Here is a 56,829-nt window from a genome sequence, read left to right as displayed (position 1 = left end):
CGGGGTGCTGCGGGGTCAGCGCCCGGCCGGGGTCGGTCGCGTAGTAGCCGCTGAGGTCGGTGCGGTCCACCAGCACGACGGGCAGCGCGAGTTCGGCGGGCAGCGCGCCGCGGGTCGCGCTGTCGGTCACGACGCAGGCCGGGCGGGCGTCGCCGAGCATGTACGCGAGCCGCTCCGCGGGGTAGTCCGGGTCGAGCGGCAGGTAGGCGCCGCCCGCCTTGAGGATCGCGAGCAGGGAGACGATCAGGTCGGCGGAGCGCGGTACGGCGACCGCCGCGAGCACCCCCGGGCCGACGCCGAGGCCCCGCAGGTGGCGGGCGAGGCGGTTGGCACGGGCGTTGAGCTCGCGGTAGGTGAGTTCGCTGCCCTCGAAGACCAGCGCGACGGCGTCCGGGGTGCGCACCGCCTGCGCCTCGATCGGGCCGATGAGCGTGGTGGGGGGCAGCGCCCGGGTGGTCGCGTTGAACTCGGTCACCGTCAGGGCGCGTTCGGCGGCGGTGGTGATGCCCGTCAGGGCCTGCGGGAGCTGCGGGTCGGCCGCGGTGAGCTCCTCCAGCAGGTGCAGGAAGCGCGTCTGGTGGGCGGTGAGGGCGGCCTCGGTGTAGAGCGCGGGGTTGCCGTCGTAGTCGATCCGCAGACCGGAGCCGTCGGCCCGGTCGTAGATGTTGACGGTCAGGTCCTCGACCGGGCCCGCGGACAGGTTGTGCGGGGTGGAGGGGGCCCCGGCGAACGTCAGCGCGTAGTCGAACGGCATCACGTTGACCAGGGGGCCGACTAGTGCCCGGCCCTCGCCCAGCAGCCCGAGGTCGCGGCGGATGTCCTCGTAGCGGTACCGCTGGTGCCTGCGGATCGACCGGATGCCGAGGACGACCTGCCGCACCAGCTGCCGGAAGCTCTCGTCGGGCCGCACCCGCACCCGCAGCGGCAGCACGTTCATGACCATGCCCGGCACGCGCAGGGCCGCGGAGCCCATCCGCCCCATCATCGGCACACCCAGCACGACTTCGTCCGCGCCGGCGGCCCGCGACAGGTACAGCGCCTGGGCGGCGATCAGCACGTCGGGCCAGGTGGCCTTCACCGAGGCGGCGAGGTCGCGGATGCGGGTCGACAGCTCCGGGCCGAGGTGCGCGGTCCTCCGCACGAAGGTGCGCGACGGCAGCGCGGTGCGGTCCGCGAGGACGGGCACGGCGGGCCGGTCGGCGAAGGCATCGCGCCAGTGCGCGCGGTCGGCCTCGAACGCCTCGCCCGCCCGGTAGGCGGCGTCGTCGGCGACGAGTTCGGCCAGCCGGCCGAAGGGGCTCGGGCCGGCCTCCGCGCCGCCGGCGAGCGCCGAGTACACCTCGGCGACCCTGCGGGCCAGCAGCGAGTACCCGAAGCCGTCCATCACCGCGTGGTGGATGCGCTGGTACCAGAGCCAGCGGTGGTCGCCGACCCGGAACAGGGCCTGCGCGAACGGCGGTCCGGCCGCCAGGTCGAACGGGACGGCGAGGTCGGAGCGCATCCACGCGGCGGCGGCACGGTCCGGGTCGGGCTCCGCGCGCAGGTCGGCGGTGTGCAGCGGGAAGCCGGCGCCCGGCGCCGCCACGGTCAGCGGCAGCTGGCGGGGGCCGTCGGGCGTCTCGACCAGCCGCACGCGCAGCGCGTCGCACTCGCCGACCGTGCGGTGCAGGGCCGCGGCGAACAACGCCGGGTCCACATCCCCGTGGATCTCCACGTACTCGGCGGTGTTCAGCGCCGGACCGGCCGGGTCGAGGCACTGCGCGAACCACATGCCGCGCTGGGCGGCGGTCAGCGGCAGGCCGGCGGCGTCGGCCACCGCCGGGCTCCCGGGGTCGAGCACGGCCGTCATGCGCCGACCCCCGGCAGCGCCACCCACGCCTCGATGGCCGGCTGCTCCGCCAGCTCGACGAAGGTCACCTCCACGCCCTCGCGGCGCCAGCGCTCGACGAGGGTCATGATGCGGACCGAGTCCAGGCCGTAGTCGACGAGGTTCTCGTCGAACGGGATGTCCTGCGGGTCCTCGTCCAGGACCTCGGCGACGTCGTGGCGGATGCGCTCGCGGGTGAGTGCCATGCGGGTCACTTCCCTTCGGGGGTCTGGAAGACGGCGTCGGCGGTGGTGACCACGGCGCACCGGCCGGCCGCCCACCGCAGGGCCATGTGGTGGTCGGCCTCGCTGAAGTCGGCGACCGCGTCGGCGACGACGAACGCCTGGATGTCGCGCATCCACGCGTCGCAGGCGCTCATCAGGACGCCGATGTGCGCGTACACCCCGACGACGATCAGCTGGTCGCGGCCCTGTTCGCGCATCATCGCGGCCAGTTCGGTGCGCACGAAGGCGCTGTACTTCCACTTGGTCAGCACGGTGTCGCCCGCCGCGGGGGCCACCGCGTCCGCGACCGCCGCGGCCCGTGCGTCGGCCGGCAGCCCCGGACCCCAGAAGTCCTGCTGCAGACCGCGCTCGGCGGCGCTCTGGCCGCCGGGCTGCGCGGAGTACACCACCGGGACGCCGAGCCGCTCGCACTCCTTGCGCAGCAGCGCGATGTTGCCGAGCAGTTCGGTGACGGGCGAGGCGCCCGGGGTGAAGGCGTCGAGGAAATAGTTCTGCAGGTCGTGGACGAGCAGCAGCGCGCGGTCGGGGTCGACCGTCCAGTCGACCCGGTTGGCCGGGAGGCTGTCGGGGGTCGGCATCGGGTAGGGCGCGATGGCTGGCAGGGCCATGGGATTCTTCCTCGGTTCGGTGCTGCGGGGCGGCGGTGGGGGTGGTTCGCGGGGCGTGGCGCGGGTGCGCGTCAGGCCTTCATGGCCCGTTCGATGTCGTCGAGGACGTTCATCGCGGCGGTCGCCCCGCCCAGGCTCGTCCACTGCGAGCCGTCGATCTCGGTGGCGTGTCCCGCCTTGATCGCGCCCAGGTCCTTGAAGGCGGGGTCGGCCGAGAGCTTCGCGACCAGGCCAGTGCCGCCGGCCGACTGGCCGGTGGAGGTGAGGGTGCCGATGAAGAGCCAGTCGGCGTCGAGCTGGCCGATGTCCTCGGCGCTGAGCGGGGTGGAGTGGCCCTCGCCCTGCCGGCTCTGCAGGCCGGGGCGCTGGAAGGCGAGGTCCTTGAGGACATCACTGATGAAGACGCCCTGCTGCATGACGGCGGTGCCCTTGGGGGAGTACCGGGCGACGCTGACGGTGGAGCCCGCCCGGCTGCCGATCGCCGTCCGCACGGCGGCCACCCGCTGGTCGTAGGAGGCGAGGAAGGCCTTGGCGGCGGCGGGCTTGTCGAGGACGTCACCGGTCACGGTGAGCGCCTTCTTCCACGACTTGGTCCCGTCGATCGTGACGACGGTCGGCGCGATGGCCTTGAGCTGCTTGAGGACCTGGCTGTCGGCTATCTGTCCGGCGAGGATCACGTCGGGCTCCGCCGCGACGACCTTCTCGAGGTCCGGCCCGGTGACCGCGCCCACCAGCGGGATGCCCTTGGCCTTCGCGGCGAGGTACGCGGGGGCGCCGGTCTGGCCGCGGCCCGCGGTGAGGCCGACCGGGGTGACGCCCAGCGCGAGGGCGCTGTCGAGGTCCATCTCGCTGAGGACGACGACCTTCTTCGGGGTGCCGGGCACCGTCACCTTCGCGCCGGTGGCGTCGGTGACCGTCCGCTCCTTCGCCGCGCCGTCCGCCGCGCCGGCGTCCGAACCTGAGGAGCCCGATCCGCACGCGGTGAGGGCGAGGGCGCAGACGGCGGCGGTGACGGCTGCCGCGGTCAGCCGGGCGCGCGGGGTGCGGGTGGTGGTCATGCGGAACTCCGATGGCAGGGGAACGGCGGGCAGGGCCAGGTCACTTCCGGACCCGGAGCAAGCTTAGGCTAGGCTAACCTTATGGCAGTTCAGCAAGGCGAAGTGCGGACGATCCGGACGGCGGCCGCGATCCTCGTGGCAGCGCTGCTCGGCCTCGTCCTGCTCTCCCTCCTCACCGGCTCCGGCACCATCCCGATGGGGCGTGCGATGGACTTCCTGCTCGGCGACCCGTCCGCGCGCGCGGACGCGCGGCTGCGCGCCGCCGTCCTGGACGTACGGGTGCCGCGCACGCTCGCCGCCCTCCTGGTGGGTGCCGCGCTCGGCGTGGCCGGTGCCCTGCTCCAGGCCGTCACCCGCAACCCGCTCGCCGAGACCGGACTGCTCGGCGTCAACTCCGGCGCGGCGCTGGGAGTCGTCGTCGGACTGACGTACTTCCAGGTGACGTCCTCCTACGGCGTCCTGCTCTGGGCGCTGGGCGGCGGCGTGGCCGCCAGCTCGGTGGTGCTGCTCCTGGTCGCCTCCGGACGGGCCGCCGTCTCACCGCTGCGCCTGGTGCTGGCCGGGTCCGCGCTGGGCGCGACCTTCCACGGGATGACGGCGTACGTCCTGCTCGGCACGCAGACGACGTTCGACGAGTACCGCTACTGGACGATCGGCTCGCTCACCGGCGTCACCACCTCGACCGGCCTGGCGATCGCCCCCCTGGTCGTCGCGGGCGTCGCCCTCGCCTTCACCTCGGCCCGCCCGCTGTCCGCGCTCGCCCTGGGCGACGACGCCGCCCGCGCGCTGGGCCACCGCCCCGGCCGCATCCGGCTGGTGGTCGCCGGAGCCGTGGCGCTGCTGGCCGGGGCGGCGGTCGCGCTCGCCGGGCCGATCGCGTTCCTCGGCCTGCTCGCGCCGTACGCCGCCCGCGCGGTGACCGGCCCGCGGATGGGGGCGCAACTGCTGCTGTCCGGGCTGGTCGCGATGGCCGTCATGGTCGCGGCGGACATCCTCGCCCGGATCGTGATCCGGCCCTGGGAGACGCCCGTCAGCGTCCTGCTGGCGCTGCTCGGCGGGCCGTTGCTGATCTGGATCGCCCGTACGGGACGGATGACGGGAACCCCGGCATGACCACCGACCTCGAGCGCGGCCCGGCTCGCGACACCGCGCGCGACGGCGCGCCGCAGGACAGCGTCGTGCTGCGCACCGGCACCCTGTCCTGGCTCTTCCCGCGCCGGACGGCGCTGGTCGCCCTCGGCCTGACCGCCGTCGCCGCGGTCGTCGTGGTCCTCGCGTCCTTCGCCAGCTCGACGGGGATGAGCCCCGGCGACACGCTGGCCGGGCTGCTGGGCACCGGCACCCGCGGGCAGGTCCTGCTGGTCCGGGAGTTCCGGCTGCCGCGCATCCTCGTCGGCCTGATGGTCGGCGCGGCGCTCGGCGTCTCCGGCTGCCTGACGCAGACCCTCGCGGGCAACCGCCTCGCGACCCCCGACGTGATCGGGGTCAACGAGGGGGCGTCCGCCGCCGTCGTCGCCTCGGTCGTCGGCAGCAGTACGGCGATGGTCGGCGACTGGTGGCTGGGTCCGCTGGGCGCCGCCGCGGCCGCCGTCCTCGTCGTCCTGGCCGCGGGCGGCACCGGCACCCGCGGCTACCGCGTCCTGGTCGTCGGCATCGGCGTCTCCACCGTGATCGGCGCCGTCACCGACCTGGTGATGTCCCGGCAGAACCAGAACACCGCGGGCGGGGTCTTCCTGTGGAGCGTCGGCAGCCTGAACGGCCGCGACCTCTCGGTCGGCGCCCCGCTGCTGGCCTGCCTGGCGGTGCTGATCCCGCTCGCGCTGATCGCGGGCCGCCGGCTGGACGTGATGCGCTTCGACGACGACGTGGCGGCCTCGCTGGGCCTGAACATCCCGCTGATGCGCGGCCTCACCCTCGCGCTGGCCGTCGCGCTGGCCGGGGTGGCGGTCGGCGTCGGCGGCCCGATCGCGTTCGTGGCGCTGGCCGCCCCCGTGGTGGCCGGGCGGCTGTGCGGCCCGACCCGGGTGCCGGTCCTCGGCTCCGCACTGACCGGCGCGATCCTGATCGGCGCGGCCGACGCGCTGGGGCGGATCGTCGCGCCGGTGGAGATCCCGGTGGGCGTGGTCACCAGCGTCCTCGGCGGTCCCTTCCTGCTCTGGGTGCTGTTCAGCGACGGTGCCGAACGCCCGCCCCGCCGAACGGCTCCGTTCCGGCGCAAACGAGAGGTCTGAGTCAGGTGGAACTGCGAGTCGAGGGCGTCCGCGCCGGCTACCCCGGGCACACCGCCGTGGACGGCGTGGACCTGACCGTCCCCGCCGGGCAGGTGGTGGCCGTCGTCGGGCCGAACGGCTGCGGGAAGTCGACCCTGTTGCGGACGATCGCCCGGCTGCACCGACCCGACGAGGGCCGGGTGCTCCTCGGGGACGAGGACATCTGGGAGCTGAGGCCCCGCCGGGCCGCGCACCGCATCGCGCTGCTGCCGCAGTCCCCGCAGGCGCCGGAGGCGGTGACGGTGGCCGGTCTCGTCCGCTACGGGCGCCATCCGCACCAGGGCCTCTTCCGGCAGTGGTCGCGCGAGGACGAGACGGCGGTGCGCGAGGCGCTGGAGGTGACCGGCGTCGCGGACCTGGCCCGGCGCCGGCTCGACCAGCTGTCGGGCGGTCAGCGGCAGCGCTGCTGGCTGGCGATGGTGCTGGCGCAGCAGACGCCGGTGGTCCTGCTCGACGAGCCGACCAGCGCCCTGGACCTCGGGCACGCCGTCGAGGTGCTCGGGCTGGCGCGCGACGTCGCCCGCGCCGGGCGGACCGTGGTCATGGTGCTGCACGACCTGGCCGCCGCCGCCCGGTACGCGGACACGATCGTCGCGATGCGGGACGGCTCCGTCGTCGCGGCGGGCGATCCGCGCGAGGTCGTGAACGCCGCGCTGGTACGGGAGTTGTACGGGATCGAGGCGGACATCCTCAGCGCGCCGAGCGACGGGTCACCGGTGGTGGTCCCCGTCGTCGCGCGGAACGCGGCCCTGGTGCGTCCGGAAGATATGGTTAGGCTACCCTAACTACACCGGGTCTCCCCGGGTTCACTTCCGCGAGGAGTCGCTTCCGCATGCACGCTCACCGTTCCCACGCCGGCCTGCGCCGTGCCGCCGCCGTGGCCGCGAGCACCACGCTCGTCCTGGGCATCACCGCGATCGGCGCCGCCTCCGGCGCCGCGGCCGACACCCGCCCGGCGGGCGCTTCCGGCACCGCCGCACCGGCCGCGGCCGACGCTCCCGCCGCGGTGGCGCCGAAGGTCCGGCTCGGCGCCGAACAGGCCGTGGGCGGCGGCCAGCTGACGTTCGCGGTCACCGGCTATCCGGCGGGCGGGAAGCTGACCGTCAAGCTCGACAAGGGCGCGGTCGTCGGCACGTTCACCGTCGGAGCGGCGGGCAGCGCCGCCGGCACCCTGACCGTCCCCGCGGGCACCGCCGCCGGCGCCCACGCCCTCAACTTCCTCGCCCCGTCGACCTCGGTGTCGCCCGGCTTCACCGTGGTCGAGGGCGCCCCCGCCGCCCCGGTGGCGCAGGCGCTCGTGGGAGCCGACACGTACCAGGAGGGCGCCGAGGTGCCGTTCGCGGTGACGGGCTACCCCGCGGGCGAGGCACTCACCGTCAAGCTGGTGGCCGGCGCCGTCAAGGCGACCCTGGGCACCGCCGTCACCATCGGCGCGGACGGTACGTACGCCGGCTCCGTCACCGTTCCCGCCGGCACCCCGGCGGGCGCCTACCAGCTGTTCTTCCTCGCCAAGGGCGCCAACCCGGCGGTCCCCGTCACCGTCACCGCGGCTCCGGTGGTCACCGGGCCGAGCGTCGTGCTGGGCGCGGCCGAGGTCGTGGCGGGCACGGACGCGCGGTTCGCCGCCGCCGGCTTCCCGGCGGGCGGCACGCTCACCGTCAAGCTCGGCACGTCGAAGGACGACGCCGTGCAGCTGCGGCAGTACACGATCGGCGCCGACGGCTCGCTCGGCGACACGGTGACCGTCCCGGCCGCCACGGCGGCCGGTGACTACACCCTGTTCTTCCTGGCCACCGGTGTCGCGGTCAGGACGCCGCTGACCGTCAAGGCCCCGTCGGCCGAACTCCCCGCGGCCGCCACCCTCGCCACCGACTCCCTCGCGGCCGGCGGCACCCTCGGCTTCCGCGCCACCGGCTTCCCGGCGGGCGGCACGCTCACCGTCAAGCTGGACGACGGTGCCATCCTCAGCACGTTCACGGTCGGCGCGGACGGCACGTACGCGGGTCAGGTGACCGTCCCGGCCGCCACCGCCGCGGGCCGGCACTGGCTGCGCTTCCTCGCCAAGCCCGGACACTCCGTCAAGAGCACGGAGTTCACGGTCACGGCGACGGGCACGGCGGACGGCGCCACCACCGGATCGACGGGCACAACCGGGTCGACGGGCTCGACGGGTGCGAGCGGTTCGACGACCACGGGCGGGGCCAACGGCACCTCCGGGGGCGACAGTTCCGCCTCCGGCGCCACCGGCGGAACGGGCACGACGGGCACGACCGGCACGCACGTCTCCCTCGCGTCGACCGGCGCCGCGGACATGACCCTGCCGCTCACCCTGGCGGCCGGCCTGCTCGTCGCGGGCGGTACCGCCTACACCGCGACCCGCCGCCGGGCCACGCCGTCGAATCCGTCCTGATCCCCTTCGCCCTCGCCGACTTTCCCGAGCCTCACCGAGCGGAAGAACACGCCATGTCCCACGCATCCCGCCTGCACCGCGCGATCGCGGTCGCGTCCGGCACCGCCCTCACCCTGGGCGCGCTCTCCCTGACCGCCCCCGCCCTGGCCGCCGGCCCGCAGGAGCACGGCCCGCAGGCCGCGGCCGGCGCCGAGGTGACCGGAGGCACCCTGCGCTGGGTGCTCCCCGCCACCGACGCCAACGCCGTGTCCGTCGACGGCGGGGCCGCCGTCGCGGCCGACGGCCGCACCGTCACCCTCGTGCGGGCGGAGGGCGACTTCGACGCCGCCGCCCGCAGCGGCGAGGTCGCCTTCGACGGCCGGATCCACCTCACCGCCACCGACGGCTCCGGCACCCGGACCACGATCAGTGACGTCCATGTCGCGATCACCGCGGACGGCACCTCCGCCATCGTCGGCGACTACGAGGTCACCGAACCGGCCGCCGGCGCACCGTCCCAGACGCCGACCGCCGCGCGGACGGTGAGCGAGACCAAGGCGGCGCGGGACGTCACGCTCGCCGAACTGCCCGCGACCGAGGTCGCCCCGGCCGGCGACGCCGTGACGGTCACCGCCCCGAAGGCGGCACCGGCCCGCACCGCCCCGGCGATCCTCGCGCTGTCGGCCCGCAGCGCCCCGGCCGGCGCCGTCCCCGCGGTCACCCTCGCGCTGACCACGCGGGCCGCCCCCGCGCTCGTCGCCGCGCCCGCCGCCGCGGGCAAGGCCTCGGCGACGACGTCCGCCACCACGGTGAAGGCGGGCGGCTCGCTCGGCTTCACCGTCGCCGGCTACCCGGCCGGGCAGAAGCTGACGGTCAAGCTCGACGACGACGGCATCCTCAGCCAGTTCACCGTCAAGGCCGACGGCACCTTCGCGGGCACCGTCACCATCCCGAAGGACACCGCCACCAGCGGCTCCCACTGGCTGCGCTTCCTCGCCCCCAACCCGGCGACGAGCGTCAAGGGTTCCGCGTTCACCGTGACCGCGGCCGCCGCCACCGGCAGCCCCACCCCGACCCCGTCCGCCACCACCGGCGCGCCCGCGAAGAGCGGCACCTCCGGTGGCACGACGGGCGGAACGACCGGCGGCACGGGCACGGCCGGCACCGACGGCGCCACCACCGGCGGCGACACCCTGGCCTCCACCGGCGCCGACGCCACCGCCCCGCTCCTCGCGGCGGGCGCCCTGCTCGCCGCGGGAGCCGGCGCCTTGGCGGTCACCCGCCGCCGGTTCTCCCGGTAGCCCGGAACCCGAGCGGTCGGCCTGAAGTCGAGCCGTCAGGTCGACCGCGACGGAGGAGGAGGGACGGGGTTCCGCGGCTACTCGTCGTCCCAGGCCATCGCGGCCATCCGCCAGCCGTCCGGCGTGCGGACGAACTGCGTCGTCTTGTGGCCGGTGGTCTCGAACCACTCACCGTTGAGGAAACCGGACTTGCGGTAGTCGCTGAAGCGGTGGGCTATCGATCCGAAGATCTCGGTGCGCTCGGCGACCTCCCACTCGGAGAACTCCGTCAGCGTTCCGTCGGTGAGGATCCGCTCCCGGGGCGCGACGAAGGAGTCGAGGTCGTAGACGACCGGGGTGGCGCCGACGTTCTTGATGATCATTCCCTGCGGGATGAACACCGCACGGACGGCGCCGACGTCCGGCCGGCTGCCGGCGGTGTTGGTGAACGCGCCGAGGAAGGTGCGCATCAGCGTGTCGAGTTCGGTCTTGGCGTCGGACACGGCTACCCCTCCCGCGGGGTGCGGGGAACGCGCGGGCCGCGGTACGGAAGGGTCTGGTTCAGGACGAGGTTGGTGGTGGTGCTGCCGAACTGGGCCAGGGTGTCGACGATCCGTTCCAGGTCGGACACCGACGTGGTGGCGACCTTCAGGACGTAGCAGTCGTCCCCGGTGGTGCGCAGGCACTCCAGGATCTCCGGGCACTCCGCGAGCAGCCGGTGCAGCGGCTCGTGGCGGTTTCCCGGGTACTTCAGGCGGACCACGGCCAGCACCGCGTAGCCGGTCCGCTCCAGGCCGACCTCGGCGCGGTACCCGGTGATCACCGCGGCCGCCTCCAGCCGCCGCACCCGTTCCGTGGTCGCCGACGCACTCAGGTTGACCCGACGGGCCAGCTCGGTGAAGGCGATCCGGCCGTCCTGCTGGACCTCGTGCAGGATCGCCCAGTCCGTCTCGTCAAGACTCTCGGTCATCCGCCGAGACTACCGGCGAATCCCCGGTCGAACCGCTCCTGAACAGGGAGGAATCCCTTCTGCCCGAGCGGGCCCGCTCAGTAGGCTGATCTTCGTGAAGATCGGCGTCAACATCCTCAATTTCGGCCCCGGCACCGACCCGGGGATCCTGCGCGACTGGGCCCGCACGGTGGAGGGACTGGGCTTTGACCTGCTGATGCTCTCGGACCACGTCGCCATCACCCCCGACGTGGCCGCGCAGTACCCGGCCCCCTTCTACGAGCCCTTCACCACCCTGTCCTGGCTCGCCGGACTGACCACCCGCATCCGCCTCGGCACGACCGTCCTCATCGTCCCCTACCGGCATCCGCTGCTCACCGCCCGGATGGCGGCCAACCTGAACGAGCTGAGCGACGGCCGGCTGGTGCTCGGAGTCGGAGTGGGGTGGGCGCGGCAGGAGTTCGCCGCGCTCGGAGTCCCCTTCGAGCAGCGCGGGCGGCTCACCGACGAGCACCTGCGGGACATGCGGGCGGCCTGGGCCGACACCGCCGACTACGGGAACCGGAAGATCCCGCTGTGGGTCGGCGGCAACAGCGACGCGGGCCTGCGGCGGGCCGTGCGGCTCGGCGACGCGTGGCATCCGCTGCGCTGCACCATGCCGTGGCTGCGTGAGGCCGCCGAACGGCTGCGGGCGTCCGCCGCCGAGCAGCAGGTGCCCGTGCCCGCCTTCGCCCCCCGGATCGCCCTCAAGGTCACCGCGGAACCGGTCACCGGACCGGGGCGGCTCGCGGGGGAGGGGACGATCGACCAGATCATGGACGACCTCGACCAGCTGCTGCGGCTGGGCGCCGACACCGTCGTCCTGGACACCTACGACGGCGACCCCCGGGAGACCTGCCACCCGCAGGCGTCCCTTCGGGCCCTCGCCACGGTGGCCGCGCACTTCTACCCGCCCCGCGACCGAACGGAACCGTCATGACCGCACCGGAAGACCACACGCTCCTGCGCCGCGCCATCGCGCTCGCGGCCACGGCACGCGAGAGCGGCAACCCGCCGTTCGGGTCGCTGCTGGCGGGGCCGGACGGGACGGTCCTGGCGGAGGACCACAACACGACCCTCACCGACCGGGACATCACCGCCCACCCGGAGCTGAAGCTCGCGCGGTGGGCGGCACGGGAACTGGACGCGGACACCGCGGCGACGACCACGATGTACACCAGCTGCCAGCCGTGCGGGATGTGCGAGGCGGCCATCCAGCGGGCGGGGCTGCGCCGGGTGGTGTTCGCCCTCTCCAACGAGCAGTTGCTGGACATCCGGCCGGGCAGCGGCCTGCCGCCCGTGCCACAGGACGGTCCGGCGCTGCTCGACGAGGTGCGGGCCGTGGTCGAGGGGTACTACCGCTGACCCGGGGCCCGCACCCGCGCCGTCAGACGTTCACCAGGGCCGGGGCCGGGTCCTGAGCCGGGTCCTGAGTCGGGGCGAACCGGTTGGCGGGGCGCGGCAGGCCGTAGTGCTCGCGCAGCGTGGCGCCGGTGTACTCGGTGCGGAACAGGCCGCGCTCCCGCAGGATCGGCAGCACCCGCTCGACGAACACCTCCAGGCCGGACGGCAGGACGGCGGGCATGATGTTGAAGCCGTCCGCCGCCCCGTTCCTGAACCAGTGCTCGATGGTGTCCGCCACCTGTACCGGCGTCCCCGCGAAGGTGCGGTGGCCGCGGCCGCCGCCGAGGCGCCCGATGAGCTGCCGCACCGTCAGCCGCTCCCGGCGCGCCAGCTCCACCACCAGCGTGTAGCGGCTCTTGGCGCCCTCGATCTCGTCCTCGGCGGGCAGGTCCGCCGGGAGCTCCTGGTCCAGGACGAGCAGCGCCGGGTCCAGGCCGATGAGCGTGGCGAGCTGGAGCTTGGCGTACTCCGGCTGGATCAGCCGGTCCAGCTCCGCCTCCTGCTCCAGCGCGTCCGCCTCGGTGTCGCCGATCACCGGCACGATGCCCGGCAGGATCTTCACCCCGGCCGGGTCCCGCCCGGCCGCCGCGGCCCGCCGCTTGACGTCGGCGTAGAAGGCCTGGCCCTCCTCCAGCGTCGGCTGCGCGGTGAAGACCGCCTCGGCGTAGCGCGCCGCGAAGTCCTTGCCGTCCTCGCTGGATCCGGCCTGCACCAGCAGCGGGTGGGCCTGCGGCGAGCGCGGCACGTTCAGGGCGCCGTCGACCTGGAAGTACTTGCCGACGTGGGCGATCGGGTGCACCCGGTGCGACTCGGCGTGCACGCCGCGCTCCTTGTCGGCCACGACCGCGTCGTCCTCCCAGCTGTCCCAGAGCTTGGTGGAGACCTCGATGAACTCCGCCGCCCGCTCGTAGCGGTCGGCGTGCGCGGGCTGGGCGTCGAGACCGAAGTTGCGCGCCGCGGCGTCGCCCGCCGTGGTGACGATGTTCCACCCGGCCCGGCCGCCCGAGACGTGGTCGAGCGAGGAGAACCGCCGCGCCAGGTTGTAGGGGTCGTTGTAGCTGGTCGACGCGGTGGCGATCAGCCCGATCCGGCGGGTGACGGCGGCGAGCGCGGTCAGCAGCACGGTCGGCTCCAGCCGTCCGCTGGGCCGGCGGCCCGGGTCGCCCCACAGCGCGGGGCTGTCCGCCAGGAAGAGCGAGTCGAACTTGGCGTCCTCGGCGATCCGGGCGAGCCGCTGGTGGTAGGCGACGTCGACGTGCGCCAGCGGCTCGGACTCGGGCAGCCGCCAGGACGCCTCGTGGTGGCCGGTGTCGTGGATGAACAGGTTGAAGTGCAGGCTGCGCTCGGTGGTGCTCATGATGGTTCGGCTCCAGGGGGAAGGTGCGGATGGCGGGGCGGGGGAGCGGTCAGTGGCCGCCCTCCTCGACGCCCAGCGCGGCGAGGAGCTGCTCGCGGTACTCGCCCAGGTGCGGGTCGCGGTACGAGCGCGGGTGCGGCAGGTCGATGGTCAGGTCGAGGCCGAAACGGCCCCGGTCGAGCACCAGGACCCGGTCGGCGAGCACCACCGCCTCGTCCACGTCATGGGTGACCAGGAGGACCGACGGCCGGTGGCGTTCCCACAGCTCGCGCAGCAGGGTGTGCATCTTGATCCGGGTCAGCGCGTCCAGGGCGCCGAACGGCTCGTCGGCGAGCAGCAGTTCGGGCTCCCAGACCAGCGAGCGGGCGAGTGCCGCACGCTGCTGCTCGCCGCCGGACAGCTGGCTGGGCCAGGCCCGTTCACGGCCGGCGAGGCCGACCTCGGCGAGCGCGGCGCGACCGCGTTCCGCGGGGTCCTTGCCCTGCGAGTCCCTGCCCCGCGCGCCGAGCAGCACGTTGTCCAGGACCCGGCGCCAGGGCAGCAGCCGGGAGTCCTGGAAGACGACCGACAGCCGCTCGGGGGCGTGGAGTTCGCCGGTGCCGGTGACGTCGTGGTCCAGGTCGGCGATGGCGCGCAGCAGGGTGCTCTTGCCCGAGCCGCTGTGGCCGAGCAGCGCGACGAACTGGCCCGGCGGGATGTCCAGGTCGATGCCGTCCAGGACCACGCGCTCGCCGAAGCCGCGGGTCAGACCGCTGATGCGGACGGCGGGCGGGGTCAGGTGTTCAACGAGCGCCGCCATGACAGCACCCTCCGTTCCAGGACGCGGACGACGGAGTCGGAAGCGAAGCCGAAGACCCCGTAGATGAGCAGGCCGAGGACGATCACGTCGGTCTGGCCGTAGTTCTGCGCCTGGAACATCATGTAGCCCAGGCCGTTGGTGGCGTTGATCTGCTCCAGCACCACCAGCGAGAGCCAGGAGCCGGTGACACCCAGCCGCAGCCCGACGAAGAAGCCGGGCAGGGCGCCGGGAATGACGATCTGCCGGATGAACTGCCAGCGGCTCAGCCGGAGCACCTCGCCGAGTTCGACGAACCGGTGGTCGATGCCCGACAGCGCCGAGTACAGGTTGAGGTAGATCGGGATGTAGACCACGATCGCGATGATCGCGACCTTGAACGTTTCCCCGATGCCGAGCCACAGGATGAACAGCGGGATCAGCCCGAGCGTCGGCACGGACCGGTTGACCTGCACCGTGCCGTCGATGACGGCCTCGCCGATCCGGCTCAGCCCGGCGACCAGGGCCAGGACGACGCCGACGGTCAGGCCGATGGCGAAGCCCTGCGCCGCGCGCCACAGCGACTCGGTGACGTCGGTGCTGAGGGTGCCGGACGTCCACAGGTGGGCGCCGGTGCGCACGACCGTCCAGGGAGCGGGCAGGGTGCGCGGGTCGAGGGTGCCGGTGACGTTGCCGAGTGACCAGATCACCAGCAGCAGCGCCGGTCCCACCAGGCGGGCGTAGGGCAGGCGTTTGCCCGGGGCCAGCCGGCGCACCCGGCGGCGGCCGGTGCCGGGCGGGGTGCCGGCACCTGGTGGTGCGGCGCCGGGCTCGGTGGCGGTGGGCCGCGTGGTGGTGGTCGGCCGGTCGGCGGCGCGCGCGTCCGCGGCGCCGGTGGACGGGGCGTGCTCGGAGACGGTTTCCGTCACGGGTATCAACTCCGGTACTGCGCGGCGACGGCTCGCGACGCGAGGGGTTCGAAGCGGCGGTCGAAGAGCACGTCGGCCTTGAAGGACTTGACGAAGCCGCCCTCGGCGAGCAGGTCGATCGTCTCCTGCTCCCAGGCGATGGCCTCGTCCCAGGTCGGCGGGAGCAGCGGCTTGTTGCTGAGGGCCGTGATCCCCTTCGCCTGGGCCAGGGTGATGTGCTGGTTCTTGACGTAGTACTCCTCGTCCCAGGCGTCCGGGTTCTCGTACACCCAGACCAGGCCCTTGGCCCACAGCGGGACGTAGGCGGCGATGGCGGCCGCCTTCTCGGCGTCGGCCAGCACCGCCGCCGGCGCCCACAGGATGTTGAGCAGGTCCACGACATCGGTGGAGACGGTGTGCGCGCCGTCCGAGCCGTACCGGGTCAGGTAGGCGGGCACCTGGGAGATCGCGAGCGGTGCGATGTCGACCTGACCCGCCTGGAGGGCGGTGAGGAACTGGTTGCTGGTCAGCGGGACGAGGGTGACGTCGGCCGCCGCGATGCCCGCCTTCTTCAGGGCGCGCAGCAGCACGACGCCCTGGGCCTGTCCCTGGGAGAACGCCAGCTTCTTCCCGCGGAACTCCTCGACGCTGCGGATGTCGCTGTGCGGCTTGGTGGCGAACACGTAGTTCGGCTTGCGGGTCAGGTCCACCGCGACGATCCGGGCGTCGAAGCCCTGGAAGTGGGCCTGGATGGGCGGGATCCCCGCGTTGTTGCCCACCTCCAGCGAGTGGGCGCGGAACGCGTTGATGACGTCGGGCCCGGCGCCGATGCTGGGCCAGGAGGACACCTCGAAGGGCAGCTTGTCCAGCAACCCGGCCAGCTTGAGCTGCAGCTCCTGCTGTCCGGTGTACGAGGCGATGCTGAGTGAGGTGCCGGCCGGCACCGCGGTCGACAGTGGCGCCGTCGTCGCGAGGGTGGGGCCCTTGGCCGCGGCGCTGGTGCAGGCGGTGAGCCCGAGGGCTGCGCCCGTACCGATCAGGGCTTGCAGGAAGCGTCGCCGGTCGAGGCCGGGGACGAGGTCCGAGGAGTGGCTTCTGGTGCGCACGTGGGAATCCTTATGGTCGGCCGCGGGGGAGTACCGCGCGGCGGCGCGCCCGCAGGGCGTCGCGACGCGTGGAGGACTGAGCGGTCATGACCCGCCGCCCCGTCGGGCGGGGGCGTGGCGGGGACAGGGGCCTGGCAGGGGCGTCATGAAGACGTCATGAAGAGGTGGTGAACACGGCGTTGCGTCGGTTCAGCGCGGCGGGCGGCAGCCCGGGGCGTGCCGGAACGACAGTCGGGAGAACCGGGGGAGTTGATTCAGCGGGAAATGAGCCGACAGCGGCGGCTACATCGCGACGCACCGAGGCAGGCGGCGCACCGCGCCCGCTCCTCAAGGTGCCGAATCGATCTCATGTGCAGACAGTAACGAGGCCTCGTCAGGGGCGACAAGGTTTGTTGCAGCCCTGGAAATAACTCCCGGGCCCCCACCGCTCCGGCCACCGTGCGGCCGCCGGAGGACCACTCGACGCAGGTCATCCCGGTTGGCGCCCAACATGGCCTCTGTGAAAGGCTGTTGACGCCTGCTCGTGCGCGGGAGGGCCGGACCCGCCGGATCAATGATCTTGCGGGACCGAAGTACCGACTTCCGTCATGTATGTGCTGAGTTGTTACCACTGCGATGGTTGCTGCCAACCAGGCACCTCCCTGTGCTGAGGACGTTGATGTCTGAACTCCCTTCATCCAGCGTGCGGTCCGACCACCGGGACAGCGGACGCCACGGCAGATCCCCGGCCCGGAGCCGCCGCTCCGCCGAGCGCGTGGTCCCCGGTCTGCGGTGGCTGGTCGTGCTGCCCGCCGCTTCCATGGCGCTGCTCGGTGCGGGCGTCGCGGTCTGGCTGCTGGCCGCCGACCCGTCCCGGTCCCTGGCCGCGGTCGTGCTCGCCGCGGCGGTCGTGCTCGGCGCCGTGATCCTCGTGGCGGGTTCGGCCGCGGCGCGCTCCGCCGACCGCGCGGTGGACCGCCGGCTGCAGGAGGTGCGCGCGGTCAACTCGCGCGGCTGGGAGGAACTGCAGAACGTCGTCACGCAGGTGCGCCGGGGTGAGTCGCCTGTCTTCCAGGGACCGGCGCCGGCGAACACCCCCGACCGGGACCGGTTCGCCGCCCTGGCGGACGAGCTGCGCCAGGCCCAGTACGCCGCGTGCACCGCGGTGATCCAGGCGGCGGCCCTGCCGGTCGCCCCGTCCAGCGCCGCGGACCAGCAGGTCGTGGTCTTCGTCAACCTTGCCCGGCGGTTGCAGTCCCTGGTCCACCGCGGCATCCAGCTGCTGGACGAGCTGGAGCACCAGGTCGAGGACCCCGACCTGCTGCGCGGACTGTTCCAGGTCGACCACCTCGCCACCCGCATCCGCCGGCACGCGGAGAACGTCGCCGTGCTCGGCGGCGCGGTCTCGCGCCGCCAGTGGAGCAAGCCGGTGCCGCTGACCCAGGTCCTCAGGTCGGCCGTCGCGGAGGTCGAGCACTACGCCCGCGTCAAGCTGGTCCCGCCGATCGAGGGCGACCTCGACGGCCGCGCCGTCGCCGACGTGGTGCACCTGATCGCCGAGCTCATCGAGAACGCCACCACGTTCTCCCCGCCCGAGACCCAGGTACTGCTGCGGGCGCAGAAGGTCACCGCCGGGCTGGTCATCGAGGTCGAGGACCGCGGCCTGGGGCTGGACCTGGCCGCGCAGGAGCGCAACAACGCGCTCCTGGCCGACCCCGAGCGCATCGACCTGGACACGCTGCTCAAGGACGGTCGCATCGGCCTGTACGTCGTCGCCGTCCTCGCCCGCCGCCACGGCGTCACCGTCCAGTTGCGCAGCAACGTCTTCGGCGGCATCCAGGCCTTCGTCGTCCTGCCGCACGCCCTGGTGGGCACGGCGGAGGCCGTGCAGGAGCCGGCCAGGGCCCAGCCGCGGCCCGCGCAGACGGCGCCGCCCGCCCTTCCGCACCGCCAGCCCGCCTCCCCGGCCCGCGCCGGCATCAGCGCCGCGACGAGCCCGCTCGCGCCGCCCGCGGCCGAGGCGGCGCCCGCGCACAGCCGCCCGGCGGTGCCCGCCCCGTCGATGGAGAGCCGCCGGCCGGTCCACCCCCAGCAGCCGGTCCACCCGCAGCAACCGCTCCACCCGCAGCAACCGCTCCACCCCCAGCAGCCGGTCGCGGCACGGTCCGCCGTGCCGGAGCCCGTCCGGCCGTCCGGCGCGCACCGCGCCTACGGCGCACCCGCGCAGACGGCGCCCCCGGCCGTTCCCGCTTCTTCCGCGCCCGCTCCTTCCGACCCCGCCCCCGCCGGCCGCCCCCCGGCCGCCGAGGGACGGCCCTCCTTGCCGCAGCGTCGCGGCCAGTCCCATCTCGCACCCCAGTTGCGGAGCGACCCCGCGCCCCGCAGCGACGACCGGGTCGGCGAGCCCGACCCGAACCTGATGGCCGCGTTCCGCATCGGGGTCCGTGAGTCCGAGGCCGGTGCCGCGCAGACCGACGGTCCGCCGCGCCGACCCGACCTGAACCCCTGACCCTGCGTCACCTTCCCCGCAAGGAGTCCTTTCACCATGGTGAGCGACGTCCACCCCGGCCGCGATCTCGCATGGCTGCTGACCGACCTGGTCAGCCGCGTCCCCCATACCCGCAGCGCGGTGCTGCTGTCCTCCGACGGACTCAAGAAGGCCGTCCACGGCCTGGACGCCGACAGCGCCGACCATCTGGCCGCCGTCGCCTCCGGGCTCAGGTCCCTGGCGGGCAGCGCGGGGGTGCGCCTCGGCGGCGGACCGCACGTGCGCCAGGTGGTGGCCGAGCTGGAGGACGCGCTGCTGTTCGTGTCCGCGGCAGGCTCCGGCAGCGCGCTGGCGGTCATGGCCGGCCGGGACGCCGACGCCGGCGTCCTCGGCTACGAGATGAACCGCCTGATCCAGCAGGTCCGGCCGAACCTCGAGACCCCCGCCCGTGCCGCGACCGCCCTGACGGGTGACGTTGCACGGTGACGGCCGCGGAGGAGCAGGACGAGCCCCTGATCGACGACGACGCCGGTCGCTTAGTCCGCCCGTACACCGTGAGCAACGGCCGCACCCGTCCGACCGCGTCCCTGGACATGCTGTCCATGGTGCGCGCCACCGGGAGCGTCCCCTCGGCGCACCTGGAACCCGATCACGCGCGGGCGCTGGACCTGAGCCGGAACCCGGTCACGGTCGCGGAGGTGGGGGCGCAGCTGCGGCTGCCGGTCGCCATCACCAAGATCGTGCTGTCCGATCTCATCGACTGCGGAGCGCTCACCTCGCGGCCTCCGCTGCCGCCCGCCGACCTCACCGACCGAGCCGTTCTGGAGGAAGTGCTCAATGGCCTACGCCGACGACAGCGCTGACCTGTTCCCCACCGCGCTGAAGATCCTGGTCGCGGGCGGCTTCGGGGTCGGCAAGACCACGTTCGTGGGCGCCGTCAGCGAGATCGAACCGCTCAGCACCGAGGAGATCCTGACCTCGGCCAGCGTCGCCACCGACAGCCTGACCGGCGTGGAGAACAAGACGACGACCACCGTCGCCATGGACTTCGGCCGCATCACGCTGGACGCGGCGCACATCCTGTACCTGTTCGGGACCCCCGGGCAGGATCGTTTCTGGTTCATGTGGGACGAGCTGTCCGACGGCGCTCTCGGTGCCGTCGTCCTCGCGGACACCCGCCGGCTCGCGGACTGCTTCGCGGCCGTGGACTTCTTCGAACGGCGCGGCATCCGCTTCCTCGTGGCCGTCAACGAGTTCGCCAGCGCCTACACCTACGACCCCGACGAGGTGCGGGCCGCGCTCGACCTGAGCCCGCACGTGCCGGTCGTCATGTGCGACGCCCGCGAGAGCCGGTCCTCGACCGGGGTGCTCATCGACCTCATCAGCCACCTGCTGAGCACCGCGTCACCCCGCCACCAGCCCGTCCACTAGACATGCCCGACCAAGGGAGGCCCGTCATGAGCTACGACCCCGCAGAGCGGCATCTGCTGATTCCCGAGGACACCGAAGCGGTGCAGCGCGACGAGCGGCTGCGCGCGATGGGTCTGACCGACCGCCCCGACGCGCAGCTCGACGAGTTCGCCGCCCGGCTCGCGGCGACCACCGGCGCCTCGTACGCCATGGTCAACCTCTTCGTGGACGGCCGGCAGTACTTCGCCGGGCTGCACACCCCCTCCGGGCCGCAGAACGCGCCCGCCGCGGACGCGGCCGCGGAGCCGGGCCGGGAGATGACGTACGACCAGGGCTTCTGTCCGCACGTGGTCAACCGGCGCAAGTCCCTGGTGCTGGAGGACGTCTGCGACTACCCGCGGTTCGCGGGGAACCGGGTGGTGGACGAGCTGGGCATCCGCACGTATCTGGGCGCCCCGCTCATCGACCACACCGGCACCACGCTCGGCACGATCTGCGTCGTCGACATCGAGCCCCGGCCCTGGGGCCAGAGCGGTCTGGAGACCATCAAGGCCCTGGCGGCCGAGGCCGTGGAGCTCCTCAAGCAGCGCGAGGCCGGACTCGCCTAGTCAGCCGCCCACCAGGTGGACCGGGGCGGCCGGGGCGACGGGTACGACCGGTTCGGGGACGAGCCGGTCGTCGTAGGCCCCGGGGGAGCGCACCGCGTCGGCGAACCGCTGCGACCACTGGCCCTTGCCCAGGCCCAGGGCCACCTCGCCCAGCCGCAGCAGCTGCACGTCGGAGGTGCCGGCCGGGGCGAAGATGTGGTGTGCGTCGCGGATGTAACGTTCCACCGGGCGGTCGGTGAACAGCCCTCCGGCAGCGTGCAGTTCCATCGCGTTGCGCGCCGAGTCCAGGGCGTACTCGACGTTGATCAGCTTCGCGTTCATCAGCTCCGCGTCGCAGGGCAGCCCCCGGTCGAGCAGATGCGCCGCATGATAGGCGGCCAGCCGTGCCGTCATCAGCCGCGACTGCATCTGGCCCAATTTGAGCTTGACGGGACCGACTTCGTGCAGGGGCTTGCCGTAACGGTGCCGTTCGGCGCAGAAGACGGCCGTCTCCTCGACCAGCGCGCGGTGGATCCCGAGCGAGACCGCCGTCAGGTTCGGCCGTCCGTACAGGACGCTGGAGGAGTACGCCACGGCCAGTCCGTCGCCCTCCGAGCCGAGCATGTTCTCCACCGGTACGCGGCAGTCGTCGAAGGTCAGCTCGCCGAAGCTGAAGCCGTGCAGGCCCATCGCCTCCTGGTGCAGGCCCAGGGTGACGCCGGGCCGCCCGGCCTCCACCAGGAAGGCCGACAGCCCGCCGGAGCCGCCGCCGGTGCGGGCGACGACCCCGTGCAGGTCGCCGACGTGGCTGTTGCCGACGTAGACCTTGCGGCCGTTGAGGACGTAGCAGTCCCCGTCGCGCCGCGCGCTCGCCGTCATCCCCAGGACGTGCCCGCCGGAGCCCGGCTCGGTCACCGCGATGGTCGGCAGGCACTCCCCGGCGGCGATCGCGGGCAGCCAGCGCTTCTTCTGCTCGTCGCTGCCGAAGTGCACGATCTTGGCGACCCCGAGCTGGGAGGCCTGCACCATCGCCCCCATCGCGCCGTTGACGCGCGCCAGCTCCTCGATGATGACGGTCTTGGCGAGGTGCCCCAGGCCCATCCCGCCGTACCGGGCCGGGATCGTGACCCCGATCCACCCCTGGGCCGCGATGAGCCGCGACAGGCCGTGCTGCACGGCCCTGGAGGACTCCATCTGCGGTATTCGGGGCCGTACCTCGGCCTCGGCGAACTCGCGGACTTCCTGTCGTAGACGCTCATGCCGCTGCGTAGTGAAGTAGCCGTGCAACTGAGCCTCCGTCGTGCATCGCCCGTCAGCCGCGGGTTCGGCGTCCAGGTCATAGGCCCACGCTGCCCCGCACAGGTCGACAGGTTCATGGTGGATATACGGAAGGCGCCATTCAAGATCGTTTGTTGGAATGGCTTGATCTCGACCTCTTGCCCACCCTCGAACGGTGTGCGTTCTCGCGCGTTTCTGGTGACCGCCGCTCTGCGGAGGCGCGCCCGTCACCCGGCTGTGCCCGGGTCCCGCCCGGCGGCGGCGTGATCCCTGTCTCAACCGGGCGGGGCGGCATTGCCTATGAAACTCGTTGCATAGCAGGATGCGGGGTATGGCCCTCGAGCACGCGATCCTCGTCTCCCTGCTGGAGCAGCCCGGCTCCGGGTACGAGCTGGCGCGCCGCTTCGACCGGTCCATCGGCCGTTTCTGGACCGCCACCCACCAGCAGATCTACCGGGTGCTGCGGCGCATGGAGACGGACGGCTGGATCGCCGCCGAGGAGGTCGCCCAGGACGGCCGGCCGGACAAGAAGGTGTACTCGGCCGCGGCGCCGGGCCGGGCGGCCCTGGCCGGCTGGCTGCGCGAGCCCGTCGCACCGGAGACCGTGCGGCACGAGCTCGCCGTCAAGATCCGCGCCGCCGCCTTCGACGAGCCGGCCGCGCTGACCTCGCTGACCTCCGAGGTCGAGCGGCACCGCGACAGCCACGCCGCGCTGCTGGCCCACTACCTCACCGGGGAGCGGCGGGACTTTCCCGACGGCGCCCCCGCGCCGCTCTCCCCGCAGCGGGAGCTGCAGCACGTGGTGCTGCGCGGCGGCATCGAGTACGAGCGGATGACCCTCGCCTGGCTGGACGACGTGCTCGCCACGCTCCACAGCATCGCCCACCCCCCCTGACCCTCGCCCTGACCCTCGTTCCCTGGAGTCGACATGCTCTTCAACCCGCGTACCTATGACCCCGTGCAGTTCGACGAGCGCACCCGACACCTGCTGCGCGCCACCGTCGACTGGTTCGAGTCGCGCGGCAAGAAGGCCCTCATCGACACCTACGTCGACCGCGCCTGGTACGGCGACTTCCTGGAGTTCGCGGCGAAGGAGGGCCTCTTCGCGGAGTTCCTCACCCCGTCCTCCGCGGACGGCTCGAAGCGCTGGGACACCGCGCGGATCGCCGAGCTGAACGAGATCCTCGGCTTCTACGGGCTCGGTTACTGGTACACCTGGCAGGTCACCATCCTGGGCCTGGGACCGGTCTGGCAGAGCGGGAACGAGGAGGCGCGGGCGCGCGCCGCCCAGCTCCTGGACGAGGGCCACGTCATGGCGTTCGGCCTCTCCGAGCGGACGCACGGCGCCGACATCTACTCGACCGACATGATCCTGACCCCGGACGGCGCGGGCGGCTTCACGGCCGGCGGCTCCAAGTACTACATCGGCAACGGCAACGTCGCCGGCCTCGTCTCGGTCTTCGGCCGCCGCGCGGACGTCGAGGGCCCCGAGGGGTACGTCTTCTTCGCCGCCGACAGCCGCCACGAGGCGTACCACCTGGTGAAGAACGTCGTGAACGCGCAGATGTACGTCAGCGAGTTCCGCCTCGACGACTACCCGGTGCGCGCGCAGGACGTGCTGCACACCGGCAAGGCCGCCTTCGACGCCGCGCTGAACACCGTCAACGTCGGCAAGTTCAACCTCTGCGCCGCGTCCATCGGCATCTGCGAGCACGCGATGTACGAGGCGGTCACGCACGCGGACCACCGGGTGCTGTACGGCCGCAAGGTCACCGAGTTCCCGCACGTGCGCCGCGAGCTGGCCGACGCGTACACCCGTCTCGTCGCGATGAAGCTGTTCAGCGACCGCGCCGTCGACTACTTCCGCTCCGCCTCGCCCGAGGACCGCCGCTACCTGCTCTTCAACCCGATGACGAAGATGAAGGTCACCACCGAGGGCGAGAAGGTCATCGACCTGATGTGGGACGTCATCGCGGCCAAGGGCTTCGAGGCGGACACCTACTTCGACAAGGCCGCGAGCGACATCCGCGGCCTGCCGAAGCTGGAGGGCACGGTGCACGTCAACCTCGCCCTGATCCTGAAGTTCATGGCGAACTACCTGTTCGCCCCGGCCGAGTACCCCGCCGTGCCGACCCGCCTCGACGCGGCCGACGACACCTTCCTGTTCCAGCAGGGACCCGCCCGCGGCCTGGGCGCGATCCGCTTCCACGACTGGCGCACCGCGTACGACGCGCACGCCCACCTGCCGAACGTCGCCCGCTTCCGCGAGCAGGCGGACGGCCTGTGCGAGCTGCTGCGCACCCACGCGCCCAGCGAGGCGCAGCAGCAGGACCTGGACTTCCTGCTGGAGATCGGCCAGCTCTTCGCCCTGGTGGTCTACGGGCAGCTGGTGCTGGAGCAGGCCGAGCTGACCGGCCTGGACACCGACGTGCTGGACGGGATCTTCGACGTCCTGGTCCGCGACTTCTCCGCGCACGCCACCGAGCTGCACGGCAAGAGCTCGACCACCGACGAGCAGGCCGCCTGGGCGCTGGCCCACGTGCGCCGCCCCGTCGCGGACGCCGGGCGCGCCGCCCGGGTCTGGGCGCAGGTGGAGGCGCTGTCGGGCGCGTACGAGATGCGCCCGTAGGACCGCTCCTCCAGGGGGCGCCGGGTGCGGCGCCCCCTCCGTGCGGGCCCGCACCGGTGGCCTTCTCCGGCCGGTGCGGCAGACTGGCGGACGTGACCTCGACACCTTCGCTCGGTAAGGGCGCCAACGTTCCCGTCGCCGCCACCGCCGTCCGCGCGGTGCTGACCTGGGACTCGGGTCCCGGGGTGCCCGACGTGGACGCGTCCGCGCTGCTCCTGACGGGCTCGGGGCGGGTCCGTTCCGACGCCGACTTCGTCTTCTACAACCAGCCCGAACACCCGACGGGCGCGGTGCGCCACGTGGGGTCGGCGGCCTCCGGCGAGGACGTGGTCGACGTGGAGCTCGGCCGCGTCGAGCCCGGCATCGAGCGTGTCGTCCTGGGCGCGTCCGCCGACGGCGGCACGTTCGGCCAGGTTCCCGGGCTGCGCCTGCGGCTCCTGGACCGGGCGACGGGTGCGGAGCTGGCGCGGTTCGACATGACGGCCACGACCGAGACCGCCTTCCTGGGCGGGGAGCTGTACCGGCGCGGGGACGGCTGGAAGTTCCGCGCCGTGGGGCAGGGGTACGCGTCGGGCCTCGCGGGCCTCGCGCAGGACTTCGGGATCAGCGTGGACGAGGAGCCCTCGGCGGCGGCCGTGCCCGTACCGCCGCTGCCCGTACCGCCCCCGCCGACGGGGCCCGCCGCTCCCGCGGCCACGCCCGCCCGGCTCACCAAGGGCGAGGAGAACCTGCCGGTCGACATGCGCAAGCGGCTCTCGCTGCGCAAGCAGCAGGTCGCCGTCAGCCTGCGCAAGCACGGGGCGGAGGGCGTGGTCGCGCGCGTCGTCCTGGTCCTCGACGCCTCGGGGTCGATGGCCGGGCTCTACACGCGCGGCACCGTCCACAGCGTCGTGGAGCGGATGGCCGCGGTCGCCGCACAGGTCGACGACGACGGCGAGATGCAGGCCTGGACGTTCGCCTCCAACCCGGCCCGGCTGCCCGACCTGACCGTCGGCGACCTGCCGCAGTGGCTGGAACTGCACGTGCGGGTGGGGCAGATCAGCCTCTTCGGCCGGAAGAAGCCGCCGAAGGGGCAGCGGCCGGGGCAGGTCGACATGCGCGTGGTCGGCATCCAGAACGAGGAGCAGAAGGTCATCGCCGAGGTCCGCGACTTCGTCCGCGCCAACCCGGCGCAGGCGCCGACCCTGGTGCTGTTCTTCTCCGACGGCGGCGTGTACCGCAACGCCGAGATCGAGCGGGAGCTGCGCGAGGCCGTGGAGGAGCCGGTGTTCTGGCAGTTCGTCGGTCTGGGCCGGGCCAATTTCGGGGTGCTGGAGAAGTTCGACACCATGCCGGGGCGCCGGGTCGACAACGTCGGGTTCTTCGCGGTGGACGACATCGACAAGGTCTCGGACGAGGAGCTGTACGACCGCCTCCTGCAGGAGTTCCCGTCCTGGCTCAAGGCGGCCCGCGCCGCCGGCATCCTGCGCTAGACGCGACGGCGTCCGGGCCGGCCCGCGGTGGGCCGGCCCGGACGCCGGACGGTCGGATCGTGCGGTCGGATCAGACGAGGTCGAACCGGTCGAGGTTCATGACCTTGTCCCACGCCGCGATGAAGTCCTTCACGAACTTCTCCTTCGCGTCGTCGCTCGCGTAGACCTCCGCGAGCGCCCGCAGCTCGGAGTTGGAGCCGAAGACGAGGTCGGCCCGGCTCCCGGTCCAGCGGACCTCGCCCGTCGAGGCGTCACGGCCTTCGAAGGTGTGCGCGTCCTCGGAGGTCGGCTGCCACGTCGTGTCCAGGTCGAGCAGGTTGACGAAGAAGTCGTTGGTCAGCGTCCCCGGGTTCGCGGTGAGGACGCCGAGCGCGGACTGCTGGTGGTTCGCACCCAGGACGCGCAGGCCGCCGACGAGGACGGTCAGCTCGGGGGCGCTGAGGTTCAGCAGGTTGGCCCGGTCGATCAGCAGGTACTCCGCCGGCAGCCGGTTGCCCTTGCCGAGGTAGTTGCGGAACCCGTCGGCGGTCGGCTCGAGCGCCGCGAACGACTCCACGTCCGTCTGCTCCTGCGACGCGTCGACCCGGCCCGGCGTGAAGGGCACCTCGACGTCGAAGCCGGCGTCCTTGGCCGCCTTCTCCACGCCGGCGGCACCGGCGAGCACGATCAGGTCGGCGAAGGAGATCGCCCTGCCGTCGGTCCGCTCGGCGTTGAACGCCTGCTGCACGCCTTCCAGGGTGCGCAGCACCTGCGCCAGCTGGTCGGGCTCGTTGACCTCCCACCCGCTCTGCGGCTGCAGGCGGACGCGGGCGCCGTTGGCGCCGCCGCGCTTGTCACTGCCGCGGAAGGACGCGGCCGACGCCCACGCGGTGGACACCAGCTGGGAGACGGACAGGCCCGACGCGAGGATCTTCGCCTTGAGGGCGGTCAGGTCCGCGGCGTCGACCGGCTCGTGCGTGGCCTCGGGGAGCGGGTCCTGCCACAGCAGCGTCTCGGTCGGGACCTCCGGGCCGAGGTAGCGCACGACGGGGCCCATGTCGCGGTGGGTCAGCTTGAACCAGGCGCGGGCGAAGGCGTCCGCGAACGCGGCCGGGTCCTCCAGGAAGCGGCGCGAGATCTGCTCGTAGGCCGGGTCGACGCGCAGCGCGAGGTCGGTCGTCAGCATCGTCGGCGCGTGGCTCTTCGCCGGGTCGTGCGCGTCCGGGACGGTGCCCGCGCCGCCGCCGTCCTTCGGCTTCCACTGGTGCGCGCCCGCGGGGCTCTTGGACAGCTCCCACTCGTGGCCGAAGAGGATCTCGAAGAAGCTGTTGTCCCAGGTGGTCGGCGTGTTCGTCCAGGCGCCCTCCAGGCCGCTGGTGATCGTGTCGCCGCCCTTGCCGGTGCCGAACGCGTTCTTCCAGCCGAGGCCCTGCTGCTCGAGCGGGGCGGCCTCGGGGTCGTCCCCGACGTTGTCCGCCGGGCCGGCGCCGTGGGTCTTGCCGAAGGTGTGGCCGCCCGCGATCAGGGCGACGGTCTCCTCGTCGTTCATCGCCATCCGCAGGAACGTCTCGCGGATGTCGCGGGCCGCGGCCAGCGGGTCCGGGTTGCCGTTGGGGCCCTCCGGGTTGACGTAGATCAGGCCCATCTGGACCGCGCCGAGGGGGCTCTCCAGCTCGCGGTCGCCGGTGTAGCGCTCGTCGTCGAGCCAGGTGGTCTCGGGACCCCAGTAGACGTCCTCGTCGGGCTCCCAGACGTCCGCGCGTCCGCCGCCGAAGCCGAAGGTCTCGAAGCCCATTGTCTCCAGGGCGACGTTGCCGGTCAGGACGAGGAGGTCGGCCCAGGACAGGCTCTGGCCGTACTTCTTCTTGACCGGCCACAGCAGGCGGCGGGCCTTGTCGAGGTTGGCGTTGTCCGGCCAGCTGTTGAGCGGGGCGAAGCGCTGCTGCCCGGCCCCGGCGCCGCCGCGGCCGTCGGAGATGCGGTAGGTGCCCGCGCTGTGCCAGGCCATGCGGATCATGAACGGGCCGTAGTTGCCGTAGTCGGCCGGCCACCAGTCCTGCGAGGTGCTCAGCACCTGCGCGATGTCCTGCTTCACGGCCGCCAGGTCCAGGGTCCGGAACGCGGCGGCGTAGTCGAAGTCCTCACCCAGCGGGTTGGCCACGGCCGGGTTCTTGGCGAGGATCTTCAGGTTGAGGCGCTCCGGCCACCACTGGCGGTTGCCGCCGCCCTGCGTCGGGTGCGGGGCGCGCTCGTGCGCGACGGGGCAGCCACCGGCGCCGCCCTCCTTCGCGTCTACGACGATTGCATCATGGTTCTCAGACATGGAATTCCTTCCGGACCGGACGGATCACGTGGCTCGGGAACTGGGGGGCGGTGGAACAAGCCGGGGCACGGGCGTCACCGTCGCGGAGGACATCGTGGAGCACGACGCGGGGGTCTCACCCGCGGGCCGGCACCGCGCCGTTCCTCGGCGGTGGTCCCGTCACGTTTCTGTCTCCTGCCGTACTGGAGGCTTCCTGTCCCTTGGCTATTGCCGGAACTGATCCTACGATGGACAGATTCCAAGTCAAGAAGCACGCCAGACGCATATCCAATCGGAACCCGGGCATCCATCGGTAAACTTCGGGTACCCCACCGAACCTGAATAGGTGAACCGTATGAGTGACCTGCTGGAACGACTGCGAGACCGTGGCTGGCGGATGACCTCCCAGCGACGTGTCGTCGCCGAGGTCCTCGACGGCGATCACGTGCACCTGACGGCCGACGAGGTGCACGCCCGAGCGGCGGAGCGGCTGCCCGAGATCTCCCGGGCCACCGTCTACAACACGCTCGGCGAGATGGTGGTCCTCGGCGAGGTCATAGAGGTGGCCACCGACGGCCGCGCCAAGCGCTACGACCCCAACGCGCACCACCCGCACCAGCACCTGGTCTGCTCCAGCTGCGGCACGGTCCGCGACGTGCACCCGACCGGCGACCCGCTGGCCGCCCTCCCCGCGCAGGAGCGCTTCGGCTTCGCGGTCTCCGCGGTCGAGGTCACCTACCGCGGCCTCTGTCCGTCCTGCGTCTAGGCGGACCCGCCGCCCGGCCCGGTGGCCGCGCGCCCTGACCGGCACGCACGGCCCCCGGACCGGAGCACCACTAGTGGCGTGCGACGTTCGGCGCGATGTCCTCGTAGAACGGGGCCGACGGCGCGGTCGCCGCGGAGCGCTGTGCGGACGGGGCCTGGGCGGCCGGGGTCTGCGGCGCGGGCGTCTTGCCGCAGAAGGCCGCTTCCAGGGTGTTGCCCAGGATCGTGTTGACGTTCCCGTTGTTGGACGTGTTGGCCATCGAGCTGACGCTGCGGCGGCCGTCGCGGGTGGTGAAGGCGTAGGAGTAGAACCCCTGCACGGTGCCCGTGTGGCCGTACACCGAGATGCCGCAGGACAGGTCGCGCTGGCGCAGGCCGAGCCCGTAGAAGCGGGTGCCGGAGGTGTCGCTCGGGGTCATCCTGAGCATCTCCGCCAGCAGGTCCGCGCTCAGCAGGCGGCCGCCCAGCAGGGCGGAGAAGAACCGGTTGAGGTCACGGGGGTTCGAGACCATCGCGCCGGCGGACTGGGCCCACGAGACCGTCTGGTCGGTGGAGTCGACCAGCGGGGCGCCCGCCTCGTCCGGAGTCAGGTAGCCGTTGATGTGCAGGCCGGGGATGGTGGCGCTCGGGTGCACGTACACGGTGTCGGTCAGGTGCAGCGGGCTGATGATGCGCCGCTGGTACTCGGTACGCACCGAGTGGCCGGTGACCTTCTCGATCAGGGCGCCGACGACCACGAAGTTGGTGTTGGAGTACTGGTACGCGGCGCCGGGCTTGGCCGTCGCGGGGTGCGCGATCGAGAGCTTGACCAGCTCCTGGTAGGTGAAGACCTTGTTGCGCACCGCCTCGAAGCCGGGGACGGTGTTCTCGAACATGTCGTTCGTGTAGTCCCACAGGCCGCTGCGGTGGGTCAGCAGGTGCCGGACCGTGATCGTCGGGTCGGGCAGCAGGCCGGGCAGGTAGGTGTCGACCGGCGTGTCCAGGGCGACCTTGCCCTCGTGGACGAGCTGCAGCAGGACCACCGTCGAGAACGACTTGGTGATGCTGCCGATGCGGAAGCGCGCGTCGGTGTTCATGGCCCGGCCGTTGGAGCGGTCGGCCACCCCGGCGGTCTCCCGGTAGACGCTCCTGCCGCCGTCGCCGTCGATGCGGGTCATCACTCCCGGCGCGCCGCCCGCCATCACCTGCGCGAAGACCTGGTGCAGGGCGTCGAGATCCGGCTTCGGCAGCCCGTCGCCGGGCGCCCGCCGGGCGGCGTCCGCCGCTGCGGCCGCCGTCGGGGTACCGGCCTGGGCCTGGGCCGCGAGGGCCGGGACCGAGGCGGCGACGAGAGCCAGCACCGAAGCGCCCATCGCCGCGCGCTTGCCGAACGTGCCTTGCACCATGACGCTCCTTGTTCCGTGGATGAGGACGCGGCCGTACGACGCTGTGCGGGGCACAGCGTCGCACCCGGCACCCCGTGCCCGGCGGGGGTCCGGGCACGAAGTGCCGGGTGACCGGCCGATCCGGTGATCATCGCAGCCGCGGGCGGGACTCCCGCGCATGCCGCGCACCTTCTCGCCCCCGAAGAGCGTCCGCTTCCGCGTTTGGTTCCACCCTTCGTGATCTCGTGCGGACGCCGGGCGCAAGTCGGCCGGATTACGCCGTTGCCCCGCCCGGGACGTCCCGCAGAATGTGAGGATCCCGTGGCCCGCACCGCCGTTCGGGCCGCGGTTTTCGGCCGCGGCGCGAGGGCGTGGACAGCCACGACGACGCCCGGTTCACGGATCGACCGCCCGCCCCTCCTCGAAAGGATCGCCATGAGCCCTGTGCAACTGGACATACGTGACGCCGGCCCGCTGGATCTGGAAGCCGAAGTGGAGGCGATCGACTTCGAGGACGAACTGGATCCCGGGCGCGGCGCCGAGGCGTGTCTGGCCGACCCCTGGGTCACCGCGACCACCCGGTTCTCCTGTGACTAGACCGGTCGGCCCGACCGGCGCGCCGGGGGCCGAGCCGGCCTGTTGACCGACCGGACGGACAGGAACGCGGCCGCCCCGGGGGAGCTGGGGCGGCTGCTCGACGCGCTCGTGGCCGGCCACGGGCGCCGGCGGGGCGCGGACGACGTCTGGCTCCACCTGTCCGATCCGCGGCTGCCCGCCGCGGAGCACGGCTGGAAGCTGCATGTCTCCGCCCGCTCGGAGGACTTCGCCGAGACCGTGGAGCTGCTCGTCCCGGTGCTGCTGCGCTACGTCTGCGACGCGAAGTTCGCGCGCAGTACGGCGGTGCTGGCCGAACTGAACAGCGGTGTCCGGGACCCCGCGCTGGTGGGGAAGGCCGTCACCGTCTATCCCCGCGGGCAGGACGTGGCGGCGCTCGGCCGGGAACTGGCCGGTGTCCTGGCCGGCCGCGCCGGGCCCCGGGTGCTCAGCGACCGCCGGGTGCGGCCCGACGCGCCGGTCTACTACCGCTACGGCCCCTTCCGGGCGCCCGCGGGGAGCGGGCCGGCGCTCGCCATGACCGGGCCCGGCGGGCAGGACTTCGCCGCCCGCGCGAGCGCCCGCTACCGCCAACCGCCTTGGACCCAGGACCCGTTCGGGCTGCCCGCACCCGGATCCGGACGCTCGGCCGCCCGCCTGGTCGGTGGCCGGTACCGGCTCACCGCGGGCATCGCGCGGTCCCCGCACGGGGACGTCTACCGCGCCGTGGACACCGTGACGGGCGGTGCCGTGGTGGTGAAACAGGCCAGGGCGTACGCCGGTGAGGACGCGCACGGGGCCGACGCGCGGGACCGGCTGCGCCACGAGCGGGCCGTGCTCGCGGCGCTCGACGGGCTGGACGCGGTGCCCCGGGTCGTCGACCACGTGCGGCACGGCGAGGACGAGTACCTGATCACCAGTGACTGCGGCCCGCGCGACCTGCGCCGCGACGTGCGCGAGCACGGGCCCTACGGTGCCGCCGCCCATCCCACCGGGCGTCAGGCGGCGCCGCTGGCGCGCCGGTTGCTGGCCGCGCTCGACGCCGTGCACGCCCGGGGCGTGGTGGTGGGCGACCTCAAACCGGACAACGTGGTCATCGGCCCGGACGGGTCCTGTCGCCTTGTCGACTTCGGCATCAGCACGCTGGGCGCGCACCGGCCGGACGGCGGGACACCCGGCTACAGCCTGCCCGTGTACCGGCCCGGAGCGCCGTCGCACCCCGCGGACGACCTCTACGCACTCGGTGCGACCCTGCACCACGCGCTGACCGGCATGGACCCGGTGGTCATCGACCCGGACCGGGCCGTCAACCGCGACCGCACGCTGGCCTGCCTGGGCGCCGCACTGCCCGGCCCCGCCCACCGCCCGCTCCGCACGCTGGTCGCGGGGCTGCTCAGCCTCGACCCCGCCCGGCGCACGGCCTGCGCGGCCCGGCTGCGGGCCGGCCTGCCCGAACCGATCGCCGGCCGGCGGCCGCCGGCCGCGCCACGGATCACCACCGGTCTGCTGGACGACGTGATCGCGTCCGTCGTCGCCGACTGCGTGCGCGCCTCGCGGGCGGACGCCGCCCCGGACCACGACTCCACGGGGGCCGCGGTGACCCTGTACGCGGGCGCGGCCGGAGTGGGCCTGGAACTGCTGCACCACACCGACCGGCCCGCAGTGCCGCGGGCCGTCGCCGACCTGGCCCGCCGCGTCACGGAGTACCGGGGGTCGGCGGCCCTGACCGACGCCCTCTACACCGGCCGCACCGGGATCGAGCTGTTCCTGGCCGCCGCGCGGCCGCTCCCCGGGCCCGCGGGCCCCGAGGCGTACCCGCTCCCGCACGGCGACGGCAGCGGCGACCAGATCGGGGGCGCGGCGGGCACCGGAACCGGACACCTCATCCTGGCGCGCACCGCCGCCGACGCCGGAAGAACGGAGGCGGCGGCCGCCCACCGGGCAGCCGCCGGGCGCTGCGCCCGGGAGCTGCTGGACCGGCCGGACAGGCCAGGGGAGCAGGAGCCGAGGCGGCCGCAGCCGGCCTCGCTCGCCGCCTACGACCACGGCTTCGCCCACGGCCGGGCGGGCATCGTCCACTTCCTGCGCGCCTACCACCGGGCCACCGACGACCCGGCGGCCGGCGCCGCGGCCCGGTCCGGCCTCGCGGAACTCGCCGGGGACACCCCCGGCCTGCTGGCCGCGGCCGAACTCCCCGGCGCCTCACGGCGCTACGGCTCGTGGTGCCGCGGCCTGGCGGGCATCGGCGCCGTCCTGATCGAGGCGGGCAGCCGGGACGGCGACGGCGAGCTGCTCGAACTCGGCCTGCGCTGCGCGCGGGTGTGCCGCGCCCTCGCACCCCGGATGAGCCTGGTCTCCCAGTGCTGCGGCCTGGCCGGCGTCGGCGAGCTGCTCATCGACGCGGCCGTCGCCACGGGGGACGACGGCCGCTGGCGGGACGCGGCGGACGTGGCGGGGCTGATCCTGGCCCGCAGCGGCGGCACCGCCCGCCGGCCGCTGCTGCCCGACAACACCCTCACCGCCACCGGCTCCGGCTGGGCGACGGGCGGTGCCGGGGTGCTGTCCTTCCTGCGCCGGCTGCGCGACCGCGGCGGCCGGCGGCTGTGCGCCGGGTGACCCCGTCCGGCGTCAGGCGTCGAGGACCCCCAACTCCAGCTCGCGCAGCGCCTTCTGATCGGCGATCACCTCGATCTCCGTGATCAGGCCGTCGGTGATCGTGAACCCGAGCACCAGGCGCAGCCGTCCGAGCGGAGCCATCGCGAGCCCCACCGTCCCGTTGACCAGAGCCGCCACCGTGGACCGGGCACGTTCCATGGCGGCCATCGCCCCCGTGGCCACGGTCTGCCGGCCGCTGATGACGATCGGCTCCGGGCTGGGGACGACGAACGGGTCGGCGCGCAGCACGACGTCCGGGTGGAGCAGGACGACCAGCGCCTCGAGGTCGCCGCCGCGGGTGGCGGCCAGGAAGGCCTCGACGACCCGGCGCCGGCGGCTCAGGTCGGCGTCCGGGACGGCGGTGCCCCCCTTGACCCGGCGCCGGGCCCGGCTGGCGAGCTGGCGCGTCGCGGTGGGGGAGCGCTCGATCAGCGGGGCGATCTCGTCGAAGGGCACGGAGAACATGTCGTGCAGGACGAAGGCGAGCCGCTCGGGCGGGGTGAGCGTGTCCAGCACCACCAGCAGGGCCAGGCCGACGGAGTCGGCCATCAGCGCCTCCTGCTCGGGATCGGCACCGTCCGCCCGGCCGAGGGCCGACTCGTCGGGCTCCCGCAGGTCGAGCGGCTCCTCCCGGCGGTGCTCGCGCGAGCGCAGCAGGTTCAGGCATATCCGGGAGACCACGGTCGTCAGCCAGGCGGGGAGGTTCCGCACCTCGCCGACCTCGGCCCGGCTCAGGCGCAGCCACGTCTCCTGGACGGCGTCGTCGGCCTCGCTCACCGAGCCGAGCATCCGGTAGGCGACCGCCCGCAGCCGGGTCCGCTCCTCCTCGAAGCGCGCGGTCAGAAAAGTGTTCTCGGCCATCGGTCACATTCCTTCGGCGCCAGGGGTCATGGGAGTAGATCGACAAAACACAGCCGAAGGTACCGGGAGGCCGACTCCCGGACCGAACGATATGGGGAGCAGCCATGACGTCAACGATCCTGGTCACCGGTGGTACGGGCACCCTGGGCAGCCACGTCGTCCCGCTGCTGCGGGCGGCCGGGCGCGAGGTGCGGGTCCTCAGCCGGCAGCCGCGCCCGTCCGCGGACGGCGTCGCGTACGTGAGCGGCGACCTACTGGGGGGCGAGGGGATCGAGGCCGCGGTGGACGGCGTCGACGTCGTCCTGCACCTCGCCGGCGGACCCAAGGGCGACGACGAGGCGACCCGGAACCTGATGGCCGCGGCGGCGCGCGCCGGGGTGCGCCACGTGGTGTACATCTCGGTGATCGGCGCGGACAGGGTGCCGCTGGGGTACTTCCGGGCCAAGCTGGGCGCCGAGCAGGCCGTCGCCGGGTCCGGCGTCCCGTGGACGACGCTGCGGGCGGCCCAGTTCCACGACCTGGTGCTGACCGTGGTGGAGAAGATGGGCAAGCTGCCGGTGATACCGGTCCCCGGCGGGCTGCGGTTCGAGCCGGTCGACGCGCGCGAGGTCGCGGCCCGGCTGGTGGAGCTGGCCCTCGGCGAGCCGGCCGGCCTGGTGCCCGACCTCGCGGGCCCGACGGTGTACGGGATGGCCGAGCTGAGCCGCGGATACCTGCGGGCGCGCGGCAAGCACCGCCTGATGATGCCGGTGCGGATGCCCGGGAAGGCCGGCCGCGCGTACCGCGCCGCCGAGAACCTGTCGGCCGGCGGGACCGCCGCGGGCCGGCGGACCTGGGAGGACTTCCTGGCGGAGCGGGTCGGCCCGAGCGCTGCCTGAGCGCCCAGCGGCCGGTCCGCGCGCCGTCCCCGCGTACCGGCGGTGCCCCGTGGGGCAGCCGGTTCCGCCATCCGGGTGTCCCGCCGCGACGGCGGGCCGCGCCCGCGCCCGGCAGGGGGTCCGCCGGGTGCCGGAGCGGTTGTGGCACCGGGTCCGCGGGCCCACCATGAGGAGCGAAGGCGGAACGGTGCGATGCGATGGATGGAGCTGACGGGGTGGACTCCCGTGGACCCCTCGACGTCACGAGAGCAGCCACCGCGGTGCTGGACGCCCGTGGCAGGGTCCTCGGGTGGAGTCCGGCCGCGGAGGAGCTGCTCGGCTACGCGCCGCGCGAGGTGCTCGGGCGCCCCGCGAACGACCTGCTGGCCCGCCGGGCGGCCACCGGCGGGCACCCCGGCCCGCTGCGGGAGCCCCCGTCCACCCGCAGCGTCGTCCTCCTCCTGCGCCACCGCGACGGCACGGCGCTGCGGATCGCCACGACGATGGTCCCGGTCGCCGGCGGCGGGGCGGGGCCCGCGTGGCTGCTGGTGGCCGCCGACTCGCAGGAGCTGGGCCGGTGGGAGGCGCAGCAGGCGATGCTGCAGGGCCTCGTCACCCGCTCGTCCGTCGGGCTAGCCATCTACGACGCCGACATGCGGGTGGTGTGGATCAACGCCGAGCTGCGCCGCGAGATGGGCAGCACCCAGTACATCGGCACCTCGCCGGACGAGATGCTGCTGAACGGCGAGATCCTCTCCGAGGGGTTCCCGCCGCTGCTGGAGCCGGTCATGCGCAAGGTGTTCGCCACCGGTGAGCCCGTCATCGACCTCCACTACGGCGGGCGCGCGCCCGTCGACCCCGAGCACGACCGCGTCTGGTCGTGCTCCTACTACCGGCTGCAGGACAACCAGGGCCTGTCACTGGGCGTGTGCGAGGAGTCGGTGGACATCACCGACCGCTACCGGGCCCAGCAGCGGCTGGCCCTGCTGGTGCGCGCCGGGGCGCGCATCGGGACGACCCTGGACATGGGCCGCACGGCACGGGAGCTGGCCGAGGTCGCGGTCCCGCAGTTCGCGGACGCGGTCACCGTGGACCTGCTGGAGGCGGTGCTGGAGGGGGACCAGTCCACCCCCGGGACCACCCCCGGACGGCGCATGGTCCGCATGTGGGGCGCCACCGGCCCGGCCCGCGGCCCGTCGGCCCCGGGCGGCCCGGCGCACGTGGCGGCGGGACAGCTGGTCGGCTACCCGCCGGCGTCGGCCCAGGCGCGCAGCCTGGCCGCGGGCCGCAAGGTCCTGGAGGTCGCCGAGGAGGCCGGGACGGACGACCGGGTGGCGGACGGCCCGGTGCCCGACGGCCCGGTCCCCGGCGCCCAGGAACTGCCGTTCCACTCGTGCCTGGCCGTGCCGCTGCGCTTCGGCGGCAGTCCGATCGGACTCGTCACGTTCTTCCGGGACCGCCGCACCGACCCGTTCGACGAGGGCGAGCTGGACCTGGCCGACGAACTCGTCGCGCGCACCGCGGTCTGCATCGACAACGCCCGCCGCTTCACCCGGGAGCACACCGCCGCCCTCCGGCTGCAGCGCAGCCTGCTGCCCCGGAGCCTGCCGCCGCAGACGGCCGTGGAGCTGGCCTACCGCTACCTGCCCGCCGACAGCCGGGCCGGGGTCGGCGGCGACTGGTTCGACGTCATCCCGCTGTCCGGCACCCGGGTGGGCCTGGTGGTCGGGGACGTGGTCGGCCACGGCCTGGGGGCCGCCGCCACCATGGGGCGGCTGCGCACGAGCGTGCGGGTGCTGGCCCAGCTGGACCTGGCCCCGGACGAACTCCTGACGCGGCTGGACCACCTGGTCGGCCAGGCCGCCAAGGAGTGGTCCATGGTCCGCGGCGCGGACGGCGGAGGCCCCGAGGAGGACGAGGCGCTGGGCGCGACGTGCCTGTACGCGGTCTACGACCCGGTCACCGGGCAGTGCAGCATGGCGCGCGCCGGCCACCCGCGGCCCGCCGTCGTCGACGCGGAGAGCGGCCTCGTCAGCTACCCGGACCTTCCCGCGGGCCCGCCCCTGGGCCTGGGCGGCCTGCCCTTCGAGTGCACGGACCTGCAGCTGCCCGCGGGCAGCCTCATCGCACTGTTCACCAACGGGCTGGTCCAGTCACCCGAGCGCGACATCGACGCCGGGCTGGACCGGCTCGACGAGATCCTCGCCGAGCACCGGCGCCCGCTGGAGGAGCTCGCCGACCGGGCCGTCTCGACGCTGCTGCCCGGACCGACGGACGACGACGCGGCCCTGCTCCTGGTCCGCACCCGCCGGCTCGACCGGTACCGGGTGGCCGTGTGGGAGCTGGCCGCCGACCCGGTGATGGTCGGCCGCGCCCGCGCCGCGGCCACCGGGCAGCTCGGCGAATGGGGGCTGGACGACGTGTCGTTCACCACCGAACTGATCGTCAGCGAACTGGTCACCAACGCCATCCGCTACGCCGACGGCCCCATCCTGCTGCGGCTCATCCGCGACCAGACCCTCATCTGCGAGGTCTCCGACTCCGGGCACACCTCGCCCCACATGCGGCACGCGGCGAGCGACGACGAGGGCGGCCGCGGGCTCTTCCTCATCGCGCAGATGACCGAGCACTGGGGGACGCGCTACACGCCCACGGGCAAGACGATCTGGGCCGAGCAGGACCTGCCCGGCGCGGACAGCGCCACCTGGACCGGCGACCCGTAGCCCGCGGCCGGCCGCCCAGCCGCCTGCACCCTCAGCGGGGGAGTGCCTTCCGCGGCGCGGGCCGGCGCAGCAGCCAGCCCAGGAAACCGCGGCGCGGCGGCCTGGGTGCCCGCACGGTCAGGCTGCCGCTGCGCACCTTGCCCGCCACGTGGATGCGCAGCCGGATCGGCGTGCCGGGGTCCACCTGGGCCCGGTGGCGCACGCTGCCGCTGCTCACCGCCACCTCGTCGACGTCCACGAAGACATCCGGAGGCACGATCAGGGTCACCGAGCCGCTGCGCACCGACGCCTCGATCTCCAGGGTGGGCGAGGCGATGACGGCGCTGGTGAAGTCCAGGACGACGGAGCCGCTGTCGGCCTCGATCTCCATCTGCCGGGGCACCGCCCAGCTGCCCTCGCGCTTGGTGCTGGCGCTGGCGACGGTGATCCGGGAACGGTCCTTCGGGGCGGGGACGGGGGTGCCGCCGGCCCAGCCGGGACCGGTCGCCGGCAGGTCCGTGAGCAGGCCTTCGAGCTCCCGGTAGGTGCGGGCGGTCAGGGCCACCCCGAGCCGTTCGTCCAGCTCCTCGGCGGTCAGCCGGCCGTCGCCCGCGGCGACCCGCAGCCGCTCCACGACCTCGTCCCGGTCTTCGTGGGACGCGCGCAGTTCGCCGTGATCGGGCACCAGTTCACCGGACATGCCCTCACTGTAGTAGTTGCCCGGTGGTGGAGGGGCGCGACCGGGGCAGGAGGTCGCCGCGGTGCGGGAGTTCGACGACCTCGGCGCCGTGGCCCCGCAGGAACCGGGTGACGGAGTCGGCCGCGTCGTCGTCCAGCGAGAGCACCCAGCGGCCGGGGATCAGGACGGTGCCTATGGCACCCGTCGCGACCCGGGCGAGCAGCAGGGTCAGCTGCGGCCGTGCCGCCCGGCAGGAGACGCCGTTGTCCAGGAAGATCTCGGGGGAGTGGTGGCCGAGCCGGTCGGCGTGCTCCTCCAGGGCGTGCAGGTGCAGCGCCATGCGCCACTGGTCGTACGGGTAGCAGCGCAGGTAGGCGGCGGTTCCCGCCCGATCCCGGTACGCGTTCGCGGAGGACATGACCGCCTCCTCGGGATCGGTCCCACAACCTACGGCATTTCACCCATAGTGGACCCGCCGCGTGGGTGTTGTCTATACCAATGGCGCTCCATTCGGCGGACCGCAGACTTTCCCGCCCGAGCGGGGCGTTTTACCACAACGTCATACCTTCGTGTGAGTCGAAGCGAGCCACCGAATGGCCGGCGGCCCCTTGGGCATGACTGGGCCTGACCAACTGCCGCGCGACGATTGGAGGGACGGCCCGGTGACTCAGCCGTTCGCCCTGCCCGAGTTCTACATGCCGTATCCGGCCCGGCTCAATCCGCACCTGGAGGCGGCCCGCGAGCACTCCCGGGTGTGGGCCCGGGGCATGGGCATGCTGGAGGGTTCGGGGATCTGGGAGCAGCGGGACCTCGACGCCCACGACTACGCGCTGCTGTGCTCGTACACCCACCCGGACTGTGCCGCGGACGTGCTGTCGCTGGTCACCGACTGGTACGTGTGGGTGTTCTTCTTCGACGACCACTTCCTGGAGCTGTTCAAACGCACGCCGGACCGCGAGGGCGCCAAGGCGTACCTCGACCGGCTGCCGGCGTTCATGCCGATGGACCTGGCCGACGGCTTCCCCGAGCCGCGCAACCCGGTGGAGGCCGGGCTCGCCGACCTGTGGGCCCGCACGGTGCCGAGCATGTCGTACGCCTGGCGCGAGCGGTTCGCGGAGTCGACCCGCAACCTGCTCAACGAGTCCTTGTGGGAACTCTCCAACATCGACACGGGGCGGATCTCCAACCCCGTCGAGTACATCGAGATGCGGCGGAAGGTCGGCGGGGCGCCCTGGTCCGCCGGGATCATCGAGTACGCCGCGGCCGCCGAACTCCCGCCCCAGGTCGCCGGGAGCCGCCCGCTGCGCGTCCTCACCGACGCCTTCTCGGACGGCGTCCACCTGCGCAACGACCTCTTCTCGTACCAGCGGGAGGTGGAGGAGGAGGGCGAGAACAGCAACGGCGTCCTGGTGCTGGAGACGTTCCTGGGCTGCACGACGCAGGAGGCGGCCGAGTCCGTCAACGACCTGCTCACCTCCCGGCTGCAGCAGTTCGAGAACACCGCGCTGACCGAGGTCCCCGCGCTCTGCGTCGAGCAGGGCCTGGACGCGGCGCAGTGCGCGGCGGTCGCCGCGTACGTCAAGGGGCTGCAGGACTGGCAGTCCGGCGGCCACGAGTGGCACCTGCGCTCCAGCCGCTACATGAACGAGGGCGCGGTCCCCGCCGCGAACACCCTGCCGGCGGGGCCCGTCGGGGCGTCCGTCCTGGACATCAGGACGCTCTTCGGCCGGCCGGCCAGGGCCCGGCTGCGCAGCCACGGCAACGTGCCGCACCGGCCGGTCGGCCCCTCGCTGCTGCCGGACTTCGCCCTCCCGTTCCCCCTGACGGTCAGCCCCCACCTCCAGCACGCGCGCGAGCGGTCCATCGCGTGGGCCGGCCGGATGGGCCTGCTCGCCGACATCTGGGACGAGGACAAGCTCGCGGGCTACGACTTCGCCCTCTGCTCGGCCGGCCTCGACCCGGACGCCACCCGGGAGGAGCTGGAGCTCAGCGCGGAGTGGCTGACCTGGGGCACCTACGGCGACGACCTGTACCCGCTGGCGTTCGGCCGCACCCGTGACCTGGTCGGCGCGAAGCTGTGCACCGACCGCCTCAAGGCCTGCGTCACCGTGGACGACCCGGCCGTCGGCGCCGCCCTGGCCGTCACCCCGATGGAGCGCGGCCTCGCGGACCTGTGGGGCCGCACCGTCGGGCCCATGGACCGGGAGCAGCGCCTCGCCCTCCGGCGCACCGTCGACGACATGCTCGACAGCTGGTTGTGGGAACTCCACAACCAGCAGCAGAATCGTATCCCCGACCCGATCGACTACCTGGAGATGCGCCGGCAGACCTTCGGCTCCGACCTCACCATGAGCCTGTGCCGGCTGCGGCACGGCAGGAAGCTGCCGCCGGGCATCTACGAGAGCGGCACGCTGCGCGCGATCGAGAACGCGGTCGCCGACTACGGGTTCCTGATCAACGACGTCTTCTCCTACCAGAAGGAGATCCAGTACGAGGGGGAGATCCACAACCTCGTCCTCGTCGTCGAGAACTTCTTCGACTGCGACTACCCGACCGCCCTGAAGATCGTCGCGGATCTGATGGCGTCCCGGCTCGCCCAGTTCCAGCACGCGATGGAGCACGAACTCCCGGTCCTCTACGACGACTTCGCCCTGGACGCGGAGGGCCGGGCGACGATGGACGCGTACATGAAGGAGCTGCAGGACTGGCTGGCGGGCATCCTCAACTGGCACCGCGGGGTGCGCCGCTACGCCGCCGCCGACCTGCCGGACTCCCTGCCGTACAGCGGGGCGCCGCCGTTCGCGTCGCCGGCACCGGAAGGGCACTCCTGGGCCACGCCCGCCGGCCTCGGCACGTCGGCCGTGCGCCTGTTCATCCCCGCGCCTGGGGAGCGGGGCCACGAGCGCGGCGGGGTGCGGCCGGGCGTGCGGTGACGCGTTCCCACTACCCGTGCCAACCCGGTGCCGGAGCCGCGCATTCCCGTTCCGACTGTGATGATCACCGCATCCCTCCCGGCTTCCGGATCCGCTGACCGGGACCCCATCATCGGATCCCCAAGCCCCCAGGAGAGGACCGCCCTTGCCCGCAGGAACGATCACCGCCGAGGCCGCAGGCAGCTGGAAGCTCGGTGACCTCACGGTCAACCGGCTCGGTCTCGGCGCGATGCGCCTGACCGGCAGCGCCGCCTTCGACCTCGGCACGCCGAGCGGCCGCGACCGCTCGCTCACGGTGCTGCGCCGGGCGCTGGAGCTCGGCGTGAACCACATCGACACCGCCGCGTTCTACTTCTCGTCGCTGCGTTCCGCCAACGAGCTGATCAACCGGGCGCTGGCCCCGTACCCGGACGACCTGGTGATCGTCACCAAGGTCGGCCCGAGCCGGGACGCCTCGGGACAGTGGCTGCCCTGGCCCGCGCCGGAGCAATTGCGCGGGCAGGTGGAGGAGAACCTGCGGCAGTTGGGGCGCGACCACCTCGACGTGGTGAACCTGCGGATGAACGCGCCGGGTCCGGTCGCCGAGCACTTCGGGGCACTCGCCGACCTGCGGGACGCCGGCCTGATCCGGCACCTGGGCCTGTCCAACGTCACCGCGGAGCACCTCGCCGAGGCCCGGGCCATCGCGCCGGTGGTCTGCGTGCAGAACCGCTACGGCCTCGACGCGCGCCGCGAGGGCTCCGACGCGCTGCTGAGAGCGTGCGGCGAGCAGGGCATCGCCTTCGTGCCGTTCTTCGCGATCGCCGGCGAGGGGCGGGAGTCGGGTGCGACCGCCCCGGAGGACGCCCGGGTGCGCGCCGTCGCGGACGCGCACGACGCGTCGCCCGCACAGGTCCGGCTCGCCTGGACGCTGCGGCAGGGTCCGCACGTGCTGGCCATCCCGGGCACCGGCAACCCGGACCACCTCGCCGCCAATGTGGCCGCCGGAGCGCTGCGGCTGACCGCCGAGGAGCTGGCGCTGCTCGGCGCGCCCGCCGCCGAGGGGTAGCGCGGAGCCGGCCCCGCCCGCGGGTGCGAGCGGGGCCGGCCCGGTGCCGTCACCCGGTGGTCAGACGGTGGCCACCGAACTGGGCGCCGGGGCGTACCCGGTGGGCCGGGTGGTGAACGTCCCCCGGCCCTGCGTCCGGCTGCGCAGCCGGGTCGCGTAGCCGAACAGCTCGGCCAGTGGCACGGCCGCGGTGATCACCGCCGTGCCGGAGCGCGCCGCCGAGCCGGAGACCCGGCCGCGCCGCGCGGCCAGATCGCCGAGCACCCCGCCCACGGCGTCGTCAGGCACGGTGACCGTGACCTCGACCACCGGCTCCAGCAGCACCATCGCGCTGGCGCGCAGGGCTTCGCGGAGCGCGAGCCGGCCGGCCGTACGGAACGCCATCTCCGAGGAGTCCTTGGAGTGGGTGGCCCCGTCGGTCAGGGTGACCCGCAGCCCGGTGACCGGGTGGCCGCCGAGCGGCCCCTCGACCAGGGCATCCCGGCAACCGGCCTCGACCGCGCGGACGTACTCCTGCGGAACCCGTCCACCGACCACGGTCGACCGGAACACGAACTCCAGCGCGCTGCTGCCGTCGCCGTCGCCGACGGCTTCCAGCGGTTCCACGTCGAGGACGACGTGGGCGAACTGGCCAGCGCCCCCGTCCTGCTTGACGTGCCGGTACAGCAGTCCCGTCACCCCGCGGCCGACCGTCTCGCGGTACGCCACCTGCGGCCGGCCGACGCCGACCTCCAGGCCGTGGGCGCGGCGGATCTTCTCCACCGCGACCTCCAGATGCAGCTCGCCCATGCCCGACAGCACCGTCTGGCCCGTCTCGGTGTCGGTCCTGACCACCAGCGAGGGATCCTCCTCGACCAGCCGGACCAGCGCCGACACCAACCGGTCCGTGTCGGTGCTCCTGCGGGCCTCGACCGCCACCGAGACGACCGGGTCGGCCGTCGTCGGCGGTTCGAGGACCAGCGGGGCGTCGGGTACGCACAAGGTGGCCCCGGCGCGGGCGGCCTTCGGCCCGATCACCGCGACGATGTCCCCGGCGACGGCCTGGTCCATCTCCGCGTGCCGGTCGGCCTGGACCCGCAGGATGCGGCTGACGCGCTCGGAGCGCCCCGCGCCCACGTCCGTCACCGTGTCCCCCTTCCGGATCGTTCCCGAGTACACCCGTAGATAGGTCAGCCGGCCGGTGGACGTCGACGTCACCTTGAACACCAGTGCCGCGAACGGCGCCGCCGGATCGGCGGCCCGCTCCTCCTCCGCGCCGCGCGCGGTGCCGCGCACCGCCGGAACGTCCAGCGGCGACGGCAGATAGGCCCCGACGGCGTCGAGCAGCGGCTCGATACCGCGGTTGCGGTAGGCGGCGCCGCACAGCACGACCACGCCCTCACCGATGCGGGTCAGGTCGCGCAGTGCCGCGGCGAGCGTCGGCGCCGAGATCGTCGACTCGGCACAGAACTCCTCCAGCGCGAGCGGGTGGAGCTCCGCCACCGCCTCCTCCAGCAGCCGGCGGCGCCGCAGCGCCTCGTCGAGCAACGCGTCCGGAACCGGGCCCTGCGTGAACGTGTCCCCGTCGCCGGACCAGACCAGCGCCCGCATGAGCAGCAGGTCCACCACTCCGGTGAACCCGTCCTCCTTCCCGATCGGCAGCTGGACGACCAGCGGCGCCGGATGCAGCCGCTCCCGGATCGACGCGACGGCCGTGTCGAGATCGGCACCGGTACGGTCCAGCTTGTTGACGAACGCGATCCGCGGGACACCGTGCCGGTCGGCCTGGCGCCACACCGACTCGCTCTGCGGCTCGACACCGGCGACGGCGTCGAAGACCGCGACCGCGCCGTCGAGCACGCGCAGCGAGCGCTCCACCTCGTCGGAGAAGTCCACGTGACCGGGCGTGTCGATCAGGTTGATGCGGTGCCCGTCCCACGCGCAGCTCACCGCGGCGGCGAAGATGGTGATGCCGCGGTCGCGCTCCTGGGAGTCGAAGTCGGTGATGGTCGTGCCGTCGTGCACCTCGCCCCGCTTGTGGGTGGCGCCGGTGAAGTACAGGATCCGTTCGGTGACGGTGGTCTTCCCGGCGTCGACGTGGGCGAGGATGCCCAGGTTGCGGACGGCGGTCAGCGGGTTGACGGATTGACGGTGGCGGTCGGTACGCACGGCCCAAGGCCTTTCGGGGTGTTCCGGGAAAGGGGTCGGCGCGATTTCGGGCGAACGGGAACAGCCCCCCGCGACACAACGCGACACGGTGCGTCGCGGCACACCGAACCCGTACGGAACGGGGGTCGGTGTGCGGATCAGTCCAGAGGTCAGGCGTTCGGCACGGACGTCCAGTGGCAGCCGCGCAGCCGGCACTGGGGGCACGAAGACACCAGGATCACCTCGTAGCGCGACGGGGGAACGACGACAGCGGTGCGGTAACGCACGACCGGCCTCCCTCAACTCGCCACGGAGCGCGCCGCGATGACGATGGCACGGCAGCGCGCGATTGATCGTGAGTGTAGTGAACCGGCGGGCGGAAGGGGAACCGGATTTCCGCAGCGGACGGAACTCCGGTGATGCGGTCTAGGAGCGGGCCAGTTCGCGCAGGGCCATGCGCGCCGCCGGCGCCCCTCCGGCATGCGCCTCCCAGTACGGATGCGTGGAGACCTGGACGGACAGCCGGTGCAGCCGGCGGCGCAGCGCCGTGGTCTGCGCGGCGGTGCTGCTCGTGGTGCGGTCGGCGAGCCGGCCGTACACGGCGTACCACTCGCGTTGGGCCTGCAGGAGGTCGTGGGGGAAGGAGTACATCACCCGCTAATTCAAGCACGTGTTCGATTTACGGCGCAGCAGCGACGCGGCGATTTTTTCGGACGCGCCCGGGCCGCCCCTCCCCGAACGCGGGCGGTCGGCGTGCACAATCGTTCGGTACGCCGTCCACTGCCCTGAGGAGACACCGATGAACAGCGCGGAGCTACTGGCCGATGCCTTCGGCCGGGTTCAGGAAACCGTCCACGGCGCCGTCGAAGGCCTCACCGCCGACGAGTTGACCGCGCGGGTGGACGACTCGGCCAACTCCATCGCGTGGCTGGTCTGGCACCTGACGCGCGTTCAGGACGACCACGTCGCCGACCTGGCGGGCACCGAGCAGGTCTGGACCGCCCAGGGCTGGTTCGACCGCTTCCAGCTGCCCTTCGCACCCGCCGCCACCGGCTACGGCCAGGACAGCGAGGACGTGGCCGCCGTCCGCGTGGACACCCCGAAGCTGCTCCTGGACTACTACGACGCCGTCCACGACCAGACCGTCCGCTACGTGCGGAACCTGGCCGACGCCGACCTCGACCGCGTCGTCGACGAGAACTGGACGCCGGCGGTGACCCAGGGCGTGCGGCTGCTGAGCGTCATCTCCGACGACCTCCAGCACGCCGGCCAGGCCGCCTACGTCCGCGGCGTGCTCGCCCGCCGCTGACGCCCGGCCCCGCCGCTCGCCGGCCGCCCCCGGTGGCGGTCAGCAGCGGTAGGCGGGGCCGGTCTGCTTGCTGAGGTTGTCGTTGGACATCCAGCCCGCGGTCCTGGTGCCCTCGATCCGGACGTACGTCCAGGTGTGGCCGTACGCGTTGAGCACGTAGCAGTGGTAGTAGACCTTCACCCCGGACTTGGCCACCGCGATCTCCGGGCAGTCCGCGTACGGGCCGCTGAAGACGTGGTAGTTGCCGCGCGAGGTGCCGTAGGTGCCCGGGTGCGGGTCCTGGTGGGCCCATCCGGTGCAGCCCTTCGAGACCGTGGTGGCCGACGGGCTCGGCGTCGCGGACGGGGAGGCGGCGGTGCTGCCGGAGGCGGACGGGCTGCCGGCACCGTCCGGGCTCCCGGACGGCTTCGCGGGCTTGCCGGACGTGCTGGAGGGGGACTTCGCCGGGGTCCTGGAGCCGGCCTTCCTCCCGGCGCTGCCGGCGGCCTGCGTGCCCGCGCTGCCGGTGGGGCTCTCCAGGACCGCGCTGGAGCCGGCCGCCCGGGCCGGGGGGTTGCCGCCGCCCGAGCCGCCCGTACCGACCAGGGCGTACGCCAGTCCGCCGCCGGCCAGCACGACGGCGGCCGCGGCCGCCGCGATGGTGACCCGGCCGCGGTCGCGGCGGCGCGAGGGGAGCGGTTCGGTGCGCCGCTCCCGGCTGCCGGCGGGGGAGACGAGCGGCCCGCCCGCCCCGCCCAGACCGGAGGGCGGCCGGTACCCGGCGGCCCCGGGCGGCGGCGCGGCCGCCTCCCGGCCCGGCGGCACCGCGTCCGGGGCGGGTACGGCCGGCGGCACCGGCCGGCGCGGCGGGGCACCGCCGGCCACCGCCGCGGGCGGCGTCGTGCCCGGGGTGCCGTCCGCGACCGCCTGCAGCATCCGGCGCGCCCGGTCGGCCGTCGGACGCTCCGCCGGGTCCTTGGCCATCAGCGCGAGGAGGACCGGCCCCAGCGGACCGGACTGCCGCGGCGCGGGCAGCGGCTCCTCGACGATCGCGTTGAGCGTGGACCACACGGAGGTGCGGCGGAACGCCGACCCGCCCTCCACCGCCGCGTACAGCGTCATGCCCAGCCCCCAGATGTCCGAGGCGGGGCCGAACTCCTGGCCCTTGGCGCGCTCCGGGGCGAGGTAGTCCAGCGAGCCGACGATGACGCCGTCCTTGGTCAGCCGGGTGTTCGCGCCCTCGTCGGGCGCCTCCACGCTCGCGATGCCGAAGTCCGTGAGCACGACGCGTCCGCTGCGGTCGAGGAGCACGTTGCCGGGCTTGACGTCCCGGTGCAGCACGCCGACGCGGTGTGCGGCGTCGAGCGCGTCCATGACCTTGGCGCCGATCGCGGCGGCCTCGCGCGGGTCCATCGCCCCGTTCTCCGCCAGCACGTCGTCGAGCGAGGGGCCCTCGACCAACTCCATGACGATGACCGGCAGGCCCTGCTCCTCGGTCACGTCGTGGACGGTGATGACACCGCTGTGGCGGATCCGGGCGGCGGCCCGCGCCTCACGCTGCATCCGGGCGCGGAGGTCGGCCAGTTCGGGGCCGGAGGCGTCGTTGTACGCGCGGAGGACCTTCACCGCGACCTCGCGGCCGAGCACCTCGTCCACCGCGCGGCAGACGACGCCCATGCCGCCCCGCCCCAGTTGTCCGGTCACCCGGTACCGCCCGGCTATGACCGTGCCGACCAGCTCTCCGCCGCCCGTGTCCCCCGTCGTCACCCTTGCTCCGTTCCCTCGTGTCGCGCGTGCCACCAGGCGGTCCTCCGCGACCGCGACCTGGCGGGCTCCAGCGTAGGGGGTGGGTTCGGGGGCGCCGACTGCCGGGTCCGGTGGGGCCGTTCCGGCCCGGTGCATAATAACAAGCCCCATGGGCTGCCGCCGACGCGCGGGAAGACGACAGACGCGCACCGGGGCGAAGGCGCTGCGTCCACGACGGCCCGTCACGTCCGGGACGGCCGTCACGTCCGGGACGGCCGTCACGTCCGGGACGGCCGTCACGTCCGGGACGGCCGGCACGTCCGCGACGTCCACCACGTCCGCTACATCCACGACGTCTGCGTCGCGACCCAGCGCTCCTCGGCCGCCCGGCGCAGCTGTTCCATCTTCGGGGGCAGCAGGCGGCGCAGTTCGTCGTAGCGGTAGCGGCCAGCGCGGTACGAGGTGACCAGTCCGTTCTCCTCCAGCGGCATCCCGACCGGGCGCAGCGTGGCGCGGCCCTCGTCGTCCAGGGTGCCCGCGTGGTTCATGCGCAGGCTCACCCAGAGCCGGCTGGTGCCGTGCGCGTGGCTCACCAGCTCGGCGCGCAGCGGCAGCCACCGGTCGAGGGCGGCCCGGCTGAGGTTCGACAGCGGCAGCCATTCGCTCTCGGGCTCGGCGCTGGTGCCGTGCTGCGGTTGCCGCCGGGTGTGGATGCCGGTGTGGCCGTCGGTGAGGTGCGTGATGCGCTGGACGGCCAGCTCGCCGGAGCGTGAGCGGGTGTCGAGGAGCAGGGCGAGGACGGCGGTGAGCCGGATGCGGCCGGGGGAGAGGTGGCCGGCGAGGTCCCGGTCGAGCTGCCGGCGCAGCGCGGTGAGCCGGCCGGATTCGGGGGTGGGCCGCAGGACGGGGGCGCCGCCGCCCAGGGGCAGCCGGGGCAGCCCCGCGGCCTTGCGGGCGAGGTTCAGGCAGTCGTAGCGGGCCTGGTTGGTCGGTGCGGAGGTCGGCGGGCGGCGGCCGCCGACGAGGCGGTGGCGCAGCGTGCCGGACTCGGCCAGGCGCAGGTAGGTGTCGAGGGTCGTGGTCGCGAGCAGCCGTCGTACGTTGCGCCGGGCGGCCACCGGCAGCGCGTCCCGTGCCAGGGCCGCCGCGAGTTCGCGGCGCACCATGCCGAGCTGCCGGCGCCGGGCTTCTCCGATGTCCGGGAGGGTGGCGAGCAGGGTGTCGAGCGCGGTGAGGGAGGGGTAGTCGGGCACGGGTCGATTGTCGCGCACGGGTGTGTCACCGGGCCGGCGCGTCGTGCTGGAGCCATACGTAGCGGACGGGCTGGAGGGCGTTCCAGCTTTTCGCCAGGTGGGCGTCGACCGGGGTGAAGCCGGTGGTGCGGTAGCACCGGTCCTGGGCGGTCCGGTCGGACGCCTTCGCGTATGCGTCCGTGGCGGTGGCGGGCCCAGGCCGGGAAGCGGATTCGGCCGCTTTCAGGCGCGGCGGATGATGATGTCGCCGACGCCGGTGCGGGCGCGTACTTCGACGGTCGCGTCGGTGTCGCCGGGGCCTTCGGTGGGGCCGAGGGAGTTGCGGACCGTGCCGAAGCGGGTGTTCACGTCGAGCCAGGCGGCGGTGAGGTCGCGGATGCCGACTTCCAGGTCGCCGGTGGCGGACTGCAGGGCGACCTGGCCGCGGGCGACCTCGCCGATCCGGATGGCGCCCCGGGCGGCTTTGGCGTCGACGGAGGCGTGGGCGGTGTCGACGCTGATGCGGCCGTTGGAGGAGCTGATGCGCAGGTTGCCGGTGACGTCGCCGACGGCGGTCTCGCCGTTGCCGTTCTTGACGGTCACGGCGCCGGTGACCTGGCCGATGTCGACGCGGCCGGCGGCGGTGATGTCGGCGTCGCCGGTCGCGCGGTCCAGGCGGATGTCGCCGTGGCCGGTGCGCAGGTTGGCGGTGGCGGCCTCGTCGACGCGGATGTCGCCGAGTGAGGTCTTGAGCCGGCAGTTCCCGATCCGGCCTTCGCAGGTGAAGTCGGCCAGGGGGGCGGTGCCGTGCAGGTGGGAGCCGGTGGGCAGTTCGATGATCACGTCGATGGATCCGTTGCCGCCGAACAGGGTGCGCTTGCGGGGTCCCTTGACCAGCAGGGTGCTTCCGGTGCAGACGACGTGGGTCTGCTGTGCCGCGCGGACGTCGAGTGCGGCGGCGCCGTCGCTCGGCAGGATCTCGACGAGGGTGGTGGTGCGCTTGCTCGCGATGATCCGCGCGGATCCGATGTCGAATTCCAGGGTGACGGTGATGGGTTCGGGCGTGTCGAATTCAGGCATGGCGGTCCCGTCCTCGTGGTGGTCGGCGGGTGTTTCCCGCCGGTCGGGGGCCTCCCGGTGGTGCTGGGGGAGGGTGAAGGCGTCAGGGGTGGTGCGGCGGGTTCGGGTGGTCGTGGTCAGCGGACCCAGCCGGTGTAGCCGTGCGGGCCGCGGTGGCGGCGGCCGGGGCGGGCGGGTTCGCCGGGTTCCAGGGCGAGGGCGACGGCGCGGACGAGCCAGGCGTTGACGGACAGGCCCTCGCGTCCGGCGGCGTCCTCGACGCGGGTCTTGAGGTGGGCGGGGAGGCGGAAGTTGATGCGTGCGGTGCTGCCGTCGTCGCCGTCCGCGGGGGTGGGTGCGGTGGGTGCGGCGGGCAGTGGTTCGTGGGGGGTCCGGGCCGCCGGCTGGTAGGGCTCGTGGGCCGGGGCCGGGGTGACCACGAACTCGGGGTCGAGGCCGCGCAGCCGGACGTCGACGGAGCCGGGTGCGAGGTCGACGGTGACCTCGTCCATGGCGGCGGAGAGTGCGTTGAGCAGGGTGAGCCGGGCGGCCGACTCCAGGGGCGCGGTGAGCCGTTCGGCCAGGGCGCGGGCTTCGTCGCCGCCGGCCTCGGCGGCGACCGCGAGCTCGTGCCGGAGGTGGTCGACGTACGGCGTGAGGTCCATGGCGCCATCATGGCACATTGAAGGCGCCATGAGGAGCCATCATGGCGCCATGAGTTTTCCCGCGGGTGTCCCGGCGGCGCGGGCGGGGTGCGTATGGAACGCGTCAAAAGCCTGCTCATCGCCGTATGGGAGGCGTCAACGAACGGTCCGCGCACCCGTTCGGGCGCTTTGCTCGAGAAGTCAGAGATCCCGACTCTTCTAGGAGCACACGATGGCCGACCTGGCCTTCGTCGTCACCACGATCGCGGTGTTCGCGCTGGTGGCTCTCATCGCCAAGGGGGTGGCAAAGCTGTGACCGCCGAGAACATCGTCGGCCTCGTCGTGGCCGTCGCCCTCCTGGGCTATCTCGTCCTCGCCCTTCTGTACCCGGAGAGGTTCTGAGTTCCGATATGAGCCCCGTCCTCGCCGGTGTGCTCCAGATGCTCGCGCTGATAGCCGCGCTGGCCCTGGCATACCGTCCGCTCGGCGACCACATGGCCCGGGTCTACTCCTCCGACCGGCACCTGCGGGTCGAGAAGTGGATCTACAAGGCCATCGGCGCCAACCCGTCCACCGAGATGCGCTGGCCCGCCTATCTGCGCGGTGTGCTCGCCTTCTCCGTGGCGGGCGTTCTCTTCCTCTACCTGCTGCAGCGGATCCAGGGCGTGCTGCCCGGTTCGCTCGGCTTCTCCTCGATCGACCCGGACCAGGCGTTCAACACCGCCGCGTCCTTCGTGGCGAACACCAACTGGCAGTCGTACTACGGCGAGCAGGCCATGGGCCACGTCGTGCAGACCGGCGGCCTGGCGGTGCAGAACTTCGTCTCGGCGGCCGTGGGCCTGGCGGTCGCGGTGGCCCTGGTGCGCGGCTTCGCCCGCTCGCGCACCGGTGAGCTCGGCAACTTCTGGTCCGACCTGGTGCGCGGCACCGTGCGGATCCTGCTGCCGATCGCGGTGGTCGGCGCGATCGTGCTGGTCGCCTGCGGGGCGATCCAGAACTTCGCGGGGATCCACGGGGTGGGTCAGTTCCTGGGCGGCTCGCAGCAGTGGAACGGCGGGGCGGTGGCGTCGCAGGAGGCCATCAAGGAGCTGGGCACCAACGGCGGCGGTTACTTCAACGCCAACTCGGCGCACCCCTTCGAGAACCCCAACGGCCTGTCGAACCTCTTCGAGATCTTCCTGATCCTCGTCATCCCCTTCGCGCTGACCCGCACCTTCGGCACGATGGTCGGCAGTGTGCGGCAGGGGTACGCGATCCTCGGCACGATGGTGTCGATCTGGATCGGCTTCACCGCGCTGATGATGTGGACGGAGTTCCACCACGGCGGCCCGGCCTTCGACATCGCCGGGGGCGCGATGGAGGGCAAGGAGACGCGCTTCGGCGTCGCCGGCTCGTCGATCTTCGCGGTGGCCACCACCCTGACGTCGACCGGCGCGGTGAACTCCTTCCACTCGTCCTACACGGGCTTCGGCGGCGGCATCACGCTGCTGGGCATGCAGCTGGGCGAGATCGCTCCCGGCGGTGTCGGGTCCGGTCTGTACGGCATGCTGATCATGGCCGTGATCGCGGTGTTCCTCGCGGGCCTGATGGTGGGGCGCACCCCGGAGTACCTGGGCAAGAAGATCGGCACCCGGGAGATCAAGTTCGCGGCGTGCTACATCCTGATCACCCCGGCACTGGCGCTGGGCTTCACCGCCGCCGCTCTGGCGCTGCCGACCCCGGGTCACTCGATGACCAACTCCGGGGCGCACGGCTTCTCCGAGATCCTGTACGCGTACACCTCGGGCGCCAACAACAACGGCTCGGCCTTCGCCGGGCTCAACGCCGACACCCAGTGGTTCAACAGCACGATCGGGCTGGCGATGCTGCTGGGCCGCTTCCTGCCGATGGTGTTCGTGCTGGCGCTGGCCGGCTCGCTCGCCGAGCAGAAGCCGGTCCCCACCACCGCGGGCACGCTGGGCACCCACAAGCCGCTGTTCACCGGGCTGCTCGTCGGCACGATCGTCATCGTCACCGGTCTGACGTACTTCCCGGCGCTGGCGCTGGGGCCGCTCGCCGAGGGGCTGGCGTCATGACCACTCGTCTGCGGCAAGAGGATCCGATGCCCACCACCACCCCGACCCGTGCCCCGCACCCGGACGCGCGCCCCGGTCAGCACCCCGGCCGCGCCCGTGTCGGCGGTGGCCTGTTCGATCCGCGGCAGTTGCTGCGGTCCCTGCCGGACGCGGTCCGCAAGCTCGATCCGCGGGTGATGGTCACGTCGCCCGTGATGTTCGTGGTCGAGATCGGCTCCGTGCTGAGCACGCTGTTCGCGTTCACCGATCCGGGCGACTGGTTCGGCTGGGCGGTCGCCGGCTGGCTCTGGCTGACCACGCTCTTCGCCAACCTGGCGGAGGCGGTGGCCGAGGGCCGCGGCAAGGCGCAGGCGGACACGCTGCGCCAGGCGAAGACCGACACCGTCGCGCGGCGGCTGGCCGCCGGCGGGGAGGAGCGTGTGCCCGGCGCGGAGCTGCGCGTCGGGGATCTGGTGGTCTGCGAGGCCGGTGATGTCATCCCTGGGGACGGGGATGTCGTCGAGGGTGTGGCGAGTGTCGACGAGTCGGCCATCACGGGCGAGTCGGCTCCGGTGATCCGGGAGTCGGGCGGTGACCGCTGCGCGGTGACCGGGGGCACGAAGGTGCTCTCCGACCGAGTTGTCATCAAGATCACCACGAAGCCGGGGGAGACGTTCATCGACCGGATGATCGCCCTGGTGGAGGGTGCCGCGCGGCAGCGCACGCCCAACGAGATCGCGCTGAACATCCTGCTGGCGTCGCTGACGATCGTGTTCCTGCTGGCGGTCGTGACGCTGCAGCCCTTCGCGGTCTACGCCGGGCAGCGGCAGTCGATGATCGTGCTGGTGGCGCTGCTGGTGTGCCTGATCCCGACGACGATCGGCGCGCTGCTGTCGGCGATCGGCATCGCGGGGATGGACCGGCTGGTGCAGCGCAACGTGCTGGCGATGTCGGGGCGGGCGGTGGAGGCCGCGGGCGACGTCTCGACGCTGCTGCTCGACAAGACCGGCACCATCACCCTGGGCAACCGGCAGGCGGCGGAGTTCCTGCCCGTCGAGGGCACCGCGGACGCGGATCTGGCGGATGCCGCCCAGCTCTCCTCGCTGTCCGACGAGACGCCCGAGGGCCGCTCGATCGTCGTGCTGGCCAAGGAGCGGTACGGGCTGCGGGCCCGCCGGCAGGGCGAGCTGGTGGGGGCGGAGTGGGTCGCGTTCACCGCCCAGACCCGGATGTCGGGGGTGGACGTGGACGGCCGCAGGATCCGCAAGGGCGCGGCCGGGTCCGTCATCGCCTGGGTCACCGAGCGCGGCGGGGCCGTCGCCGCGGACGCCCGCACGCTCACCGACACGATCGCGCAGGCCGGCGGGACGCCGCTGCTCGTGGCCGTCGAGGACGCGCGGGGCGCCCGGGTGCTGGGGGCGGTCCACCTCAAGGACGTGGTCAAGGAGGGCATGCGGGAGCGGTTCGACGAGCTGCGCCGGATGGGCATCAAAACCATCATGATCACCGGTGACAACCCGCTGACCGCCAAGGCGATCGCCGAGGAGGCGGGCGTCGACGACTTCCTCGCGGAGGCGACGCCCGAGGACAAGATGGCGCTGATCAAGCGGGAGCAGGCGGGCGGCAAGCTCGTCGCGATGACCGGCGACGGCACCAACGACGCTCCCGCGCTGGCGCAGGCGGACGTGGGCGTGGCGATGAACACCGGTACCTCGGCCGCCAAGGAGGCCGGGAACATGGTGGACCTGGACTCCGACCCCACCAAGCTGATCGAGATCGTGGAGATCGGCAAGCAGTTGCTGATCACCCGGGGCGCGCTGACGACGTTCTCCATCGCCAACGACGTCGCGAAGTACTTCGCGATCATCCCGGCGATGTTCGCGGTGGCGTACCCGGGCCTGGACCGGCTCAACGTCATGGGGCTGCACAGCCCCCAGTCCGCGATCCTGTCGGCTGTCGTGTTCAACGCGCTGATCATCATCGCGCTGGTGCCGCTGGCCCTGCGGGGCGTGCGCTACCGGCCGATGGGCGCGGACCGGATGCTCCGCCGCAACCTGGCCGTGTACGGGCTGGGCGGCCTCGTCGCCCCGTTCCTCGGCATCAAGCTCATCGACCTGCTCCTCTCCTGCATTCCTGGCATCGGGTGACGTCATGAACAACTCTTTCGCGAACACCGTGCGGCTGTTCGGCGCCGGGCTGCGCGCGCTGCTCGTGCTGACCCTCGTCTGCGGCGTGCTCTATCCGCTCCTGGTCACCGGGGTGGCGCAGGGCCTGTTCCCGGGCAGGGCGAACGGGTCGGAGATCACCTCCGACGGCACGGTCGTCGGGTCCCGCCTCATCGGGCAGCGCTACGACCTGCCGCTGAAGGCCGGCGAGCAGACCCCGGCTCCGGACCTGAAGTGGTTCCAGCCGCGCCCGTCGAACGGGCTGGGCACCAACTCCGTCAACACCCGGTACGCGCTGATCCTGTCCGGGGCCACCAACCGCTCCGGCGACAACGCGGACCTGATCGCGTGGGTGACCCAGGCCAAGGCGGCGGTCGTCAAGGACAACTCCACGGCGGACTTCACGGTCCGGCCCGCGGACGTGCCGGCCGACGCCGTCACCTCCTCCGGCTCCGGCCTGGACCCGCAGATCTCGCCCGCCTACGCCGAGCTGCAGGTCCACCGGGTGGCCGAGCGCAACCACCTGCCCGTCGCGCAGGTCGGGAAGCTGGTCGCGGAGCACACCGACGGCCGGATCCTGGGCTTCGTCGGGGAGCCGCGGGTGAACGTCCTGGAGCTGAACATCGCCCTCAAGGCGCTGCTGGCGCGGTGAGCGCGGCACGGCCGGTGGGGTCGGTCCCTGGACCGCACCGGCCGTGCCGGGTGCCCGCGCTACTTCAGCAGCCGGGACATCCGCCGGTCCGCCAGGGGCTTGCCGCCGGTCTGGCAGGTGGGGCAGTACTGCAGGGACGAGTCGCTGAAGGACACCTCGCGGATGGTGTCGCCGCAGACCGGGCAGGGCTCGCCGGTCCGCCCGTGGACGCGCAGCCCGCTCTTCTTCTCGGCCTTGAGGTGGCGCAGGTCCAGACCGGCGGACCGCTCGACGGCGTCGGCGAGGGTGGAGCCGATGGCCGCGTAGATCCGGGCCACCTCGTCCGCGCTGAGGTGGGCGGCGAGCTTGAACGGGGACATCTTCGCGGTGTGCAGGATCTCGTCGGAGTAGGCGTTGCCGATCCCGGCGATGGTGCCCTGGTCGCGCAGGACGCCCTTGATCTGGCGGCGGTCGCCCTCCAGCAGCCGGGTGAAGACCTCGGCGGTGAAGTCCGCGGCGAGCGGGTCGGGCCCGAGGCGGGCGATGCCGGGCACGTCCTGCGGGTCGCGTACGACGTAGACCGCCAGGTGCTTCTTGGTGCCGGCCTCGGTGACGTCGAAGCCGGCGCCGTCGGGCCCGGCGCCGTCGGGGCCGTCCAGCCGTACCCGCAGGGCCAGCGGGCCCTTGCCGGGGCGCGGCGGGGCCTCGGGCAGGTCGTCGTGCCAGCGCACCCACCCGGCGCGGGCCAGATGGATGACCAGGTGCAGGTCGCCGGCGTCCAGGTCGAGGAACTTGCCGTGCCGGGCCACCGCGGTGATGACGCGGCCCTCGAGCGCGGTCGGCGGCGGGTCGTAGGTCTTGAGCGCGTTGACGGCCAGCGGGTACACCCGGGCGACGGACCGGCCCGCGAGGTGCTGGGCCAGGTAGCGGGTGAGGGACTCGACCTCCGGCAGTTCGGGCATGCCCCCAGTCTGCCCCGGTCCGGCGTGATCGGCCGGGGGGGGGGGGGTACGCGCGGACCCCGGCGCGAAGCGGCGGGGCGCCCC

At 73.3% G+C, this 56,829-nt stretch carries 50 protein-coding genes (1 of these 50 only partly in view); 27 read left to right on the top strand and 23 right to left on the bottom strand.

Going from position 1 to position 56,829, the window contains the following annotated elements; genetic code table 11:
- The 4 genes from ABZ721_RS13990 to ABZ721_RS13975 all read right to left on the bottom strand — a co-directional run.
- Positions 1-1,849 carry the beginning of an amino acid adenylation domain-containing protein gene (locus ABZ721_RS13990; protein ID WP_358788857.1) on the bottom strand. 2,090 nt of this gene lie to the left of the window's left edge, so the window shows 1,849 of its 3,939 coding nt (coding positions 1-1,849); its start codon is at positions 1,847-1,849; its stop codon lies off the left edge, out of view.
- A complete protein-coding gene (locus tag ABZ721_RS13985; protein ID WP_358788856.1) occupies positions 1,846-2,073 on the bottom strand; it encodes a phosphopantetheine-binding protein in 228 nt (75 codons plus the stop codon). The genes ABZ721_RS13990 and ABZ721_RS13985 overlap by 4 nt, the downstream gene beginning before the upstream one ends.
- Positions 2,074-2,078: 5 nt before the next feature.
- Positions 2,079-2,720 (bottom strand): isochorismatase family protein, encoded by a 642-nt coding sequence (locus ABZ721_RS13980; RefSeq protein ID WP_358788855.1) that lies wholly within the window; start codon positions 2,718-2,720, stop codon positions 2,079-2,081.
- A 71-nt stretch (positions 2,721-2,791) separates the two neighbouring features.
- On the bottom strand, positions 2,792-3,778 hold the full coding sequence (locus ABZ721_RS13975; RefSeq protein ID WP_358788854.1) for an iron-siderophore ABC transporter substrate-binding protein: 987 nt from the start codon (positions 3,776-3,778) through the stop codon (positions 2,792-2,794).
- Positions 3,779-3,859: 81 nt separating this feature from the next.
- Here ABZ721_RS13975 and ABZ721_RS13970 point away from each other — a divergent pair, with 81 nt between their 5' ends.
- From ABZ721_RS13970 to ABZ721_RS13950, 5 genes are read left to right on the top strand one after another with little or no spacing between them, the layout of a single operon-like run.
- Positions 3,860-4,891 carry an iron ABC transporter permease gene (locus ABZ721_RS13970; RefSeq protein ID WP_358788853.1) on the top strand — a complete coding sequence of 344 codons (1,032 nt, stop codon included), beginning with the start codon at positions 3,860-3,862 and terminating at the stop codon, positions 4,889-4,891.
- A complete protein-coding gene (locus tag ABZ721_RS13965) occupies positions 4,888-6,009 on the top strand; it encodes an iron chelate uptake ABC transporter family permease subunit (protein WP_358788852.1) in 1,122 nt (373 codons plus the stop codon). The genes ABZ721_RS13970 and ABZ721_RS13965 overlap by 4 nt, the downstream gene beginning before the upstream one ends.
- A gap of 5 nt (positions 6,010-6,014) precedes the next feature.
- Entirely contained in the window at positions 6,015-6,833 is an 819-nt protein-coding gene (locus tag ABZ721_RS13960) for an ABC transporter ATP-binding protein (protein WP_358788851.1), read from the top strand.
- Positions 6,834-6,880: 47 nt separating this feature from the next.
- Positions 6,881-8,458, top strand: a complete 1,578-nt coding sequence (locus ABZ721_RS13955) for a hypothetical protein (RefSeq protein ID WP_358788850.1) — start codon at positions 6,881-6,883, stop codon at positions 8,456-8,458.
- Between the two features lie 53 nt (positions 8,459-8,511).
- Positions 8,512-9,738, top strand: a complete 1,227-nt coding sequence (locus ABZ721_RS13950) for an HtaA domain-containing protein (protein WP_358788849.1) — start codon at positions 8,512-8,514, stop codon at positions 9,736-9,738.
- A gap of 77 nt (positions 9,739-9,815) precedes the next feature.
- Here ABZ721_RS13950 and ABZ721_RS13945 read toward each other — a convergent pair whose 3' ends face one another.
- Together ABZ721_RS13945 and ABZ721_RS13940 are read right to left on the bottom strand one after the other, a co-directional pair.
- Positions 9,816-10,220 carry a DUF4440 domain-containing protein gene (locus ABZ721_RS13945; RefSeq protein ID WP_358788848.1) on the bottom strand — a complete coding sequence of 135 codons (405 nt, stop codon included), beginning with the start codon at positions 10,218-10,220 and terminating at the stop codon, positions 9,816-9,818.
- 2 nt (positions 10,221-10,222) lie between these two features.
- A complete protein-coding gene (locus ABZ721_RS13940; RefSeq protein WP_358788847.1) occupies positions 10,223-10,687 on the bottom strand; it encodes an Lrp/AsnC family transcriptional regulator in 465 nt (154 codons plus the stop codon).
- A gap of 94 nt (positions 10,688-10,781) precedes the next feature.
- On the opposite strand from ABZ721_RS13940, the gene ABZ721_RS13935 reads away from it, so the two are divergent.
- On the top strand, positions 10,782-11,645 hold the full coding sequence (locus ABZ721_RS13935; RefSeq protein WP_358788846.1) for an LLM class flavin-dependent oxidoreductase: 864 nt from the start codon (positions 10,782-10,784) through the stop codon (positions 11,643-11,645).
- Positions 11,642-12,070 (top strand): nucleoside deaminase, encoded by a 429-nt coding sequence (locus ABZ721_RS13930; protein ID WP_358788845.1) that lies wholly within the window; start codon positions 11,642-11,644, stop codon positions 12,068-12,070. The genes ABZ721_RS13935 and ABZ721_RS13930 overlap by 4 nt, the downstream gene beginning before the upstream one ends.
- Positions 12,071-12,092: 22 nt before the next feature.
- On the opposite strand, the gene ABZ721_RS13925 is transcribed toward ABZ721_RS13930, so the two are convergent.
- Genes ABZ721_RS13925 through ABZ721_RS13910 form a run of 4 tightly spaced genes read right to left on the bottom strand, consistent with a single transcriptional unit; the run spans position 12,093 to position 16,255 of the window.
- Positions 12,093-13,466: an LLM class flavin-dependent oxidoreductase gene (locus tag ABZ721_RS13925; protein WP_358788844.1), complete on the bottom strand. Its 1,374-nt coding sequence runs from the start codon at positions 13,464-13,466 to the stop codon at positions 12,093-12,095.
- 49 nt (positions 13,467-13,515) lie between these two features.
- Positions 13,516-14,265 (bottom strand): ABC transporter ATP-binding protein, encoded by a 750-nt coding sequence (locus ABZ721_RS13920; RefSeq protein ID WP_358788843.1) that lies wholly within the window; start codon positions 14,263-14,265, stop codon positions 13,516-13,518.
- On the bottom strand, positions 14,241-15,170 hold the full coding sequence (locus ABZ721_RS13915; protein WP_358788842.1) for an ABC transporter permease: 930 nt from the start codon (positions 15,168-15,170) through the stop codon (positions 14,241-14,243). The genes ABZ721_RS13920 and ABZ721_RS13915 overlap by 25 nt, the downstream gene beginning before the upstream one ends.
- Positions 15,171-15,175: 5 nt before the next feature.
- Complete coding sequence (locus tag ABZ721_RS13910) at positions 15,176-16,255, bottom strand: ABC transporter substrate-binding protein (RefSeq protein ID WP_358788841.1); 1,080 nt, start codon at positions 16,253-16,255, stop codon at positions 15,176-15,178.
- Between the two features lie 658 nt (positions 16,256-16,913).
- Between ABZ721_RS13910 and ABZ721_RS13905 the strand changes: the two genes are divergently transcribed.
- From ABZ721_RS13905 to ABZ721_RS13885, 5 genes are read left to right on the top strand one after another with little or no spacing between them, the layout of a single operon-like run.
- Positions 16,914-18,743: an ATP-binding protein gene (locus ABZ721_RS13905; RefSeq protein WP_358788840.1), complete on the top strand. Its 1,830-nt coding sequence runs from the start codon at positions 16,914-16,916 to the stop codon at positions 18,741-18,743.
- A gap of 36 nt (positions 18,744-18,779) precedes the next feature.
- Positions 18,780-19,208, top strand: a complete 429-nt coding sequence (locus ABZ721_RS13900) for a roadblock/LC7 domain-containing protein (RefSeq protein WP_358788839.1) — start codon at positions 18,780-18,782, stop codon at positions 19,206-19,208.
- The gene (locus ABZ721_RS13895; protein WP_358788838.1) at positions 19,205-19,585 is read left to right on the top strand and encodes a DUF742 domain-containing protein; all 381 of its coding nucleotides are present in this window, start codon (positions 19,205-19,207) and stop codon (positions 19,583-19,585) included. Before ABZ721_RS13900 ends, ABZ721_RS13895 begins: the two co-directional genes overlap by 4 nt.
- A complete protein-coding gene (locus tag ABZ721_RS13890) occupies positions 19,560-20,153 on the top strand; it encodes an ATP/GTP-binding protein (protein WP_358788837.1) in 594 nt (197 codons plus the stop codon). Before ABZ721_RS13895 ends, ABZ721_RS13890 begins: the two co-directional genes overlap by 26 nt.
- Positions 20,154-20,179: 26 nt before the next feature.
- Entirely contained in the window at positions 20,180-20,740 is a 561-nt protein-coding gene (locus ABZ721_RS13885; protein WP_358788836.1) for a GAF domain-containing protein, read from the top strand.
- Here ABZ721_RS13885 and ABZ721_RS13880 read toward each other — a convergent pair whose 3' ends face one another.
- Positions 20,741-22,006, bottom strand: a complete 1,266-nt coding sequence (locus tag ABZ721_RS13880; RefSeq protein WP_358788835.1) for an acyl-CoA dehydrogenase family protein — start codon at positions 22,004-22,006, stop codon at positions 20,741-20,743.
- Between the two features lie 322 nt (positions 22,007-22,328).
- Between ABZ721_RS13880 and ABZ721_RS13875 the strand changes: the two genes are divergently transcribed.
- From ABZ721_RS13875 to ABZ721_RS13865, 3 genes are all read left to right on the top strand, one after another.
- Positions 22,329-22,892, top strand: coding sequence for a PadR family transcriptional regulator (locus ABZ721_RS13875; protein ID WP_358788834.1), 564 nt, complete (start codon positions 22,329-22,331; stop codon positions 22,890-22,892).
- Between the two features lie 33 nt (positions 22,893-22,925).
- Positions 22,926-24,626: an acyl-CoA dehydrogenase gene (locus ABZ721_RS13870; RefSeq protein ID WP_358788833.1), complete on the top strand. Its 1,701-nt coding sequence runs from the start codon at positions 22,926-22,928 to the stop codon at positions 24,624-24,626.
- A 92-nt stretch (positions 24,627-24,718) separates the two neighbouring features.
- Entirely contained in the window at positions 24,719-26,098 is a 1,380-nt protein-coding gene (locus ABZ721_RS13865) for a VWA domain-containing protein (protein WP_358788832.1), read from the top strand.
- A 70-nt stretch (positions 26,099-26,168) separates the two neighbouring features.
- Here the strand turns inward: ABZ721_RS13865 and katG are convergent, their stop codons facing one another.
- On the bottom strand, positions 26,169-28,400 hold the full coding sequence (gene katG / locus ABZ721_RS13860) for a catalase/peroxidase HPI (protein ID WP_358788831.1): 2,232 nt from the start codon (positions 28,398-28,400) through the stop codon (positions 26,169-26,171).
- A 334-nt stretch (positions 28,401-28,734) separates the two neighbouring features.
- Here katG and ABZ721_RS13855 point away from each other — a divergent pair, with 334 nt between their 5' ends.
- Positions 28,735-29,145 carry a Fur family transcriptional regulator gene (locus ABZ721_RS13855; RefSeq protein ID WP_358788830.1) on the top strand — a complete coding sequence of 137 codons (411 nt, stop codon included), beginning with the start codon at positions 28,735-28,737 and terminating at the stop codon, positions 29,143-29,145.
- Positions 29,146-29,215: 70 nt separating this feature from the next.
- On the opposite strand, the gene ABZ721_RS13850 is transcribed toward ABZ721_RS13855, so the two are convergent.
- The gene (locus ABZ721_RS13850) at positions 29,216-30,529 is read right to left on the bottom strand and encodes a serine hydrolase domain-containing protein (RefSeq protein WP_358788829.1); all 1,314 of its coding nucleotides are present in this window, start codon (positions 30,527-30,529) and stop codon (positions 29,216-29,218) included.
- Between the two features lie 414 nt (positions 30,530-30,943).
- Between ABZ721_RS13850 and ABZ721_RS13845 the strand changes: the two genes are divergently transcribed.
- Together ABZ721_RS13845 and lanL are read left to right on the top strand one after the other, a co-directional pair.
- Positions 30,944-31,105 (top strand): SflA family class IV lanthipeptide, encoded by a 162-nt coding sequence (locus ABZ721_RS13845; RefSeq protein ID WP_358788828.1) that lies wholly within the window; start codon positions 30,944-30,946, stop codon positions 31,103-31,105.
- 42 nt (positions 31,106-31,147) lie between these two features.
- Complete coding sequence (lanL, locus tag ABZ721_RS13840) at positions 31,148-33,718, top strand: class IV lanthionine synthetase LanL (RefSeq protein WP_358788827.1); 2,571 nt, start codon at positions 31,148-31,150, stop codon at positions 33,716-33,718.
- Between the two features lie 12 nt (positions 33,719-33,730).
- Here lanL and ABZ721_RS13835 read toward each other — a convergent pair whose 3' ends face one another.
- Positions 33,731-34,618, bottom strand: a complete 888-nt coding sequence (locus tag ABZ721_RS13835) for a sigma-70 family RNA polymerase sigma factor (RefSeq protein WP_358788826.1) — start codon at positions 34,616-34,618, stop codon at positions 33,731-33,733.
- Between the two features lie 104 nt (positions 34,619-34,722).
- On the opposite strand from ABZ721_RS13835, the gene ABZ721_RS13830 reads away from it, so the two are divergent.
- Both ABZ721_RS13830 and ABZ721_RS13825 read left to right on the top strand, forming a co-directional pair.
- Complete coding sequence (locus tag ABZ721_RS13830; protein ID WP_358788825.1) at positions 34,723-35,496, top strand: NAD(P)H-binding protein; 774 nt, start codon at positions 34,723-34,725, stop codon at positions 35,494-35,496.
- A 215-nt stretch (positions 35,497-35,711) separates the two neighbouring features.
- On the top strand, positions 35,712-38,198 hold the full coding sequence (locus tag ABZ721_RS13825; protein WP_358788824.1) for a SpoIIE family protein phosphatase: 2,487 nt from the start codon (positions 35,712-35,714) through the stop codon (positions 38,196-38,198).
- A 31-nt stretch (positions 38,199-38,229) separates the two neighbouring features.
- On the opposite strand, the gene ABZ721_RS13820 is transcribed toward ABZ721_RS13825, so the two are convergent.
- Complete coding sequence (locus ABZ721_RS13820; protein ID WP_358788823.1) at positions 38,230-38,877, bottom strand: DUF1707 domain-containing protein; 648 nt, start codon at positions 38,875-38,877, stop codon at positions 38,230-38,232.
- A 4-nt stretch (positions 38,878-38,881) separates the two neighbouring features.
- Complete coding sequence (locus tag ABZ721_RS13815; protein ID WP_358788822.1) at positions 38,882-39,274, bottom strand: hypothetical protein; 393 nt, start codon at positions 39,272-39,274, stop codon at positions 38,882-38,884.
- A 244-nt stretch (positions 39,275-39,518) separates the two neighbouring features.
- Between ABZ721_RS13815 and ABZ721_RS13810 the strand changes: the two genes are divergently transcribed.
- Both ABZ721_RS13810 and ABZ721_RS13805 read left to right on the top strand, forming a co-directional pair.
- Positions 39,519-41,789, top strand: a complete 2,271-nt coding sequence (locus tag ABZ721_RS13810) for a germacradienol/geosmin synthase (RefSeq protein WP_358788821.1) — start codon at positions 39,519-39,521, stop codon at positions 41,787-41,789.
- 145 nt (positions 41,790-41,934) lie between these two features.
- Positions 41,935-42,837, top strand: coding sequence for an oxidoreductase (locus ABZ721_RS13805; RefSeq protein ID WP_358788820.1), 903 nt, complete (start codon positions 41,935-41,937; stop codon positions 42,835-42,837).
- Positions 42,838-42,897: 60 nt separating this feature from the next.
- Here ABZ721_RS13805 and fusA read toward each other — a convergent pair whose 3' ends face one another.
- Positions 42,898-44,985 carry an elongation factor G gene (gene fusA / locus ABZ721_RS13800; RefSeq protein WP_358788819.1) on the bottom strand — a complete coding sequence of 696 codons (2,088 nt, stop codon included), beginning with the start codon at positions 44,983-44,985 and terminating at the stop codon, positions 42,898-42,900.
- Positions 44,986-45,390: 405 nt separating this feature from the next.
- Positions 45,391-45,615, bottom strand: coding sequence for a hypothetical protein (locus tag ABZ721_RS13795; protein ID WP_358788947.1), 225 nt, complete (start codon positions 45,613-45,615; stop codon positions 45,391-45,393).
- 148 nt (positions 45,616-45,763) lie between these two features.
- Between ABZ721_RS13795 and ABZ721_RS13790 the strand changes: the two genes are divergently transcribed.
- On the top strand, positions 45,764-46,273 hold the full coding sequence (locus ABZ721_RS13790; protein WP_358788818.1) for a DUF664 domain-containing protein: 510 nt from the start codon (positions 45,764-45,766) through the stop codon (positions 46,271-46,273).
- Between the two features lie 39 nt (positions 46,274-46,312).
- Here the strand turns inward: ABZ721_RS13790 and ABZ721_RS13785 are convergent, their stop codons facing one another.
- The 4 genes from ABZ721_RS13785 to ABZ721_RS13770 form a co-directional block, all read right to left on the bottom strand.
- Positions 46,313-48,019: a protein kinase gene (locus ABZ721_RS13785; protein ID WP_358788817.1), complete on the bottom strand. Its 1,707-nt coding sequence runs from the start codon at positions 48,017-48,019 to the stop codon at positions 46,313-46,315.
- A 320-nt stretch (positions 48,020-48,339) separates the two neighbouring features.
- The gene (locus ABZ721_RS13780) at positions 48,340-49,251 is read right to left on the bottom strand and encodes a hypothetical protein (RefSeq protein ID WP_358788816.1); all 912 of its coding nucleotides are present in this window, start codon (positions 49,249-49,251) and stop codon (positions 48,340-48,342) included.
- 222 nt (positions 49,252-49,473) lie between these two features.
- Positions 49,474-50,310 (bottom strand): DUF4097 family beta strand repeat-containing protein, encoded by an 837-nt coding sequence (locus ABZ721_RS13775; protein ID WP_358788815.1) that lies wholly within the window; start codon positions 50,308-50,310, stop codon positions 49,474-49,476.
- Positions 50,311-50,426: 116 nt separating this feature from the next.
- A complete protein-coding gene (locus tag ABZ721_RS13770) occupies positions 50,427-50,954 on the bottom strand; it encodes a hypothetical protein (protein ID WP_358788814.1) in 528 nt (175 codons plus the stop codon).
- 291 nt (positions 50,955-51,245) lie between these two features.
- Here ABZ721_RS13770 and kdpF point away from each other — a divergent pair, with 291 nt between their 5' ends.
- The 4 genes from kdpF to ABZ721_RS13750 are packed head-to-tail and all read left to right on the top strand — an operon-like array spanning position 51,246 to position 55,804.
- Positions 51,246-51,335, top strand: a complete 90-nt coding sequence (gene kdpF, locus ABZ721_RS13765) for a K(+)-transporting ATPase subunit F (protein ID WP_078075662.1) — start codon at positions 51,246-51,248, stop codon at positions 51,333-51,335.
- Positions 51,336-51,343: 8 nt separating this feature from the next.
- Positions 51,344-53,008: a potassium-transporting ATPase subunit KdpA gene (gene kdpA, locus ABZ721_RS13760; RefSeq protein WP_358788813.1), complete on the top strand. Its 1,665-nt coding sequence runs from the start codon at positions 51,344-51,346 to the stop codon at positions 53,006-53,008.
- A 26-nt stretch (positions 53,009-53,034) separates the two neighbouring features.
- Positions 53,035-55,134, top strand: a complete 2,100-nt coding sequence (gene kdpB / locus ABZ721_RS13755) for a potassium-transporting ATPase subunit KdpB (protein ID WP_358788812.1) — start codon at positions 53,035-53,037, stop codon at positions 55,132-55,134.
- A 4-nt stretch (positions 55,135-55,138) separates the two neighbouring features.
- Positions 55,139-55,804: a potassium-transporting ATPase subunit C gene (locus tag ABZ721_RS13750; protein WP_358788811.1), complete on the top strand. Its 666-nt coding sequence runs from the start codon at positions 55,139-55,141 to the stop codon at positions 55,802-55,804.
- Positions 55,805-55,863: 59 nt separating this feature from the next.
- Here the strand turns inward: ABZ721_RS13750 and ABZ721_RS13745 are convergent, their stop codons facing one another.
- Positions 55,864-56,745 carry a DNA-formamidopyrimidine glycosylase family protein gene (locus tag ABZ721_RS13745; RefSeq protein ID WP_358788810.1) on the bottom strand — a complete coding sequence of 294 codons (882 nt, stop codon included), beginning with the start codon at positions 56,743-56,745 and terminating at the stop codon, positions 55,864-55,866.
- Between the last annotated feature and the right edge of the window lie 84 nt (positions 56,746-56,829).

Source organism: Streptomyces sp. NPDC006733 (assembly GCF_040636125.1).
Taxonomy (GTDB): Bacteria; Actinomycetota; Actinomycetes; order Streptomycetales; family Streptomycetaceae; genus Actinacidiphila.
This window is presented reverse-complemented; position numbering and strand designations above follow the sequence as displayed.

Bases quoted from the DNA above. Each gene is read 5' to 3' on its own strand.
- ABZ721_RS13790 (WP_358788818.1), top strand. From the start codon at position 45,764: ATGAACAGCGCGGAGCTACTGGCCGATGCCTTCGGCCGGGTTCAGGAA.
- kdpA (WP_358788813.1), top strand. From the start codon at position 51,344: ATGAGCCCCGTCCTCGCCGGTGTGCTCCAGATGCTCGCGCTGATAGCC.
- ABZ721_RS13745 (WP_358788810.1), bottom strand. From the start codon at position 56,745: ATGCCCGAACTGCCGGAGGTCGAGTCCCTCACCCGCTACCTGGCCCAG.
- ABZ721_RS13890 (WP_358788837.1), top strand. From the start codon at position 19,560: ATGGCCTACGCCGACGACAGCGCTGACCTGTTCCCCACCGCGCTGAAG.
- ABZ721_RS13770 (WP_358788814.1), bottom strand. From the start codon at position 50,954: ATGGACCTCACGCCGTACGTCGACCACCTCCGGCACGAGCTCGCGGTC.
- kdpB (WP_358788812.1), top strand. From the start codon at position 53,035: ATGCCCACCACCACCCCGACCCGTGCCCCGCACCCGGACGCGCGCCCC.
- ABZ721_RS13950 (WP_358788849.1), top strand. From the start codon at position 8,512: ATGTCCCACGCATCCCGCCTGCACCGCGCGATCGCGGTCGCGTCCGGC.
- ABZ721_RS13850 (WP_358788829.1), bottom strand. From the start codon at position 30,529: ATGGTGCAAGGCACGTTCGGCAAGCGCGCGGCGATGGGCGCTTCGGTG.
- ABZ721_RS13820 (WP_358788823.1), bottom strand. From the start codon at position 38,877: ATGTCCGGTGAACTGGTGCCCGATCACGGCGAACTGCGCGCGTCCCAC.
- ABZ721_RS13955 (WP_358788850.1), top strand. From the start codon at position 6,881: ATGCACGCTCACCGTTCCCACGCCGGCCTGCGCCGTGCCGCCGCCGTG.
- katG (WP_358788831.1), bottom strand. From the start codon at position 28,400: ATGTCTGAGAACCATGATGCAATCGTCGTAGACGCGAAGGAGGGCGGC.
- ABZ721_RS13815 (WP_358788822.1), bottom strand. From the start codon at position 39,274: ATGTCCTCCGCGAACGCGTACCGGGATCGGGCGGGAACCGCCGCCTAC.
- ABZ721_RS13795 (WP_358788947.1), bottom strand. From the start codon at position 45,615: ATGTACTCCTTCCCCCACGACCTCCTGCAGGCCCAACGCGAGTGGTAC.
- ABZ721_RS13900 (WP_358788839.1), top strand. From the start codon at position 18,780: ATGGTGAGCGACGTCCACCCCGGCCGCGATCTCGCATGGCTGCTGACC.
- ABZ721_RS13965 (WP_358788852.1), top strand. From the start codon at position 4,888: ATGACCACCGACCTCGAGCGCGGCCCGGCTCGCGACACCGCGCGCGAC.
- ABZ721_RS13970 (WP_358788853.1), top strand. From the start codon at position 3,860: ATGGCAGTTCAGCAAGGCGAAGTGCGGACGATCCGGACGGCGGCCGCG.
- ABZ721_RS13930 (WP_358788845.1), top strand. From the start codon at position 11,642: ATGACCGCACCGGAAGACCACACGCTCCTGCGCCGCGCCATCGCGCTC.
- ABZ721_RS13845 (WP_358788828.1), top strand. From the start codon at position 30,944: ATGAGCCCTGTGCAACTGGACATACGTGACGCCGGCCCGCTGGATCTG.
- ABZ721_RS13940 (WP_358788847.1), bottom strand. From the start codon at position 10,687: ATGACCGAGAGTCTTGACGAGACGGACTGGGCGATCCTGCACGAGGTC.
- ABZ721_RS13920 (WP_358788843.1), bottom strand. From the start codon at position 14,265: ATGGCGGCGCTCGTTGAACACCTGACCCCGCCCGCCGTCCGCATCAGC.
- ABZ721_RS13885 (WP_358788836.1), top strand. From the start codon at position 20,180: ATGAGCTACGACCCCGCAGAGCGGCATCTGCTGATTCCCGAGGACACC.
- ABZ721_RS13925 (WP_358788844.1), bottom strand. From the start codon at position 13,466: ATGAGCACCACCGAGCGCAGCCTGCACTTCAACCTGTTCATCCACGAC.
- ABZ721_RS13830 (WP_358788825.1), top strand. From the start codon at position 34,723: ATGACGTCAACGATCCTGGTCACCGGTGGTACGGGCACCCTGGGCAGC.
- ABZ721_RS13870 (WP_358788833.1), top strand. From the start codon at position 22,926: ATGCTCTTCAACCCGCGTACCTATGACCCCGTGCAGTTCGACGAGCGC.
- ABZ721_RS13775 (WP_358788815.1), bottom strand. From the start codon at position 50,310: ATGCCTGAATTCGACACGCCCGAACCCATCACCGTCACCCTGGAATTC.
- ABZ721_RS13975 (WP_358788854.1), bottom strand. From the start codon at position 3,778: ATGACCACCACCCGCACCCCGCGCGCCCGGCTGACCGCGGCAGCCGTC.
- ABZ721_RS13875 (WP_358788834.1), top strand. From the start codon at position 22,329: ATGGCCCTCGAGCACGCGATCCTCGTCTCCCTGCTGGAGCAGCCCGGC.
- ABZ721_RS13750 (WP_358788811.1), top strand. From the start codon at position 55,139: ATGAACAACTCTTTCGCGAACACCGTGCGGCTGTTCGGCGCCGGGCTG.
- ABZ721_RS13855 (WP_358788830.1), top strand. From the start codon at position 28,735: ATGAGTGACCTGCTGGAACGACTGCGAGACCGTGGCTGGCGGATGACC.
- ABZ721_RS13980 (WP_358788855.1), bottom strand. From the start codon at position 2,720: ATGGCCCTGCCAGCCATCGCGCCCTACCCGATGCCGACCCCCGACAGC.
- ABZ721_RS13905 (WP_358788840.1), top strand. From the start codon at position 16,914: ATGTCTGAACTCCCTTCATCCAGCGTGCGGTCCGACCACCGGGACAGC.
- ABZ721_RS13985 (WP_358788856.1), bottom strand. From the start codon at position 2,073: ATGGCACTCACCCGCGAGCGCATCCGCCACGACGTCGCCGAGGTCCTG.
- ABZ721_RS13835 (WP_358788826.1), bottom strand. From the start codon at position 34,618: ATGGCCGAGAACACTTTTCTGACCGCGCGCTTCGAGGAGGAGCGGACC.